We start from the raw sequence: 57,671 nt of genomic DNA, 5'->3' as shown, positions 1-57,671 counted from the left end.
GCGTAAGCAGGTCCTTTTCAACGGTTTTCAACCTGTACTGTTCAATGCCGTCATTGATATTCTTCTGTAGTATCTCCGGCGGACATGGTTTTGTGAGAAATCGGAATATATTCCCCTCATTGACAATATTGATAACCGCCTCCAAGTCAGCCTGCCCCGTCAGCATGATCCTGACGGAATCGGGACTTATCTTCTGAGCTTTGGCGAGAAACTGAGCACCATTCATCTGGGGCATCATGTAATCAGAGATAATGACAATGAATTTTTTATCCTTTGATAAAATATTAAGTGCCTCTTTGCCCGATTCAACAGTCGTTAAATCGTAGACGCCCTTCAACTGTCTTCGTATGCCCGACAAAATATTCACTTCATCGTCAACAACGAGTATTTTACCCCCGCTCATATCCACCTCTCCTTCGCTTTTTATTCGCCCATCAGTTCATTAATCACTTTATAAATCATTTCAGCATCACAGGGTTTTTCAAGATATCGTTCTGCCACGGCCAGAGATTCATTATACACCGCGTCCGAGACCTGGCCCGAAAGAAGTACCCTATGAACGGAGGGATACTCCGTTTTTATTCGCCCGAGAACGGTAAGACCGTCAATTTCCGGCATCCGATAATCGGAAACAACAACATCTACGTTCCCTCTTGCCAGCTCCTGAAAAACCTTGTCCGCTTCCACACAGGTTATGATGTCCCATTCACCCATGCCTCTGAGGACTCTTTTTATTCCGTTTAAAAAATTCAAATCATCATCAAGAAACACAATTGTCTTTTTCATAATCTTCTCTACATTGCCGTCATGAATCTTCAAGGGGGAGTTGAATTAAAAACTTTGTCCCTATCCCGGGAGTTGAAGAAAACGACAGGAAACCCGCGTGCTTCTGACTAATTATCGAGTAGGATATGGCTAGTCCCTGCCCTGTCCCTTTCCCCACATCCTTCGTGGTAAAAAAAGGATCAAAAATTCTCCCCTGGAGATCCTCCGGTATACCTGTTCCATTATCGGAAATCTCTATCTCCGCCCAGCGATCGTTCCTGCGTGTGGCTATGCCGATAAGGCCCTTCTGAATGAGTCCCGCTTCCACGGCATCCTTGATAGCGTCAACGGCATTCATGATAATATTTAAAATTACCTGGTTAAGCTCCGCCTCGAAACAAAGAACAGGAGGCAGATCAGGATCATACCGCTCCTCCACTTCAGCTACATACTTCCATTCATTGCGGGAGATAATCACCGTACTGCCGACGGCCCTGTTTATATCGGCGGGCCTTTTCTCCTCCTGGCTCGGATGGGAGAACTGTTTCATGGACCGTACGATCTTTGCCACGCGCTCAACGCCTTCCAGCGCTTCGTCAATTGCCGCAGGGATTTCGCTCATCAGAAAATTAACCTCTTCCCTGGATTCATCACCCAGGTATTTCCCAAGAATGTTGCCGGTTTTCGACGCACTCTCGATCTGCCCGAAACACCAATCCATCACTTCCTTCATAACACCCAGTTTTAAAAAGGAGTCCCGGACGAAATTAAGATTATCCCCAATATACTGAATCGGGGTATTGATCTCATGTGCCACTCCCGAAGCCAGTTGTCCGACAGCCTCCAGCTTGCGTGCCTGTATAAGCTGAGATTCCAGTAAACGTCTCTGCGTTAGATCTCTTCCAAGAATAATGAAGCCCTCAATATCGTCACTGGTGCTCCGCTTGAGCGGGTTGATTGTAAGACCAAGAATAATTATTTTGCCGTCTCTCCGATTAAATGACAAATCATCAAGACGAACGGGTTCATTCGTCACGACACAATCGGCAATGGCCATGTACACTCTTTCCCAGGACCAATCAAACCCCAATTCTGAAAAAACACGGCCTACAATATCGCCGGCGGCTATCCCGAAGAGTTCTTCCGCGTAGGGATTCCAATGGGTGATAATATCCCCGCAGGAAACACCGATAATGACACTTACAATTGAACTGAAGATCAATTCGTACTCGCTGTTTATTTTACGGATACGCTCCTCGACCAGGCTGCGTTCCGTGACATCTTCCGCAAGGCCTTCAAGGGATTCGAGCATCTTTCTGTTCCTGTTTTCAACGATGGCCCTGAGTACAACGAGGCCAAGTTTTTTAAGACAGTCTCTATAAATACAATCCGTCGCTCCATTCCGCAAGGCCTCCATCTCGAGATCACCACACAGGTTCCCGGAAACAAAGATAAATGGCACTTTCGCATAATATCCGCGGGCGATCGACAGAGCCTCAAAACTGTCAAGCGATGGAAGATCGTAATCGGAAAGTATAACATCCGGCTCCTGATTCTCCAGGTATTTATTATAATCATTTTTATTATCAACTATATGAGTTATGCACACGATATGGTTCAATGCCGGTTCATGCTCAATAATTTCCACGAGGACGGAGGAATCATCAAGAATCAGAATATTTACCGGGATTGTCATATTTTATTCTCAGCCAGTATTGCCGCATACCCTTCAGATATACGGATAAGCATTTCATAGTACGTTCAACTGAATTAAAAGAAACGACCGACATATTGAATCTCTTCTCAATCCCCGGAAATTTTCATAAAGGGCGGCCGGTTCATGAGATAAAATTTCACTAACCTGTATTGAGCAATACTGTACTATCAGAAACTGTTGTTATACCTGAAATAATAATTATAGACGGAAAAGTCCAGGCATGCAAGGTTTTTTTTTACCTATACGAATTCTCGCTTACACATGCTGTACCGTATAATAAACATTTCCGCAAAGTAATAATAACAGCCGGGACATTAAGGACCCCCTCCCTGTACAAATAAGCTCTTGACAATGCATACTGTTTATTATACGAAAAATCACAAGGAAGATACGCATTACCATAAACCGGGATGAGATCATTTGAGACGTATCACTGAAGACGCGCAATTTTCCGCAATCATATAATCGATGCAAAGAGGGAGAGATGCCATGACGTCACGGAAAATCGAAGAGGACCTGGGGAAAATAGAAAACTGGCATTTCATTCACAACCAGAAGCGCGTCCTCGCCGCCCTGAAAAAGATCCTGCAGGAAGATGAACCCGTCGGCGATGTCATTGACGGCATCTATTGCGACAGGGACGCCCCGGGCAAGGACGTCTCGTGCGTCCTTTTTGCCACGGACCGCCGGCTCATCTGCATCGGCAACGAGGACCGGGATAACTCCATTGAAATAATAGATCACGACGACATCAGGGATATCTCGCGGGGAAAAACCGGTTCATCAACGGCCCTGACCCTGGCCCTTCCCCGTAAAACCATCACCTTTAAAACACCGGCATCGGCGGCCAGAACCGACACCTTCATGTCCCGTATCGGCGCGGCGCCGGAAATCAGGATCGTACCGGGTGAGGCCCGCCGCGGAACAATCGAAAGTACCATACGGGAGATTGACCAGGCCCTGTCCCTCTTTGCCGCCAAAAACAATGAGACTAAAAGCGGAGATGCCATGAAAGAGGATATGAAGGATTTCCTGTATCTCGAGGCGAAAAAGACCGGTGAAATCATTCATTCCGTCATTGACGGCATCGATGACCGGGCCCTGGAGAAGGCTATGCTTCATGATATCATCATTCTCTCTTCACTGGCCGGTGTGGCTGACGGAGCCCTGGGAGAAAACGAGATGTATTTCATTTCCCTGCTCTTTATCTATCTCAGTCCCGGCGCCTCGAAAAAGGCGGACCGTGTCCGTGACGAGGCCTTCAGAGGCAATACCTTCCCGCGCCACCTTACGAAGGAACTGACGGAAATCTGGCAGGAACTGGCTGCCTACATGAAGGAGCAGGACATAAAACTCACCGGCGATATCCTCGCATCGCTCCAGGATGTCAAGAAGTATGATCTCGCCAACGGCACGCTCCACGCCGACTCAATTTCGGCGGCATATAAAAACTTCGCCCAGTGCATGATGAAGGCCGACGGTACCGTCGACAGTAAAGAGGAAGAACGGCTCAGGCAGATAACAGACCTCATTACCCGGTCCACGACCGTACCCGGGGAGACAGCCCCGGAAGAGCCGGAAGAGGAAACCCTGGAAGAGGTCATGGCCAAGATCGATAAACTCGTGGGCATGAAAAACATCAAGGAAGAAATCCAGACCTTCATCAACCTCGTAAAGGTCCAGAAAGCCCGGGAGGAGCGAAAGCTTCCCACGACGCCCCTGTCGCTCCACGCCGTGTTCTATGGCCCTCCCGGAACGGGAAAGACCACCATCGCCCGCATACTGGGCAAGGTGTACCGCGCCCTGGGCCTCCTGGAGAAGGGACACCTGGTTGAAACGGACAGGGCCGGGCTCGTGGCCGGGTACGTGGGGCAGACCGCCACAAAGACCGACGAGGCCGTGCAGAAGGCCCTGGACGGCATCCTCTTCATAGACGAGGCCTATGCATTGAGCTCCCGTTCCGGCGAGAAAGACTTCGGCCAGGAGGCCATCGATACCATACTGAAACGCATGGAAGACTACCGGGAACGCTTTGCCGTTATCGTTGCCGGGTACCCCGACGAGATGGAAACCTTTCTTGAATCGAACCCGGGGCTGAAATCGCGCTTCAGCCGGTATTTTTACTTTGATCATTATTCACCGGAAGAGCTCATACAAATTTTTGATATCTTCATCAAAGGCGGCGCCTACACGGTTTCCGAAAAGGGACGGGAAAAAATGCTGACCCTTCTGAAGGAAAGCCACGCCAACAAAACAAAGTCCTTCGGCAACGGCCGCCTGGTGCGGAACCTCTTTGAAAAAATGGTGGAACGTCAGGCCAACCGCATCGTGAATATCGCCCCCCTCACGGACGAAATACTCTGCACGCTCACCGATGAGGATATTCCCGCGGACCTGGAAGGCCTTGAGTTCCGGAAGGGATAAGTGAAATGGATATCACGGTTGCCTGCCATGCCGGATACCGCGGCGATGAACGGCCCCTGAGTTTCTCCATGGATAACCGCGAATATGTCATACAGGAGATACTGGACTCATGGCACGGCCCCGATTACCGCTATTTCAAGGTGAGAGATGATCATGGCGACATATATATCCTCCGCCACGATGAATACCGGCACAAGTGGTCACTTGATTTTTTTCGGAGCGGTAATATTAAAAAAGTGGATTAAAACATGCATTTCTATCGGGCAGCTGAAAACAATAATGATTACGCTCTAAACAATCCGGTCAATCATTTTCATTAATTCAGGAACTTTTTCTTTAACAGTAATCCATATAATTTCCGAATCAATGGCAAAATAGCCATGAACAATAATATTTCTCATACCGATAATCCCGCTCCAATTAATGTCCGGATTTTTTTCACGGACATTATCGGGAATTTTCGCCGCTGCTTCACCTATTATCATTAAATTGTGAAGCACCGAGTCACGGGTCTTTGCGTCCTCTTGAAATTTCTCTTTTGACAATCCTTCAATGTATTTGCTGATACTCTCAGCAGCCTGTCGGATGTCGTCTATATAAAGTTTATAGTTCCTCAATCCATTCAACCTCGCGGAGAATCCCCTTCTTCAGTGCAGGTTTCAATCCACTGACGGTAACCATATCGACTTTATGCCCAAGGGCGGCAGATAGTGAATCGACCAGATTGACATAGGAAAAAAGGTCGATGGGGTTAGAAAAATCGACAAGAAGGTCAATGTCACTTTCCTCATTCTGTGAGCCATGGACATAAGAGCCAAAAAGACCAACCCGGGATACTCGATATGAATGGAAAATCTCTGCAAGAGAAGCCAGCCGTTGTTTAATCTCGTTTTTACTTTCCATATTTACTATTCCTGAAGGCAGATGCCATGGAAGGTAAATTTATCCGGCATTAATATCCATGTCAATTACAATATTCAAAGTAAATTCAGTCTGTCGTCTGAATTTACTCACACAATCAAGCAAAGAATAAACATTCGTCCTTGACCTGAAGCACAATATGTACTACACTGATTTACCGTCATCAGACACACATTCCATGCACCGGGGAGACAATTCCATGAAGATAAATATATTTGACATCAGATCATCCTCATCGTTTTCCAGAATCAGCATACTGATGGCCGCAATTATTTTATTGCTTCTTCCTTTAATGAGGCCGGTACTGGCGGCAGGCCCGGGAAAGTGGGGATACATAAACAGCAGCGGAATCATGGTCATTGCCCCGCGGTTCGACTTTGCGTCGACCTTTTCTGATGAAAGGGCCCAGGTGAAAACGGCCGACGGCTTCGGTTTTATAGACACATCGGGCGCACTGGTAATCCCGGCCCGGTACGGACAAGTGATGCCTTTTAAACACGGCGTGACCTCGGTGCGCCTCTTCGGCGGACAGGAATGGTTCCTCATAAACACCAGGGGAGAACGGCTGGGCAACCAGGGTTTTTCGGAAATGCTCACCTTCACCGACGGCCTGGCTGCCTTCAGGGATAAGGGAAAAACGGGTTACGTGGATACCGCGGGCAACATCGTAATACAGCCCACCCTGTCCTGGGGCGGGCCCTTCTTTAACGGACGTGCCCCCATTACCCTGACCCTGGGATATGCCTTTATCGATAAAAGCGGCGCTATCGCCATCAAGGGCCCCTTCCAGGATACCAATCCCTTCAGCGGGGGATATGCCCTGGTGAAGGTAAAGGGCATGCGGGGGATCATCGACACCACGGGAAAATGGGTAATCCCGCCGAAGTACTGGGCCCTGGGACCCTATTCCGAAGGCCGGGCCTCGGTGCAGATAAACAGGAAGTGGGGATACTTCGACGAATCGGGGTCCATTGTCATTCAGCCGAAGTATGAATTCGCCGCCACCTTCAAATTCGGATGTACCACCGTGACATTGTCGGGAAAGACGGGCCTCATCGACCGGAGCGGCACGGTGGTTCTTCCCCCGGTCTACGAATCCCTGGAGATGCTGAGCCCAAAATGCCTGCGTTCCGTAAAGGACGGCGTTACTCAATATATTACCCTCAGGGGAGAACCCTTCAGCAGCGGTGATATCGGCTGGCTGGCCCCTCCCGCGGAAGGACTGCATCTCTACCGGGGAAGCAATAATAAGTGGGGATATATTTCCGAAGACGGTACCGTTGTCGTGGAGGCGCAGTACTGCAATGCCGGGGCCTTCGGCAACGGCCTGGCGCCGGTCCAGGTCTGCGAATAATCAGTGATGCGGCCCCGGTACTTTTTATGGAACAGGGAGTAAAAGGAACATGTAATGAGATTGACAAAAATAACATTCAATGTTACTTTTGTCAGAATCGCTTGAGAAAAATATTATGTATATACACAGGGACATCGAAAAGTATCTACAGAGAGCTGCCCGTTCATTCCCCGCGACGCTGGTGGCCGGCCCCCGCCAGTCGGGAAAAACCACGCTGCTTAAGAAAACTTTTCCCCGCGCCGATTTCGTCACCTTCGATGACCCCGTGATGCAGGACTTCGCCAGGAACGATCCCCAGGGCCTCATTGCCCGGTATGGTAGGAAACCTGTTATTTTCGATGAGATACAATATGTTCCTGAACTTTTCTCCTATCTGAAAATCGCAATCGATACCGACCGCTCAACCAACGGCAAATGGCTCCTGACCGGATCCCAGCAGTTTCCCATGATGGATGCCGTCAGCGATTCCCTGGCCGGCCGCATCGCTGTCATCAATCTCCTTCCCTTCGGCTACAACGAACTCACTGATGCCGGAGTTAAAGAAATCCATGAAGCCATCTGGTCCGGTGGATACCCTGAAGTTGCCGCAAAACCGGAAACAAGGGACATATGGCTCGCCTCCTATGTCAGGACATATATCGAAAGAGATGTGAGACAAATAATAAACGTGCAGGACCTCGCCCTGTTCCAGACCTTCCTTGCCCTCTGTGCGGCAAACCACTCACAGGAGCTGAATGTCGCCTCCATTTCCCGGGACTGCGGCGTCGCCCAGCCCACAATACACCGCTGGGTTTCCCTGCTGCAGGCATCCTTTATAGCCTATTGCCTGAAGCCTTTTTACACAAACCTGGGGAAAAGGGTCATCAAAAAACCGAAGCTGTACCTGATTGATTCGGCCATAGCTGCTTACCTAACCCGCCAGGGAAACGCGGAATCGCTCCTGGAAGCATCCATGGGCGGGGCTTTTTTCGAGGGATTCATTGTCATTGAAACCCTCAAATCATTGTTCAACAGCGGGAAAAACGGGGAGCTTTATTTCTGGCGTTCACACGATGGACTTGAAATTGATCTCATCATTGAGATAGCGGGCAGACTCCATGCGGTTGAAATAAAAAAAACACACACTCCCACGGCGAAACACGCCGAATCGCTGGAAAAATTCATAACGCTGTCGGGGAAAAAAGCCGGCAAACCCCTTGTCGTATGTACCTGTGACAGGGAAAAACCCCTTACGAGAAATGTTTCGGCAATTCCCTGGACAGACTACCTCTCCTGGATTGAAACACTGTAAAGGCACTGCCTCGCCAGTATGCACTTCCCGCAGTCCGGTTTCTTTTTGCAAATATTCTTCCCATGCTCCACGATGAGGGCGTGATATTCCTTGTACTCATGGACCCCACCCCGGAACTTTTTATGGAACAATGAACGTATTTCCTCATAGGTTTCATTCCCCTCAATTATGCCCATGCGGGAAAGTATGCGCCGCGTATAGGCATCCACCACAAAGGTCTTCATGGACAGGGCATAGAGCAGGATAGAATCGGCCGTCTCGGGACCCACGCCTTTTATGGCCAGGAGATCATTCCGCAGCGAGGCCATATCCTCCCCCTTCAGCTTTTCCAGATCATAGGCGAAGCTATTCATCCAGTCCAGCATGTGCATCAGTTTTATGGCCTTCTGGTTGTAGTAGCCCGTGCTGCGGATAAGGGGTGCCAGTTCTTCACGAGAATATTCATGCATGGCCCGGGGCTCCAGGAGCCCCTTCCCTTTCAGGATGCGCAGGGCCGTATCCACATTGGTCCAGGCCACGTTCTGCGTGAGGATGGCGCCGGTGATGATTTCGAAGATGTGGTTGTCCGAGCCGGGAATAATGCCGTCGTAGCGGCTGTGATGAGTCACGTCGTCAAGGAGAGGCCACCAGCCCTGCGGGCCGTAGGCTTTTAAGAGCAATTTATAAAGTTGGTTCAGGGTGATCATGCCGTGTTCCTTTCCGTGTAAATCATGTTTCAACAGCATGATGGGATGTAAATTCTTTTTTCACCGCTATATTGATGGTCAGAAACTCATTTATCCAAGAAAAATGAGTTTCTCAATACAGACAAGGGACAGAGCCTCACTATACCGCAATCCCCTTAGACTCCACAAATTTTTCAGAACTCCCGCATATTTCTTGACAGAAAATGCCTGATTTTCAATTGTTCCTGATACGCGGTTTCCCCGGAAAACACTAATTACTTCACGAGACAAATGCAGATTAGCAAAATGAAGCTGGGAATATAGGGATGATAAAATTTCCGTCTCCCCGTTCTTCAATAAAATCCCGGCTCCATGCGAAACTAAGACTATATTAAGAAAAAACAGGTAACCCATGATCCACGCAAACGACGTAACCCTTTCCTTCAGCAAGCGAATCCTCTTCAAGGATGTCAATATCAAGTTCGCCCCGGGCAACTGCTACGGCCTCATCGGCGCCAACGGTTCGGGAAAATCAACCTTCCTGAAAATCCTTTCCGGCGAGATTGAGCCCAACCAGGGTGCTGTCGTCACCAATCCCAATGAACGCATAGCCATGCTGCGCCAGGACCACTTCGCCTTCGACGAATACATGGTCCTGGACACGGTTATCATGGGCCATAAAAAGCTCCATGATGTTTTGAAGGAGCGGGATACTCTCTACGCCAAAGACGATTTCACCGACGACGACGGGAACCGCGCCGCCGAACTGGAAGAAATGCTCGACGAGATGAACGGCTATGACGCCGAGACCGACGCGGCCTCGCTCCTGTCAGGCCTGGGCATTACGGAAGACCTGCACGGAAAAACCATGAAGGAACTGGAAGGAGGCCAGAAGGTGCGCGTGCTCCTGGCCCAGGCCCTCTTCGGCTATCCCGATATTCTGCTCCTTGACGAGCCCACGAACAACCTGGACCTGGAGTCCATCACCTGGCTGGAAAACTTTCTTTATAATTTCAACAACACCGTCATCGTGGTCTCCCACGACCGGCACTTCATGAACAAGGTCTGCACCCATATCGCCGACATCGACTTCGGGAAAATACAGATATACACGGGCAATTACGACTTCTGGGCCCAGGCCAGCCAGTTGGCCATGAAGCAGAAGAAAGATGAGAACAAGAAAAAGGAAGATAAAATAAAGGAGCTCCAGGCCTTTATCGAGCGCTTCAGCTCCAACGCCTCCAAGGCGCGCCAGGCCACATCACGCAAGAAGCTCGTGGAAAAACTCACCCTGGACGAGATACCCACAACGTCGCGCCGCTTTCCCTGGGTGGCCTTCAAACCGGACCGGGAATGCGGCAGGCAGATCCTCACCATCGAAAACCTGTCCAAAACCGTCGATGGCACACCCATCCTGAAGGACTTCAGCCTCATCGTAAACAGGAACGACAAGATCGCCTTCGTGGGACAGAACAACCTGGTAAAAACAGTCCTTTTCCAGATTCTCACGGGCGAGATGAAGCCCGACTCCGGCGACTTCAAATGGGGTGAGACCATCACCCTGTCCTATTTCCCCAAGGAAAATAATTCCTTCTTCAACAGCGACCTGTCCATCGTGGACTGGCTCCGCCAGTATTCCGACGAAAAGGATGAAACCTATGTGCGGGGATTCCTGGGCAGGATGCTCTTCTCCGGCGACGAGTCCCTGAAAAGGGTCAACGTGCTCTCGGGTGGCGAGAAGGTCCGGTGCATGCTCTCACGTATGATGCTCTCGGGTGCCAACGCTCTCATCCTGGATGAACCGACGAACCACCTGGACCTGGAGGCCATCACCTCGCTGAATAACGGGCTCATTGCTTTTCCCGAAGTGATCCTTTTTTCATCGCACGACCACCAGTTTATCGACACCATCGCCAACCGCATCGTGGAAATAACACCCAACGGCATCATTGACCGCGTCATGCGCTTCGATGAATATATTGAAAACAGCGACGTGCAGCGGCTCCGCGACGAGATGTACGAGGGACACCAGCGGCTCAACCTGTGATTGGCCATCCTTTTTTTCAATGCGGTCAGGGAAATACTACGTCTTCAGGCCTTCAAGGATAATCAGCTTTATCTGTTGTTCAGCCTTGTCCATGGTGAGCATATTTTTAAAATCTTCATTGTAAACGTACTGCCTGATTATGGAATCAACAGAGCCGATAATAGTATATGCGGCAATTACCGGCTCGATAGTATTCCTGATAAGTCCCTTTTCCTGTCCCGCCGCAATTATCTCCATAATCTTCTCAAAAAAACTATGATACAGCTTCTGGTTGGCCGTTGAATAAAAATCTGTTATTCTTGGCACATCAAAGATGAGCACTTTTATGAGATCGGGATTTCTTTGAAAGACCCTGAATACGTATTCGACAATCTTCTCAAGAGCCGCCAGGGGATCTTGATTTTCCCTGCTTATACGCATCGTATGCGAGAGAAAAATATTCCAGGCGTCCCTGAAAATACTGAGTATAACCTCATCCTTGCTTTTAAAATAATGATACACAAGACCATGGGCGATTTTCGCATCTTCAATGATATCGGCAATCCTTGTATTAAAATATCCTCTCCTGGCAATAACGCGGATCGCTGACCTCAGAATAATTTCTCTCTTTATTACACTTTTATTTTCCATTATACCGCTTCATATCTTTAGTTATACTGACCAATATCCAGAAACCCCTAAAGTTCTCATGAATAAACAGTATATCTTTATGCGCCTTATAGGTGTTGTCAAATTAAAATATAAAATGACCGTATAAAATAGCGGATTTCCTGAAACCGGGAGTTCATGTAATTAAAACTGGGGTATGACAGAAGAATGCTCCGGCAGGAAAAAAGAAACAAAGGCCCCTGAACAGGAGTCAGGGGCTGAGAAGGATAATACTGATGATAGAAGCTGATACCCTGCATCGGGAACATTCCGCCGTGGTATCAGCTTCCCTACGGCTATATTCTTTTTGCCGAGGCTTTCATCACCTCTCCGGCATCTTTCACTATCCTCGCCACCACTTCCTTTACTGAAGGAGTGTCGTGAATGATACCCGTGATCTGTCCCAGGGGCAGCACTCCTTTCCTGTTGTCACCGTCCATGGTACCGGCCTTGAAGGCGCCGAATCCTATGGCCATGCGGGCCAGTTTGGCGAAAGTGGTATACATTTTTTTCATATTGTCAAAGGGTCCCCTTTTCTTGCCGGCCTTTTTCGGCGTACCGGCAGTGGCTCCCTTCGGTTTGGCAGCCCCGCCCTTTTTTGGCCCGGGCGACATCATTCCCTTCATGAGCTGCATCATGGGAAGTCCCAGCTCCTGTGTTATGTTTTTCGATGAAGCGGCCGCGGCAAAGAGATTCAGCCGTTTGTTCATGAGATAGCGGGCTCCTTCGGAATCCATCATGCGGGCCGGCATGCCGTCAAAGCGGTCCGTATAGACCGTATCAAAGGCCGTCTTTTCCACGCTCATCTGTTTCTGGATTGCGTGGACGGGACTTTCCTTCGTGTTCATAAAGCGGGTCCCCATAGAGACTCCCTCGGCGCCCAGGGCCAGGGCCGCGGCAAGTCCCCGTCCGTCGGCGAATCCTCCGGCGGCTATGATGGGGATATCAACCTCGTCGGCGATGCTCGGTATGAGGGCCAGTGACGTAACTGCACCGCCGTGACCCGCGGCCTCATGCCCTGTCACAATAAGGGCATCGGCTCCTTCCTTCTGTGCTGCCAGGGCGTGCTTTACCGTGGTTACCGTGGCAACGACCTTGCCGCCATAGGCGTGCACTGCCTCGGCGATCCAGTCTCCCTTGCCCAGGGAGTAGTTGATGATGGGGACCTGTTCCTTAATGAGAACCTTTGCATTCATCTCCGAACCGGGAAAATACAGGGTCACGTTGGCGGCAAAGGGTTTCTTTGTCAGACTCCGTATCTGCCGCACCGCCTGTTCTGTTTCAGCGGGAGCCATTACTCCCGTGGCCAGAATTCCCAGGCCGCCGGCATTGGACACGGCAGCGACTAACTCCGGTGTGCTTATCCAGCTCATGCCGGAAAGGATTATGGGGTGTTGTATCTTGAAGAGTTCCGTAATTTTTGTTTTCATATTTTCTCCTGTTTTCTTTTCAGTTATATGTGCCGGGTTTGCGCGGCTTTATCATTTTATTTCCCTTTGAAGTTCGCCTCGCGCCGCTGCATGAAGGACATGACCCCTTCGACTGCGTCCTCGCTTTTTGTAATAGGCATAAGATCGGGAATAAGCCTGGCCAGCGCAGCCCTGGCGCCGTCAACACGGGAAATCCTGGCTGATCTCAGGGCCGCCTGTACACCCAGGGGAGCACGTTTCGATATTTCCCTTGCGATTTCATAGGCCCGCTCAACTACTTTTTCAGGCTCCACTACTTCCTGGACGAGTCCCAGACGCCATGCCTCATCGCTGGTAATCTCATCGCCGGTGAGAAGATACCGCATGGCATTGCCCCAGCCGATCTCTTCGAAGAGACGCACAGTTCCGCCGCCCACGGGATATATCCCCCTCTTCACCTCAAGGAGTGCGATACGGGCGTCGGTTGCAGCCACGCGTATGTCCTGGGCAAGAAGCAGTTCAAAGCCGATGGTGTAGCATCGCCCCGTAATGGCCATAACCACGGGTTTGCTGCAGCGCTTATCCTCGTCGGTCCCCAGGGGATCGATGGAGCCCTCGGGTACACCCAGGTTCCCGCCGGCAAAAACCTTTGCCCATTTATCCAGTTCCAGGCCCGATGTGAAATGTTTTCCATGGGCAAAAAGAACGCCGCACCACAATTCCGGATCACTATGAAGAGTTCCATAGGCATGGGCCAGCTCCAGGAACATTTCATGATCAAAGGCGTTCAGTTTTTCCGGCCTGTTCAGTCCCATGAGCAGTACATGCTCGCGCCTTTCAACGGTAATTTTCGTATATTCCATAAGATTCCTCCCCTGAGTATTTTTTTTAATTCTGACTATGATAGTACATATATGATTTCTGATATGAATACACTGTCGATGCCCGGATAAATACGTCAATTATATTTTTCGAACGCTCGCTTTAATTTTTGTTGCTTTTTATTTGCCTCTGAAATAAATAGTATAAATAGAAGATAGTCGGCAGATTTATAACTGCCGCCATATCATTCATGATTATACCAGGAAAGAAAACATGACATTTGAAGAATTCAGTGACCAGGTCACCATCTCCATCGAGGACATGTGCCGCAGGGTCTACAGGGAAAACCGCCATAAACTGAAAATAAAAAAGGAAGACCTGGCCGTTAAGAACTATGTCACACTCATCAACGCCACGCTGAAGCTCAGCAATGAAAAGGGATTTCAGGCCATGAGCATCAGGGACCTGGGCAGGGACACGGGACTGAGCATGGGGGCCCTCTACTATTATTTCTCCAGCAAGGATGAGCTGCTCCAGATCATTCATGAACAGGGCCACCGCTTCGTGCAGGAAATTCTCCTTCAGCAGACGGCAGGCGTGGAGGGGCCGCGGGAAAAACTCAGGACCGCCATCAGGACCCACCTCTTCCTCAGCGAGATCATGCGGCACTGGTTTTATTTCTTCTTCATGGAAACCAAAAACCTGAGCAAAAAAAACAGGCTCATCCCCGTGGAGAGCGAGCTCTGGACTGAAAAACTCTACATGGATATACTGGCCGAGGGCGACAAGGCCGGTGTTTTTAAAGTGGCCGATATGGAACTCACCGGCGCCGCAATCAAGTCCCTGCTGCAGGACTGGTACCTGAAACGCTGGAAGTATGTTCAGCGCAAGGTCTCCATCGAGCACTATGCCGATTTTATCATCTCTTTCGTAGAAGCTTCCATCAGCACATGATCACGGGGCGGCAAAAACCGTCTACTGCCAGTCTTCGTCGTGCCGCGAGGGATATGTATCGGAATAGCGCTCCACCCGTTCCAGCATCCTTAAATATGCCTCAGCTCCGCTGAAGAAGGCATCCATGCTAACGATGTCCTGCCGCAGCTGCATCTTCTTAACCAGGTCGGGCATCATGCCCAGGTGAGCCATTCCCCTGTCGCCGTTGATATCAAAAACACGGTTTCCTGTTATCTGCCGGTAAAACCGGGCCTCCGTGCCGGGCGAGTATACTCCCTCGTAAAGGCCGCCAAAGGGATACGCTATCTCATCACGAAATTCGGGCAGGTCGTCAAAATTTGGCAGAGGACAGGCCCCATTGACGTCCGTGGCATAGGGAACGCCCACAATCAGGTCGTCACCGGGATCATCATTTACATTATACCATGAAGGCGGAACCTCGTACTCGCCGTACTTTTCATATGCTTCATTATCGAGCCTGCCTCCTCCCTCTATCATGAGGGCCAGGCAATCGGCCACGCACTTCTGATGGCCCGTGAGCGTATCCTTGATCATGGGCGCGACGATTCCCCCCAGCTGCAGCATTTTCAGCATGACGGGGATATCCATTTTTTCCCAGGCATCCTGCCCTTCCTGCAGGTCAAGAACACGCGTATGCGAGGCGATAATCCCGGGATATTTCGCCTCCCAGAGCATCGCCATTACCGCGTCGAGCATGTAACCGCTCATGTGGTCAATCTCGATGATAATGCCCCGCTCCATCAGGCGTTCCAGAAACCAGGCGCCCAGCCTGCTCAGGCCGATGGCATTGCAGTGCCCCTGGCCGTCACCCGCTTCGGGGACAAGGGGCAGAAACACCGTCATGGGATAGAGAAGTTCCAGCAGATTCAGGTCCTCCACGGGGATACCCAGCTCCTGGTATTTCACCCGAGGGTTGTCACTGATCTCCACCTGGTAAAAGGTTCCCCGTTCAATTTTATTCACCAGGTTGAACACGGGTGTCTTGTAGAGCTGGGCGCCGCCGAACCCGTTATTAAAGGCATGGACCGGGAAAATGCTCCGTATCCCCATCTCATAGTAGTCATCAAGCTGTTCCTCAATGTCGCGGAGCCTGTCGTCCAGTTCGGCCTTGGACATCTCCCCCTTATCATAAAGGGCGAAGTAGTCCTCTTCAGCCCCGAATGTCGTGTCGAACTCCAGGGCTAGGATGACGGCCATCTTGCCGCGGCCGATGACCTCACGGGCCTCCCGGGACGATTTGACGATGCGGAACCATCCCCGTCCGGGGCCGCCGCACTGGGCGTCGATATAGTCCTGCATGGCATACATATTGGCAGTCTGGATGCGGGCTATTTCCATGTCATCGCAGGAAACGTCTTTTTTACCACCGGGAAGACTTCGCTTCAATTTACAGAGTGTCTCGTTGTTAACCATGTGCTGCACCAGCATGCGCTGGCCCGCAAGCCAGGACCGCTCAAGCCACCGATAGTAAGCCTGCTGGTGCGTCGAGGAATAGCACGTGGGCCAGAAAGCAAATTCGGGGAAGCCCGATGTTTTGTGTGTAACATTCCCGTCCATGGCCATGCCGAAGATATCATTTACACCCTGGGCCCCGTGAAGAAGCGAGCAGTCGTGGAGTGCCATTGATATCCCCAACGGATTAAAGGTCTCACCAACGAAAGTAGTCTCGCCGGAACCGAGAAAATGGTTCAGGTGAGTGTGGTCGTCCATGAACCCCACCACGTTCTCCCTGTCCGAGTAATTCTTCCCGGCGCTGCCGGGATTCGGCCGGGCCATGGCCGTGGAGGGATCAACATTGAATTCCACATTAAGTTCGGCCTCGGGGAATGACCGGCACCGGGCCGTCGTTTCGATTGCAAGGGCCGATTCACTGTCCGCTTCACCGGCAAGCACCAGCCCGTCATCCGCATTTATGGAAAGATATCCGGAAGTTGTATATGACTGGAGCGTAAAGCCTCCCAGATCTTCATTAAAGTCAAGACGCCATCGGACATTATCGTCGAGGACGTCGGTGCGTACGACATTGACGGTATCGCCCTCAGCCCGGACGGCAAGATACATGCCGTCGGTACCGTATAGGATGTATTCCGAAAGGGCTGACGGCTTCATATAAAATGACTCGGCCATATCACCGGCAGTATACTTATTTCCCGTCATGGCAACGTAAGCTCCCCGGTTCTCAAAGCCGATAGTGCAGCAATCATTGGCATACCTGTAGGGGCTGGTAATATCGTCCGCACTGTCCGTGTTCTCGAGGCCCCGATTCACTGCATCGTCGGTGCTTTCATCGCGGCATCCTGCCTGTACCATGAACAGAATGGAAGCAACAATAATGATCCATGTACGAAATTTCATCATAGAAGTACCCATAGTATCACCTCATAACGGGGAAAATTATGCTTCATGGCATTACATGCCAATGAAATCTATTTCACCATAAACCAGCCAGACGGTATATTTTCCACAACGCCGCCGGAAAAGCAAGTTTTTTATGAATTTTACTGTATTTATTTTAAACAGTGGAGCATGGGCGCAGGGACTGCCTGTCCTGCGCCCATGAGATATTTACGCGCCTCCCATCTCCTGACGGGAAACCGCTAATTCGATTCCTTCTCGGAACGTATCATGGAGGATTCCTTCATCATTAAACCGAGCACGACATTGACAAAAGACAGAACGATAAAGCCTATCATAAAGGGGGTCATTACCAGAGAATGGGATGCCTTTGTGGCATCGGCGAGAATTTCCATGGTGATATTCCCCATGACAGCCATGATGGTGATGAAAATAACGCCCGATATCTGCCCCGACAGCACTATCATCCCCTGTGATGCCTCTTCGGGAGCGGGATGACTCAGTTCAGCCGCATACTGGTAACCCAGGGGAGCGGCAGCCATGAAGAAAAAGCCGAAGATGGCGCTGGAAATCAACAACGGCACATAGGCCGAGGCAAAGGTGAGGCCTATGATTCCCGGCAGCATACCCGTGAGGCAGAAAACCATGATCACCTTCCGCTTCCGGATTTTATCGGAGATGGGGGGGATAATGATGGCACCGGCTATACCGGCAATCATCATGATGGCACCCACGTTGCCCGCCTCATTGCCGCCGGCAATAAATCCCTTTGAAGCAAGGATAATATCAATGAATGTGGTTATGGCATTGAACATGCCCAGTCCTATGAAAAATATGGCCAGCAGCAGCAGCACATCACGCTGTTGAAAGATGTGCTTCAGTCCTGCAAAAACGGCAAATTTTTCCACCTGGTCGGCATGGCATGGCGGTGTTGCCGGTTTGTTCCTGACCAGCACCAGAAAGATAACGGCCGATATAACCGACACTATGCCGTAGATCACAAGCACATGGGCCACGGCGTCGATATCAAGCCTGACTGATCCAGGCGCCATGTATGACTGGGCCAGGGGCTTTGTTATGGCCATGGCGACGATGATGCCGATAAATTGGAAAAGGGCCGTGATTCCCGTGGCCGTGGCGCGCTCATTAATGGGGAACCAGTCAGCAGCGACCTTTGTCATGGCATTCATGATGAAGGGCTGGGCCACGGCCAGCGCGATCTGGGATATCATCACCATGGTAAAGTCCGCCGCATATACTCCCCGGAGATAGCCGAATACGCCCATAAGCACAGCCCCTATCCCCACGCCGACCCGAATGCCATATCGTTCAATAATAAACAAGGCCGGGACGCTCATCACCATATACACGGCCATAAAGGACATGGAGAGGAACACTATCCAGAAGGGGGTCGTATTATAGAGACCTATGCAATCCACAGTGATGGGCGCAAAGGCAATCCAGTTGAGTTGTATAACACCGTTGAGAAGGGCGAAGGCCAGGATGACTACCCACCGGTATCCATACACTTTATAACCACTTGTTTCCACGGAAAACCTCCAAATTGATATTTTGAGCCAGAAGAACAAAGAGTGATAACTCACTCATTTTATTAGAACACATTCAATCGTGCCATATCAGGTTCCCATGCTTCCGGGAAAGTATATATTTCAGTGTTAATTCCGGTAAGTTCTGCAAAGGTTTGATTTTTTTACTAAACGAATGTCTTATATTCTGAAACAGGAATCAAGCATTTTTTTCATCAACATGGTTTTTACCATAAACCTGCTTGTTGCATTTCAATACTGTGTTGTATCACGCTTGACAAAAAGAAAGTTTCATGCCGAGAATAACCAATATATCCTTATTATAGATAGAAGGAAGGTTTCTGTATGAAGAAGATACTTATGGTAATCAGTTTATGCTTTATCACCTGCCTGTACCTTACAACAGTTGTTTTCGGCGGCTGGGGGGCTGAATTCAAGCGGGCAGCCTGTCAAAGATCCTGCGAAGAGGTCTATACCAAGTGCATGGAAGCCGCGGGCGATACTGTTGACCGCGAGGGTCAGGGCGATTTTGAAGGCGATATCAAATATGAAGCAAAACATGCGGCCTGTCAGGAACGTAAAGACAAATGCATGGAAAAGTGTGACTGATACGGCATTAACAGGGGGTCAGAGCATGCCTGCTCAGACAGCAGGCTCTGACCCAACTGATTTTCCGCAATGATGTACATTACGATTTCAGCCGGGAGAAGATAACATGAGTTCAAATACGATGAAAAAAAAACTGACACGGGGACTGGTCATATATGGGGCCGGGTTTCTCCTTTTTTTTATCTTCCGCCTGATCTACGGGTGCACATCCTATCCGCCGGGGGAATCGGGCATAATAAACCAGTTAAGCGGAGAATCTGCCTCGGCCATACGCAACTATGCCAGCTCTAAAATGAAATACGCAAAGGAGGGTCAGGCGAACCAGGTCATAACCGTCGATCAGAAATACGAACGCATCGCCGACCTGGCCGCTGCCACGGGTAATTTTACCGATGATGAAAACAAATGCCGTAAAACCATTGCGGACAACAAGGCCCTGATCCAGCATGAAAGCCGGTCCGGCCTGCAGGGGAAGCGCACTCTGAATCTCACCATCGGCGTGGACCCGGAGCGCTTCGACGCCATGACCGCTGAAATTGAAAAGATAGGCAATATCATTTCCAAGAATATCAGCAAGATCGACAAAACCAATGAATACAAGGACCTGAACGCGAAAAAGGATTCCCTGCTGAAAACTCGTCAGGCCCTCATAAGCCTGAAGGGCCGCGGCGGCAAAATCGAGGAATTCATCCAGTTGGAAAACAGGATACTGTCCATTGAGGAGGAGATCCAGCAACTGGGCGTGCGGCTCGGTGAATACGACTCGGAGAATGAGTTCTGTACCATCCGGTTCAGCCTGCGCGAAAATGCAACTGCGGCGGGAATACCGGTACTGCACCGGATCAAGGTGGCCCTTGAATGGAGCATCAGTTATTACCTGCTCTTTACCGTACTGGCCGTCATTGGTTCAGGCCTGGTACTTATTTTCATCATTCTCATGGAAAAACTGGGATTTATGAAAAAACTCATAGAGCGTCTTGAATAAAGGGATTACCATTTTCCCGAATGCCCTGCTACAAAAAAAATGATCGTTAAAAAAAATACTTGCCCATGAAAAGATTTTTTATTATATTTAATATGACTGGCAGTCAGTCATATTAATAGGTTAATCATGTCACGGATAAGCAAAGATCCCGAAATACGGAAAAACGAACTCGTCGATGCGGCCGAGGCGCTTTTTGTCGCCGAGGGGTATGAGAATACATCGGTCAGCGCCATTGTAAAGCGAATCGGCGTAGCCCAGGGTACCTTCTACTATTACTTTAAATCAAAGGAGGATGTCCTTGAGGCCGTCATTGCCCGTGTCTTTGATGCTGCCATCGCAGAAACAGCATCGGTCATCAATGATACCACCCTCGACGCCGCGAAAAAACTGGTCCGCCTCATTCAGATAATATTCACATTAAAAGACAACCGTGAAGATTTCTTCAGATACATTCACGAAGATCGTAACGCCCTCCTCCATCAAAAACTGGCGGGAAAACTCCTGGACTTGCTTTCCCCCATCCTGACCAGCATTATACAACAGGGACTACACGAGAAATCCTTCAGTGTCGAATATCCATCCGAAACGGCGGAACTGATGCTGGTAATCATAGGATACCTCTACGATCATCCCCATGAAGAAAGTGAGGTTTCGGAAAAAATGATCTGTGCCGTCACCGGCATGCTGGAGAAAACCCTGGGAATTGCTGCGGGAAAATTGAAATTGAATATATAATTTTTTTGTGCAAAAAATTTGACTGACTGTCAGTCGTAATAATGGAGAATAAATATGAAAACTCTCATAATCGGTACCGGCGTAATTGGAAGCACCTATGGTTGGCAGCTCCATGAGGCGGGATATGACATCACCCATTATGTCAAAAAGACAAAGAAAGAAGACCTGATCCGAACAGGACTCGTAATTAACTGCATGGATATGCGGGAAAGACGGACTGCCGAAATTACTGTCACCTACCGGCCGGCATTTATCGATGATTTTTCCCCTGCCGACGGTTTCGAGCTCATTATTGTACCGGTCAACACTTATCAGGTCTCATCACTGCTTCCATTGCTCAGGGAGAGGGCCGGGAACGCCCATATTCTTTTCTTTCAGAACATATGGGACGGCATCGGAGAAATTGAGAATTACCTGAACCCGGAACAATATTTATTCGGCTATCCCTTTAAGGCAGGAGGGGGGAGAAATGGTAATGAAATACAGTCCATCATTTTCGGCGAAGCCCTCTCGGCCACCATGATAGGGGAAACGGACGGGCGTATCACGTCCCGCTTAAAAAACATCTCGGCAATGATGCGAAGAGCCCGCATGAAACCCAGGATTACGAAAAAAATTATCCCCTATCTGAAAACTCATTATGTTTGGGCAGGCGCCAGTCTGGGCGCATACATGAAGGCAGGGTCCTGGGACCGTTTCACTACGGACGGACAGTGCATACGGGAATCCTATCTGGCCATGCGGGAAGGATTTGAAATATGTAAGAAAATGGGGATCAATCCCGGAACAGTATCACCGTCATGCCTGTTCTATCTTCCCCTTTTTCTTCTTGTGCCCTACACTATGCACGCCTATAATACGGAAGGCATGCGAAAAATGTTCGAAGGTCATGTAGCACATTCACCCGAAGAAATGAGAGTCATCTACCATGACATCCTGGAAGCAGGCAAACGGGAAGGTATCGACATGCCCGTATATAGGGGATTCAGCAAGTATGTAAATGAATACCTTGCATCACTAAAAGAAACAATTTAAATGAGGAGATAGCATGAATTATACTGAAAATGACATTAAAAACATCAAAGGCCTTTCCGAAGAGGAAGCAGCTGAAAGACTGAAAATCCACGGCTACAACGAACTGCCTTCGGCAAAAAAACGGAGTGTATTCAGGATCATTCTCGAAATATTCCGTGAACCCATGTTCCTGCTCCTCGTGGCCTGTGGTGCCATATACCTCGTTCTCGGTGATGTGGAGGAGGCCTTGATGCTCCTGGGATTTGTCTTTGTTGTCATGGGTATCACCATTTATCAGGAGAACAAAACTGAAAACGCCCTGGAGGCACTGAAAGACCTGTCGAGTCCCCGGGCCCTGGTAATACGGAACGGAATCGAAAAACGGATAGCCGGCCGCGAAGTTGTAGAAGGCGATATCATAATCGTCAGGGAGGGAGACCGTGTTCCTGCCGATTCCATTCTGTTGTGGGGTATAAACATCACAGCCGATGAATCGCTCCTGACGGGTGAATCAGTCCCGGTGAGAAAACACCCGTCCCCCGACGAGGAATGCGGAAGCATGCGGCCCGGCGGCGATGACCTGCCCTGCATCTTTTCCGGCAGCCTGGTGGTTCAGGGCCAGGGTGTCGCCAGGGTATTATCCACGGGCATCAACACGGAAATAGGCAAAATCGGAAAGGCCCTTCGCAGCATCGAGAGCGAAAAGACGGTACTGCAAAAAGAAACGGGAAAAATTGTAAAAACAGTATTTATTATCGCCGCCATTCTGTGCACCATAATAGTCACGGTTTACGGACTGACCAGGGGTGACTGGCTTCAGGGAATACTATCGGGCATTACACTGGCCATGGCCATGCTGCCCGAAGAGTTTCCCGTGGTATTGACAATTTTTCTCGCCATGGGTGCCTGGCGCATTTCCAAAAAAGAGGTACTGACACGAAGAATCGCCGCCGTTGAGACGCTGGGTTCCGCCACGGTTCTTTGCGTTGATAAAACCGGAACCCTGACCCAGAACCGCATGTCCATAAAAAAACTGCACTGCAAAGGTACGTTTCTCGATGTGCAGGAAAATATAAACATGCCGCTGCCTGAAGAATTTCATGAACTCGTGGAATACGGGATTCTGGCCAGTAAAAAAGATCCCTTCGATCCCATGGAAAAAGCCCTGGTGGAATTGGGCATCATCAAGCTGTCCAATACGGAGCACCTCCATGATGGATGGAGCATGCTCCAGGAATATCCCCTCTCCCGGGAGCTCCTTTCCCTGTCGCATGTATACCAATCTCCTGCCGACGGGCGGTATATTATTTCCGCGAAAGGGGCGCCGGAGGCAATCGCCGACCTCTGCCATGTCGATGAAAAGACCCGGGAGACTATCGCCGCCGATACTTCAAGGCTGGCCGAAGAAGGCCTCCGCGTCCTGGGCGTTGCAAAAGCCTTATTAACAAAATCATCCCTTCCTGAAAACCAGCATGATTTCGATTTCGAATTCATCGGCCTCGTTGGACTGGCCGATCCCATCCGTGAAACCGTACCGCCGGCCATCGAGGAATGCTACAAGGCAGGCATCAGGGTTGTCATGATAACGGGGGATTACCCGGTTACGGCCCAAAATATAGGGATGCAGATAGGTCTCAGAAATACGGACCAGATAATCACCGGCGCGGAACTGGAAGCCATGGATCCCGCCGAACTTAAGGAAAGAATCGGGACGGCGAATATCTTCGCCAGGGTTGTACCGGAGCAGAAGCTCCTCATCGTCAACGCGCTGAAAGAAATCGGCGAGGTGGTGGCCATGACCGGTGACGGTGTTAATGACGCGCCGGCCCTCAAGGCAGCTCATATCGGTGTGGCCATGGGAGAACGGGGAACCGACGTGGCACGGGAGTCATCGGCCATCGTTCTGCTTAAGGATGATTTCACGTCGATAGTTTCGGCCGTGCGGCTGGGCAGGCGGATTTTTGACAACCTGAAAAAAGCCATGGCCTACATCATCGGCGTTCATGTGCCCATTGCCGGCATATCGCTGATACCGGTGATGATGAACTGGCCCATCATCCTTTTCCCGGTTCATATTGTCTTTCTGGAACTGATCATTGATCCGGCATGCACCATGATCTTCGAGCAGGAGAAAGAGGAGGATGGGATAATGTCGAGGCCGCCCCGTGATCCCGGTGATCCTCTTTTCGGCAAAAAGCTGATAATTCTGAGCGTTCTGCAGGGATTGTTCTCCCTGGCTGCCATAACATTCATTTACAAAGCGGCACTGTTTCTCGGCCACGGAGAGGCCGAGGCGCGAACACTCACCTTCATCACGCTTATTGTTTCAAATCTTTCAATCATCATATCCAACCGGTCATGGTCCAGAAATATTTTTTCGATCATCGCAACACGCAACAGTGCCCAGACCTGGGTGGTCCTCGGCGCCATAGTGTTCCTTGGTATTGTCATCAGTGTTCCTTTTCTTCGCAATATGTTTCATTTCGCTCCCATGCATGCCGTGGACATTCTCCTTGCCCTGTCGGCCGGTCTGGCTTCCATCGTGTGGTTTGAGATAGTGAAACTTATTTCATCGCGAAAACATGTTGAACTGCTGAAGGATTGATTTCATCGGGCAGAGCCTTAAGGGAACCTCTAAAATTAAATTTTTCGAGGTTCCCTTATTAAAAAACTACGATAATAGTGCGAGCAATCACTTACTACATATGATGACAATAGAGCATTGTTGGTAAAAATGAATAAACGGGCTGTTCTTTTTATTCTTGACAGCCCATTATTCGAAGAGAAGCCTAACACTGTGATTTTCATGACAATTCCGAGGTAACCAATGAAGACAAAAATTACAGAATTATTCGGTATCAAATATCCCATAATCCTTTCCGGGATGAGCTGGATCAGCACACCGGAACTGGCAGCGGCAGTATCCAATGCCGGTGGTCTGGGTATTCTTGCCACGGGAGTCCTCAGCGTGGAGGAAACTAAAGAATACATACGCAAAATGAGAGAACTCACCAAAAAACCCTTCGCAGCCAACGTGACCCTCTATTTCCCCGGGTCGGAGAAAAATGTCAAAGTTCTCCTGGATGAAAAGGTGCCGGTGATAAACTATTCTCTGGGCAAGGGCGATAAAATATGCAAAGAAGCCCATGCCTACGGCGGCAAGGTGATCGCCACGGTCACCACATTAAAACATGCCCTTGCCGCACAGCGCGACGGGGCCGATGCTCTCATCGTAACAGGACACGAGGCTGCCGGCCATGGGGGAGCCGTAACATCAATGGCCCTTGTCCCCTATATCGCCGATAACGTGGACATTCCCATCATCGCCGCCGGCGGATTCGCCGATGGCCGGGGACTTGCGACTGCACTCATCCTGGGTGCCGACGGTATAGCCATGGGCACGCGCTTCATGGACTCCATAGAAAGCCCTGTCAACGAGGGGCAGAAAAAAGTAACCAACGAGCTTGACCCCTTCACCACGGTATATACGGACAGGGTTGACGGGATGAAGGCCCGCGTCATGGATTCGAAGGGAGCGCGCAGGCTCATAGGGAAAAAGCTGAACCCCTTTACCGCTCTCATCATGTCGAGAAAAATAGCCTCCATGCTGGGATTCCCCTGGCTGAAGCTGGCCGTGGGCATTGTTTTCATGGGCCCCCAAAAGGCCATGCAGATGGCGCGCATGGCCATCGGCTTTGACGCATTCAAGGCCGGCACCATGGACGGCGACAACGCGAAGGGCGTACTTCCCGTCGGGCAGATTGCCGGCATCATCAACGACACGCCCCCGGTGAAAAAAATTGTGGAAACCATTGCCAGGGATGCCAAAACGGCACTAAAATCCCTGGATGCAAAATTAAAATAGGGCGCTGAAATTTTACTGAGTGAGGAGGAATGCATGGCTTTAATCAAATGGGAAAAAGACGGAACAGTGGCGGTTCTCACCCTGGACAACGGTGAGAACCGGCAGAATCCCACATGGTGCGGAGAGATGCTCAAGGCTTTTGATGAAATGACGGCCGATGAATCGGTAAAGTCCCTGGTAATAACATCCAGTGACCAGAAAAACTGGAGCCTCGGTGTGGATCTGCAGTGGGTAATGGAAGCAATGGGAAAGAAGGATGTTGATGCCATGAGCAAATGGCTCTATCAGCAGAACGAGGTATTTCGGTTTTGCCTTATGGCTCCCTTCCCTACCATCGCGGCTATCAACGGCCATGCTTTCGGAAACGGCGCGATGATGGCCGGCGCCTGTGATTTCCGTTTCATGCGGGCCGACAGGGGTTTTTACTGCCTTCCCGAGGTGGACCTGAATATCCAGTTCACCCCATCCATGATACAGTGGATGAAGAAGGCCATCCCCTATCATCTGTTCATTGACATGAAATGGTCGGGGCGCCGTGTGGGCGCAGCTGAACTGGAAAAACATAATGTCATCAGAAAGGCCTGCCCCACGGCCGAGGATACGTTCAAGGAAGCCATGGAATTCGCCCGGACCTTTGTCAAACCGCGACAGACAATTGCTGAGATGAAACGCAGGACCTACAAACATATAATAGACGCAATGGAACAGGAGGATCCCCGGTATGTTGATCCTCCCACATTCATGTTTACACCGTAATTATTGTTATTGGTCGTTGTTGCGTTGACGTCTTCGCCAAAGACGTCAACGCAACATATTGATATTATGTCACGATTAAATGAATTGACATGCGATATATTTTTAGTTATTATATATTGTTCTTATAACTAAAAAAAAGCAGGAGGGGGAAAATGGGATTTTTAAAAGACGCCGGAGATTCGCTTCTTAAATACGGGGGAATCCTGGTAAACAAAACCGAGGAATACACACGAATAGCGAAGTTAAACCTGGAAATCAAAAAAAATGAAAGTGATATAGAAAAATGCCATCTGAAACTGGGTAAAATTCTCGCAACTGCCATGGATAAGGGCGAATCCTCCCTTGATCTGAAACAGGAGTCCGTATCATCATTGTATGATAAAATAATATCATTACGCCAGATCATCGAAGGGAAGAAAAATGAGATAGAAGCTCTGAAGCAGGAAAAAGCCGGCGAGGAAGGAAAACCCGGCAGTGGCGGCATCTCAAGTCCGGACAGAGATGAGAATCTCTGACATGCAAGCAGCAGCATATGCCTCTCTCCTCTAAAACCGTCATCAACCACATCAGGTCATACGCAGGGCCCTTCTCCCGCCAGGACCTGGTGAAAGACATCATCGGCCGTAAAACCGAAATCCAGAAAAACAAAAAGAAAAAGGGTAAACAACGGGGGAAAAAAATTGCCGAATACAGGCCCCAGAAGGACACGGCAAAAATAGACGAAACCCTCCACGTACTCCTCTCAGCCGGTTTTCTGTCACTGCATAAAAAAAAATACCACGTACGCCACCATTTCATCTCCGACGGTAAAATCATCATCAGTACCAGCGGCAACGGCGTTTTTCTTTCCGAGGACAATACGGAAATCATAGTAGAAAAGGAAGACACAAAGGGCGCCAACAATAATGACCTTGTCTCAGCACGACTGTACGATTACCGGAAAGGATTGTTTTTCGGCGAAGTGGTAAAGATCCTCAAGAGGGACCGCAATCATTATCTTGCGCGCTTTTCCCGCTTCGCGGGCGGCATGATCATCTTCAGGCTTATTGACCTCCCCGGCGATATAGAAGTCTGCCTCGAACAGGGGGCCGACACCCGGGGCAATAAAAAACTCAACGACCCCTCCTTCCTCTTTGTCGTTTCTCTCGCTGACCGTGTCATCAGCGGCAGGCACCTCTGTGAAATAATAGACAGCTTCTCCCTCGATGATGAAAAAAATGACCTGCGCAGAATCGTCCTCAAGCATTCACTTCCCGGCCCCCATAAAGATTACGGTGACCCGGAAACGCTGCGCCACAGCGTCGATCCCCATGAGATGAAAGACCGGAAGGATTACCGCAATGAATTCACCATTACCATCGACGGCGCCAACGCCAAGGATTTCGACGACGCCATTTCCCTGAAAACCGGGGAAGACCGTACAACGTTGTATGTCCATATCGCCGATGTATCGGCCTATGTTGCCAAGGACAGCGATCTTGACCGGGAGGCACAGAACAGGGGCACCAGTTGTTATCTCGGTAATGCCGTAATCCCCATGCTTCCCGAAATCCTCTCCAACAACCTCTGTTCCCTGCGCCAGGGGGAAGACCGGCTCACCATGACCGCCGAGATGATCTTTGACAAAGAAGGCGGATATCTCGGAAGCTCCTTCCATCGCGGCATCATCCGCGTGGACCACCGGCTGACCTATGAAGGCACCGAGGAGATGCTGAATTCCGATGACAGCAGCACCCTGGGAAGAAAGCTGCGGCAGATGCAGTCCCTGGCCCGCATCCTCTACGAAAGGCGGCTCAAAACAGGCAGGCTCGACCTGAACCTGGGCGATGAAGTCGTCATCTACGACGGGGACAGCGTAAAGAGCATTGAATTTGCCGAACGGCTGATCAGTCACCGGATAATCGAAGAGTTCATGCTTTCGGCGAATGAAACCGTGGCGCGATTCATAACAGAAAAGGAAGTCCCCTCGCTGTACCGTGTTCATGAAGAGATGAGCGATGAAAAATTCGCGGCGCTGCTGCAGTTCCTCAAAGTCTACAATATCAAACCGCCGAAACATGCTGATTCAGGGCCGGCAATTCAGGATATCCTGGCCAGGGTTGCGGGCAAAGATTATGAACATGTGGTCAACCTGGTCGTCCTGAAATCCATGATGCAGGCATACTACGGCACCGTTCCCCTGGGGCACTACGGCCTGGGATTCAGGGACTACACGCACTTCACCTCGCCAATACGGAGATATCCCGATCTGGTCGTTCACCGAAGCCTCAAAAGCATACTCGACGGCACTACCCCGCAATACAGCACGGAGAGCATGGATTTTATCGGCGAAAAAAGCTCCGAACTGGAACGGATCGCCCAGAAGGCGGAACGTGACATGCTGAAACTGAAATCGTGCCGGCTCATGCTGGACAGGAAAGGTGAAATATTCCCCGCTATTATCAGCGGTGTCAGCAGGTTCGGCTTCTTTGTGACACTGAAGGAGTCGCCCATTGAGGGTATGGTCCCCATGCGGAACCTCACTGATGACTATTACCTCATCATGGAAGACGAATATACCATCATCGGGAAAAAATACAGCCGCCGGTTCAGGCTCGGCGACAGCGTCAGTTTGCGGCTCACCTCGGTAGAACTGGAGACCATGAGGATTGATTTTGAGGTAGCATGAAATTTGTCATCCATCACCATGTCACCGCCCATGAACACTATGATTTCATGTTTGAAAAAGGAGAGGTGCTGGAGACCTGGCAGATAGCGGCCCGGGACCTGCAGGGATTCCTTCAGGGGTATCCCGTCCAGACGGAGAAAATCCAGGATCACCGGCGGGAATACCTCACCTTCGAGGGGCCCATAAGCTGCGACCGCGGGCACGTTTCCATCTTTGATTCGGGCTCCTATGTAATGGAATATTATGACAATGACGCCATCACTTTAATTGTCAAGGGCGGCAGACTGGAAGGAAAATTATACATCGTACGCCCATTGACAAATGAAGCCCGTATATTATATAATAACCAGAATGAATGATAAGCAGCCATGAACTATTTTATAATCATCCCTTTTATCATATTTCTTGCAAATATCGCCACCATGCTGTACGCACTTGTACTGGACATCAAGAGCCGCATCAACATTTCCTATGCCCTGCTCTCCTTTAACATGGCCCTGTGGATGCTCATCACCGTCGTTCTCTGGATGCCCTCCGACAATTCACTGTTCATCCCTCTGCTCAAGGCGCAGTCCTGTTTTTACTTCGCTACAGGTTTTTTACTCATCCATTTCATCTTCGCCTTTCTCAGAAAAAAAAATAATCTCATATTTTTTCTTTTTACTGCGACCTACATTATCACCGCAGTCATAAGCATCCAAACAGATCTTATAGTAAAGGATTACGCCCTTACGTCCTATGCCGTGACGGAATACCCCGGTCCTCTCTTCGAACCGGCCATTCTCATCAATATATTAATCCCCGTGGTTTATTCGCTGATACTCCTGCTTGACAGAATATTCACCGCGCATGTGGGCATAATCAGGATGCAGCTCATTCTCCTGACGCTCGCCATTACCTCATCGGCCGTAACAGGCATGGTCTTTGCCCTCATCTTGCCCGCGATCTTTTATATTGAAGTCATGAAAGAGATGAGCATTATCGGTTCGCTGCTACAATCGATTATTATCTTCATCGCCATTATCCGATACCGCTTCCTATCTATGAATATGGGCAAAACCGCCGGGGAATTTTTCGCCAATGTCAGCGAGGGAATTATCATCATCGATAATGACGACTCGGTCAAACAGATGAATGACTTCGCTCTGAACCTTTTCACAACGGACAGGGAGAGCATGGGAGGTATAAATATCAAAAACTATATCCCCGATTATGATGTCACGGCCGGTTATCACAATCACGAGACAGTCATGATGTATGGCGATACAGCAAGAAATGTGTCACTGATACAATCACCGGTGACGTTCAAGGACTTCCCTATAGGCAAACTCCTTATAATCACGGATATAACCGAAAGAAAAAAAATGATTTCCCGGCTCCATGACGCCATAGTTTCCGCCCAGTCCGCCAACAAGGCAAAAAGCCAGTTTCTTGCCAACATGAGCCATGAATTGCGCACACCCCTCAACTCCATTCTTGGATTCAGCCAGCTCCTGGCCCTCGATGGAAATAATCTCACGGACCCGCAGATGGAATACGTGGAACACATCAACAAAAGCGGGAAACATCTTCTGGCCATGGTGAACGACCTGCTGGACCTTTCCAGGATCGATTCGGGAAAAATCAGCGTCAGAAAGGAAAAATTTGACATCAGGACCATGCTCTCACAGTTCCCTCTTACCATTAAACCCCTCATCGATGAGAAAGGCCTGAACCTGCAACTCAATGTGAATGAGAACCTGGGAATCATCAATGCCGACATGGTCCGGGTAAATCAGATCATCTACAATCTCCTCTCCAATGCCATTAAATTCACCGATGCGGGAAAATCAATCGGTATAGACGCACGGGGCAATGACGGCACCATCACCATAGAGATATGGGATGAGGGACCGGGAATTCCCGAGGATGAACAGAAACGTCTCTTCGAGCCTTTCAGCCAGGTGGGGACCGCCCTGCAGAATTCCCAGGGAACCGGGCTGGGGCTTTCCATATCAAAGCACCTGGCTGATCTGCATGACGGGGACCTCAACCTGGTCAGCACACCGGGAAAAGGAAGCAGGTTCATCCTCACCCTCCCGGGCCGCATGGAGGACAAGCGCAGCGTAAACAGGATGGCCTTCCGCACGGAAAAAGCCGAACCTGCAAGCGGCAGAAGTCTTCTGGTTCTGGTCGTCGAAGACAACATGGTAAACCTGAAACTGATCACATCCATTCTGAAAACCATGGACCACCGGGTGGACTTCGTAAAATGCGGTGAGGATGCCATCACCGCTGTTCAGAGGGAGTCCTATGACCTTATTCTCATGGACATACAGCTGCCCGGCATGGACGGCATTGCGGCCATGGAAAAAATCAAAATGATCAACAGCACAGTTCCCATAATCGCCCTCACTGCCTATGCTATGAAGGAAGACCAGGAAAAATTTCTGCTGATGGGTTTTGACGATTATATACCGAAACCCATCAGCATAAAGCTGCTGCAGGATAAAATTGTCACCCTCTCCACTATTACCAGCCGCAATCGTTGACCTGAATTATTATCCTTCTTGACAAAAATAATGCATAATATTATTTTTTGTGCATATTATTTTTACCAGTAAATTTTGCTATGCAACAAGGAAATTCATATGAAAGAAACAATAGCCGCATTTTTCCTTTCGTCCTTTGATTCAAAGGACGGTATTCTGGTTCGCAAGGTACGCATCCTTGCATTCATGGATATCGCCATCATGGGACTCATGGTTCTCGTACCACCGCTGGTCTGGGTCACGCGGGGTGACATTCTCAGGCCATTAATTATCGCGGCTATTCCCTTTGCAGGGCTTTTTCTCAGCCTGATATTTCTGAAAAAAGGACGCTACAACGCCTCGGCAAACCTAGCTTCTATAGTGACCTCGGCAGGTATTTTTGCCGGCCTGGCAGTTCAGATAAAGGGAACGCCGAACCTTGGTTTTTCTTCCATGGTAGTAATGACAATGGTGGGAATCGTTTACAGCGCACTCTACTGCACACAGCTCTGGACATCGATGCTCATGCTTTTTTTCATCATTGCCGATATCACGTTCTTTTTATTTCTCAAGCACATGAATGTGGCTGATATTGCAGTAGCCAAAACAGGGCTCATCGTGAACTTGATTTCCATGTCCATCATTTACGGCCTGGCTATGATGATTATTCGGTTCAACAAGGAATCCATCAATGATATCGAAAGTGAGGCCGAAACGACCAGAAGCCAGTACCTCACCATAAAAAACCTTCTGGAGCACATCTCCGATATTTCCTTCAGGCTTGCCGGGTCGGCGGAGGAGATGTCGAGCACTACCACGTCTTTCTCAAACCACGCACAGAACCAGGCCGCTTCCGTTGAAGAAATCACATCGGCCGTGGAGGAGGTCTCGGCCGGAATGGACCTGGCAGTGGCGAACCTGGACGACCAGTTCAAAAGTATATCGGAACTCATGACAAGCATCCAGTCCCTTTCGTCCCTTATAGAGGTCATGAACACAACAGTGGCCAGGACCGGTGAAATCACCGGCGAGGCATTCCGTCAATCCCGCGAAGGCCAGCAGAAACTGGACATCATGAGCACTACCATGTCGACTATCAGCGACAGCTCCAAGATGATGACCGGTGTTGTCGACGTTATAAACCAGATATCGGACCAGATCAGCCTCCTTTCACTCAACGCAGCCATTGAAGCAGCCCGGGCCGGCGACGCAGGCCGGGGCTTTGCCGTTGTGGCCGACGAGGTCTCCAAGCTGGCCGACCAGACCAGCCAGAGCCTGAGTGAAATATCAAAGCTCATAAGCACGACGGAGAAGGAGGTCCAGAAAGGGATGCTCAATGTGGGAGATGCCGTTGCCGTCATGCAGAAAACAATCGGCAACATCAATGCCGTATCGGAGCAGATGCAGCTGATCAATGAGAACATGCAGCAGCAGGTCAACCAGAACAGGAAAGTTGACGCAAATGTTGGAATCGTTGAACAAAGGTCGGAGGAAATACGGCTGTCCATCAACGAACAGAAAACAGCCTTTTTTGAGGTGGCCCGTTCCGTCACTACCATCAATGAATCGACCCAGTCCATTGCCAGCGGAGCGGAGGAACTGGCCGGCACATCGGAAGAGCTCTCATCCCTGGCCGAAACCCTGAAAAATGACGTGGAAACCTATTCGGAATAACGCGGGGAGATGCACGGGCATTCCCCGCCAGGTTCGTTACTCCTGAAAAAATCAGGCATGAATGCCGATAAATTTCCCTTCGGCCTTCAGCTTTTCAATCTCCTTCTCTTCAAGTTCCTTGAAAGCGATTTTCCCCACTTTTGTCTTGGGTATCTCGTCAACGAACTCCACTTCCCGGGGACAGCTCCACTTTATGAGGTCCTTTCTGCAGAACGATATGATGTCCTTCTCCAGTTCCGGACCGGCCTTGGCAATGAATTCCTTCCTGAGCACTACAAAGGCCTTCACCTTCTCGACCTGTTCCATGTCGGGAACTCCGATGACGCAGCACTCCTCCACGGCTTCGTGCCGCGCCAGGTGGCCTTCCACCTGAGCCGGGTACACGTTCATACCCGAGGACTTGATCATGCGCTTCTCCCTGAGTTTGAAGTAGAAAAAGCCATCCTCATCCATGGTGGCGATGTCACCGGTGTGCAGCCATATAAGACCGTCATCGTGCTTCTTCAACACCTTCTCCGACTCTTCAGGCAGGTCCAGGTAGCCCATCATGACCGCGGGGCCATGAACGCAGATCTCACCTTCCTCTCCCGCCGCGGCCTCGTCGTTCGTGCCGCGCTTCACTATCTTGGCCAGCATGTTGGGGAAAGGCACACCGATGCTCCCCTCGCGGTACTCCTTCACCGGCATGGCCATTATGGCCGTTACCGCCTCGGTGAGCCCATATCCCTCCAGGAGACGGACGCCCTTGCCTCCCTGCCGCTCAACAATATTTTCAAAGCGCTCCTTCAGGACACGGGACAGAGTATCGGCCCCGCTGAAGCAGGCAAAGATGGAAGAAAGATCGCTCTTATTAAATTTTTCACTTTTTGACAACGCTTCAAAGAGAGTGGGAACGCCGATAATAAAGTTCGGTTTCTTTTTCATCATCTTGGCAGCCAGATCCGCGTCGAACATGGGCACCAGGATGCTCTTTCCTCCATTGGACAGGGCGGTGTTCACGCACACACCCAGGCCGAAGCCGTGGAATATGGGAAGCATGGCCAGGATATCGGAATATTCGGGATTCATCCCAACCCAGTTGGCGCACATGAGTCCCTCGGAAACAAAATTGTAATTGGAGAGCATGATCCCCTTGGGTGTTCCCGTTGTGCCGCCGCTGTAGAGAATGACGGCCAGGTCATTGGTATCCACGCTGGCCCGCATAGCCAGGGGATGTTCCGTTTTCATGACCCATTTCTTCCAGTCTACTATCATGGGATCGTCTTTGGGAATGGGAGGATTTTTTCGCCCGGCCTTGAGCCAGTAGAGCTTCGCCAGGTGTTTGGGAAGATAGTCCTGCATCCTGCATATGAGAACCTTTTCAACCCCGGCTCTGCGGGCCGCCGGCCTGAAGGCATTGAGCCACATATCCATGGTAAGGGCAAACCGGCTGTTGCTCACCCGGCAGTAGAACTCTATCTCGCTCTCCGTGGACAGGGGATGAATCATGCTGGCTACGCCGCCCAGTTTATTCACGGCATAGAAACAGATTATACCGGGAGGCGACGTGGGCATGGAAATGGTCACCCGGTCTCCTTTCTTAAGGCCCAGTGCGGCCAGGGCATTGGCGCACTGGTCGATTTCTTTCTTGAAATCCAGGTATGTGACCTTTTTACCCATGAAGTCATAGGCTATTCTATCATGAAAATCGGCCACGGCCAGGGCCACGGATTCATACATGCTGATTTTGGGGAAATTGACTTCATGGGGCACATCGCCGTAAAACTTCAACCATGGTTTTTTTTCGTACATATGCTTACCTCGCAGGATTATTTTACAGGCAACGGGAAAATATCAAACCCGATTTGCCCTGTTCAGGCCTTGATGCTCTATATAAAACACCGGTTCCATTCCTATATCACACTTATTATTTGATTTTCTCAACTAATTAACTCTTAACAGAAAAGAATTTGACAGTGATATAAAATAATGAACAGATGTTAATTTAATTAACTAATTCCTTAATTAATGATTTATTTTCTTAACAAACCTTATTTAAAAGAGCCTTTTCATAAATTAATGCAGTAAAATACAACCGGTACATGATATGACAGAAAAAACGGAAATAATCAAACACGAACACCGCATGATACAGTCAATCCAGCGGGCATCAAAAATACTGGACCTGTTCATCGGTGAGAAGAATCCTCTCGGAATCAGTGATTTTGCCCAGAAGCTGAACCTGCCGAAAACGACCATACAGGGAATTGTCACCACGCTCATGGAACTGCGGCTTCTGGAAAAGGACCGCCATTCAGCCAAATACCGCCTGGGAACCAAGCTCTTTCAACTGGGCATGAGCTACGCGACAAACATGGACATTATGACCCTGGCCCGTGTATGGATGGAGCGCCTCTGCTTCAAATATCGGGAAGCCGTGAATGTGGGCATGCTCGTGGGCAGCCAGGTGCTCATCATCTTCAGGGTTGAGCCGGACAAACGCTTCATGACCTTTCCCCAGTCGGGATCACTCATTCCCGCCCATACCAGCAGTATCGGGAAAATACTCTTCTCCCATATGCGGAAGGATAAAAGGGACGAGATTCTCGCCGATTATTCCTTCGATTGCCTGACACAGAATTCCATCGGCAACATCGACCGGTACAAGCAGGAACTGGAAACGGTCAGGAATAACGGCATCGCCTTTGATAATGAAGAGAACATCATCGGGCTCGCCGGCATCGGGGCGCCCATTTTCAATTTCACCGGTCAGGTTATTGCCGCCTTTGCCATTTCCGGCGATGCCGTCCATATAGGCCAGTGCCGAGAGGAAATAATCGCGGAAGTCAAGAATACATCGCGCGAGGTATCACGCCAGCTGGGCTATCAGGAATAGGGCACAATGATGTACAATGTACTGTTTTAAAAGATCGTTACCATGCTGAGTACTTTAATAGAAATATCATGTAATTTATTCGACAATAACGCATGATTATCAAATACTTGTATTTTATGCGTTATTACCGTACATTATACCGATTTACTTCTTTTTACATCTTATGCATGTATTGTCAACAAAATTGCGGGATAAATCTCATCAATTTGTGATATGATCAGGAATTGGCATATTCCCGCACCAGACATTTTCCGGGTAAAAAATAAATGGATACTATAACAGTAACAGTGGATAAACCCGTATACGGCGGATACTGCCTGGCCGCCATCGAAGGCAAAATTATCTTTGTTCCCGACGCCATTCCCGGCGAGGAAGTGGCCGTAACAATAACCAGGGAAAGCAAAAGCTATTCCTTCGGGGAGATAGTTGAAATCCTGCAACCATCGCCGCTGCGCATTACTCCCCTCTGCTCCCTGTATCCACAATGCGGCGGCTGCAGCTACCTGTGTGCCGGTTACGAATCGGAACTGGCCTGGAAAAAAATGATCATCGAGGACAGTCTCACCCGCGTTGGCAAGATATCCGGAACCGACATACCCCCCATTGAGACAATGCATCATGACCGCTTTCACTACCGCAGCCATGGAACGGTAAAACTTTTCCAGGGCCGGGCAGGTTTTTTTGAGCGGGGCACAAACAGCCTGATTCCCTTCCAGGGAGAAGGCTGCCTTTTGCTGGAACAATCCCTGAACAGGGCCATGATGGACCACACCAGTGATGGTACGGGGTACCGGCTGGCCATTGACGCCGAGGGAAGGATCTTTTTTTCAGACAAGGAGTCCCATACCATGTCGGAACGGGAGCAGGGACTGGAATATTCCCGGGACATCTGGAATTTTTTCCAGGCCAACCGTTTCCTCAGGGGAAAAATGCTGACCACGGTGCTTGACTATGCAGGACTGACCGACAAAGATACCTTCCTCGATATCGGCTGCGGCGTGGGTTTCTTTACCCTGGCGCTGGCCCGCAGATCACTGGGCGGAACGGGTGTGGATATGGACAGGTCCAGTATCGGCCATGCCGTTCAAAACGCAAAGATTAACGGGATAACAAATGTCAGCTTCCAGGCCATGGCCGCGGCTGACATCCACCCGGGCAGGCACAGCCCCCGCGCCATCATAGCCGACCCGCCCAGGGCGGGCCTGGATAAAAAGGCCCGGAAAACCATCAATGCCATAAAGGCCCCGGTCCTGGTATATGTTTCCTGCAATCCTTCCACGTTCTCCCGCGACACGGCGGATTTCATTAAAGAAGGATATACTCTGGACAGGCTGACCTTTATAGACATGTTTCCCGGAACGCATCATATCGAACTGATAAGCCGATTTACCCGGTAAGCCGATATAGCGGAAACTCTCCACCCGTGTACTGTCCTTCGCTGGAGACACGGAGGTCACGGAGAATGGATTTATGGTTTTTGTAGTCCGTGGTGAATAATTTACAGGAAATGTTTACAGGTGGCCGTACAGAATCATATTGATCAGCCTGGCTACAAAATAGGCACCGATGAGGAGAAATACGGGCACAGAGCCGAAAACCGAGATAAATTCACTCTGCTTGATGATCCCCTTTCGATAGACCTTCTTGCCGAAAAAATTAACATCGTAAAAGTCCGGGTTCTGCGCCCTGCGGTAGATATTGACAAACACGTGGATCTGCAGAAAAAAAACAATTATAAAAGCCATGCCCGAAAGAAGCCACAGCACAAACTTCAGGTCCACCTTCTGGATAAGTTCGGGATACTTCATAGTCACGATGATGATGCCCACCATGACGCCCATGTTCGTAGCTCCCGTTACAAGAAAGGCGGTGAGAAACTGCTTCTTCCGTTCCGGTGTCTGGCTCGATACATAGGATGCAAGAAAGGCTATATGTATAGTAAAGGACAACACAAGGAGAAGTAATAAAACAGTAACAATCATGATGGACCGATATACTCCCGGCGTCAATCCACGAACCTGCTTCTTATTGATTGGCAGGAATCGGAATTACGACCTTTTTCTATATAAAAACGTCTATTTCAGCAATTACAGGCTTTCTTTAATGAAAAATAATCCGGTTAGATTAACATATTGTTTCTAATATACAAGTAAAATTTACCGTCCCGGCATCCTTTCTTTAATCTTTAAATATCACAGAATCATGCTGGAGAGGATAGAAAGAAAGTCATTACATCGGGAAGCGAAAAGAGACCGGCACCACGAGGATGACAGAAAAGAATACGGGTAGCGGAGCTACTGGTTATACCGGTCAATATATATCATGAGCTGACGGGCACGTGCACTGGCCGGGTCCCCTTTCAGAGCCTGTTCAGCGTAAAAACGGGCCTTTTCCCTGTTCTTATGCTTGAAATAGAGTTCCGACAGGGCAATATTCGCCTCTACATGCTCGGGATTCTGCTCCAGCACCTTCAGGAAATAATCCCTGGCCGTCCGGTCCTCCGGTTCAGGCATGGCTGACTTTTTGAAATGGAATCTGCCCAGGAAATAATTGATATCTATTGAATCGGGATATATCGTCAGCGCCTCACGGCAATATCCCACTCCCTCTTCCCGGTATTTGTTCCGCGCCGTTTCGGGAAGATAGGAATCGTAAACTTCCCTGAAGCGGATCTCGGCCAGGCCCCGCAGGAGCAGGTACCTGTCCTCGTTATCATAGAGGCGCCCCATTCTCTTGTAAGACTCGGAAAATTCCCTGAAGGCGAACTGCAGGAGGCCCTGTTTCAGGTAAATATAACCCAGGGACAGGTGGGCCTCGGGATTGCCCGAATCGAGTTCCAGTGCCTTTTTATATTCCGCAATGGCCTTACCCGACTCGCCGTTCTCGACGAAATAATCGCCCCGGGCCTTGTTGATATAGGCATAGCGCGAAAATTCATCGGAGAGTCTCTGTACCACCCGGTCATTGACGGCGCACTGACGGAAGCTTCCGTTTCCCGTAAGCATGTCCCCGAAAGACTTGCTCCGGTAAATTCTGGTTATCTTGATGCGCGCCGTTACCAGGTTCTTCCCGTTAACGACAAAAAGCTCATCGCCCACCTTCAGTCCCTCCCGGCCGTAGAGCCGTACCGTGATGGTGCTCTTGTCGCACAGCCGGTCAAGGAGATCGTTCTTATCGAGCTCAGTCTGCACGGAGAAGCTCATGGCCTTTCCCCTGATCACGGCTTTCCATCCCTTGACATCGGTCTGGGAGTAAAAAACCTTGGTGGTCATGAGTTTGTCTTTCATGAGATCGGCCGCTGAGGCAGACCGCATTGCCGAGAGCACAATAATCATGGATAGCAGATGGATTATGACTTTTTTTACCGACATATTACAAAAACCGCAATGGATTAAGAGGAGTAAGATATTTCCGTATCTCAAAATGGAGGTGCGCCCCGGTCACGGCACCGGTCTGTCCCGAAAGGGCTATAATCTCCCCCTTTTTCACCAGGGCGTCCAGCTCCGCCATATTTTTACTGTTATGGGCGTACACGGTGATATACCCGTTGCGGTGACGCACGATGACCGCATTGCCGTAACCCTCTTTCCAGCCGCTGAAGATGACCCTCCCGTCAGCAGCCGCCCGTATACCCGTTCCCTCGTTGACGCTTATATCAATGCCGCAGTGGAACTTTCTTTCCCCGGAAAAGGGGTCCCTGCGTGTGCCGAATCCCGAGGTAATTTTACCCCTCAGGGGCCATGCAAAGGCGAGACCGCTCCGGGTCACGGAAGAGTGCCGTGTTTTCCCGGCGATGTTTTCAGATTTTTCACGCACCGGTCCAGGCTGAACAGCGTCGGGAATAAAGAGCCTCTCTCCCCGGCGAATGAGTCCCTTCCGGATATCGTTCTGGGCCGTAATATCACTACTGGAAATTTTAAACCGCAGTGCCAGTCCGCTCACGGTATCGCCCCTTTTTACCTTGTAGTAAAAACCCCTGCGATTGGGCACATCTATCACTCTACCGAACATCAGCCGGTCGGGGTTGCGTATTCCATTCACTTTTATTATGAGACGGTGGTCCGTATCGAAGTTACGGGCGATTATCCATAAATTATCGTTTTTCCGGATTGTATAGGGAGTACTATGCCACCGCCCATCCTTCTTTTTGAGGTTTTCCATGACGCTGACGGGCGTTTCCTTTCGCTGCTTTTTAACGGCGGGAGTATTTTTATTGTTTTTAAAATCCTTACTGAACAGAAAATCATCGAAAGAATCATCATAGATTATCCCGCCCTCGGCGGGGTCCTCGTCCTTCAGGGGGTCCCGGGAATCCATCTGCAGTTCACGGATGATGATAGCGTTCTCCAGGTCAATATTCTCCCGGGGAGTGGGCTCATCGGCGCTTCCCGTCATGGAGGACACCAGTATAATGACAGGAACAAGAAGCATGAGCGCTAAAATAACCCCGAATGTAAGCCTTCTTTTCATACTTACTTAATCGGAATATTCACCGCCAACCTTTACAATCCTCCCTGTTCTCTATAGCGCCAATCTATGCCTTTTCCTTCAAGATATGTGATAAATTCCGACTCGGTAGTAAAATAAAGGCTGTAAGGCAGGTCATAATATTCGCAGTCTCCTTCCTCGATCCCGTGATCCCGGCAAATTTTCGGCCTGCGGTCATAAATTTCACATCGGCCCTGGGACTCCTGTTCCTCGCATTCGGTCCTGAACTCCACATGCCATTTACTATCATGATCCACGAAAACATTGGTATTTTTATGGAGCAGGTACCAGCGGATAAAATCATATCCCTTCTTGGTTGTGGGCCGGTCAATTTCGATGGCAATGTATTGGCAGCATTTCCCGCCGCAGTCACGGCAGGGAGCCTTGTAGTAGTATTCATCCATGGATATAACCGTCCTCTGAGCAATAATGGCGTGATTTATATGCCATTATAAAAAAAAGCGGTTTTTCGTATAGAACATTAATACTTTCAGGCAGGAAATAGGTCAAAAATTCCAGGTCGACATGATAAGCAGCCCATACTGATGCGTTCTGCTGGCAGGTTCGTAGCCGTAACTATCGAGAGAACCGTTATAATAAATCTCAAAGATATCCCCCCTGCCGATGGCCGAGTATTCATACCAGGGACTGAACGATACCCGCCATGTATCGGTGAAAGCATAGGTTACCGGCAGGGCTATCCTGCATCCCGGTTTACTACCCAGGTCTGATTCGGGATTATTGTATCCATCACTCATATCGGAAAGGTTTACCCTGATTCTGCCGTTGAACATCATCTTAAATGCCGCATTGATCCCCACGGTCCATGGCGATACAGGGCTCACTTCAATTAGAAGACCGAGCTGAAAATAATTCCAGCTGTAATATTCACTGTATCCTCCTTCCCCCTGAAGCGCCCTGACCCAGAGATGATATCCGAACCCCCCGTAGGGAATTATGGCAGACTTTGTGTCGGGTCCCTTGAATATATAGCCAATCATGCCTTCCGTGTTGAGCAAAAGATTTAATGTCTTCCCTGTATAAGGAAAGATATCGCCCGTGGCAATATCCATATATGATCCGTCATAGACGGTTTTGGCATAGGTAAAATCGAGGGCGGCCCTGATGTAAAGATTATTGTCCCGGTAATTGTAATCGATGAGAAAACCGGGCAGCCAGCCGATTTCATTGCTTTTTGCCGGTTCCGGCAGCTTTTCATGGTAATCATAATAATATACGTTTACACCGAAGGACAGGCTATGATACTTTTCATCAGTTTCAGAAAAGGCTGTACAGGGTATTAGAAGAACGGCAATATATACTAAAATTTTCTTCATGTATAATAACCTTTGAGTATATTAATTATACTGATGACACCACAATGGTACAATTAGCAGCCCAATGGTTTCCTGCGCAACAATAATATATTTTTTTTCTTAAAAATAAGGGGTCAGAGCCCTGCTTTATACAGGAACAGTTCCCCATCACCAGTCCCGCCGGTCTGACCAAAACTGCATATGAAGATTTAACCATGGGCAAAATACACATTCTGACAATTTGAGAAGAGAAAATTTTCTTTCTTAGCTACATTCTGACCATCAACGGAAAACATTATTCTCAAGGAGATGGTCATTATGAAAAAAACAATTATCACATCACTGGTCTTTTTTACCCTGACAGGGCTCCTGATCGGCTGCTATGATCAAACCGGCGCTGAGGATGGCGACAGCAGGAACGCTGCACGCCAGGTGGAAGTAAAGGCCTGGCCCGACGGCAAAATCCCCTATGCAGTAGAGGCAACCCTGCCAGAACGAGACCTGGATTACCTGAAGCTGGCCATGGAGGAATGGGCCCAGTACTGCAACATTGAATTCATCGATTACACGGGCCGGGAAGACCGTCCCGAATCAACACTGATTATCAACTATACCGACGGCCAGGCTGAAACCACCGTGGGATATGCAAAGAATCCCCGCCTGGCCATCCCCACGGAGTCGAAGCTGTATCAGCGCCACTATGTTCATCTCCTGGGACATATCCTGGGTCTTTTGAAGGAGCATCAGCGGCCCGACCGGGACCTCTACATCACGGTCCACTGGGAGAATATAGCGCCGGAGGCCATGAGCCAGTATGAAAAGCTGGACAGCACCCTGATCACCGAAGAGGATTTCATGTATGACACGGCATCGGTAATGCACTATACCCGTACCCAGGGAAACAAGGCCTTTGGCCTGCGCAGCTTCGATTACGTGAGCGGCGAGGAGTACACCCGGGCCTTCTATGTGAGCACGGGCGACGCCGAGAAGGTGGCGTTTATTTACGGGGCGCCGGTAGCGCAATAAGGATATCTCAAAGGGTATCCCCTTTCATATTTCCTCATGTCCCGGATCCGGGACTATGTGCATGCAGGAGGGGTGTGGCGCATCACCCCTCCTGCACCACCCCCGCGCCGCCTCAAACGCCGGCGGAGGCTTGGAATTTTTTCATACAGCAAATCCTCGCAATGCGTGTTGCGGATGCCCTCCTGGCTTGTCCTCACACGCAGCCCATTCACTCAGACATCCTGTCTTCGTGATTATATCTTTAATGGTAAAAATAACCCTAACCAAAATATGTATGAATACCATGCAATGATTTGTCACTCCGGATTCTGTCCCACAGGTCCTGTTTGAGTCGTTCCAGGGCCGTAGTATCGACTTCATCGGGCCGGGGATACTTTTCCATGATGGCCTGCAGCAGCGGTGCGGCGTGGATCAGTATGCTGTAATAGAACCAGTCCCCGGTGAGACACGCGGCGTAGAGAATTTCATTTTCTGAAAGAGATTCCCTGGCCGGGCAGGTGAAGTTCTTGCTCCGGTAGACGTTGTAACAGTCACGGTTCCGGTCGCCGCCGTTTTCCGGGTACAGGAAACATCCCAGGGCCTCGTTGTCGTCGATGAAGGTGACATAGGGGCACTGGAGGCAGCCGTCGAAGAGCGGGTCCAGGGTCAGGGTAAAGGGGTGCTTGCGCTCACGGTAATAATAGGAGCCCGTGAGGTCGCTGCGGCTCGACTGTATTGTTTTGATGATATAATCCCTGCTGTAGTACCGGAAGGCCTTGCGCCGCCGGTACATGAGGGTGGCGATATCGCCGGGGGAAGCGTCATAGTTGTGGCTGCCGCAGCACAGGGCACATGAGGCGCCGTATCCCGGGCGGCATATATTTATTCCCCGTTCCATGGGCGCACTACTTTTTCCGCCAGGTCCCGCCGGAATTGATATAGTTTCTCACGGCCGTGAGGGCCTTGCGTACGCCGTTCTTCTTGAACATGGATTCGATGAAAGAGGGAACGTTCTTCACCGAAACATTGCTGCCGTACCGGGCCAGGGTTTTCCCGTTACCATAAGAATAGAGACGCCAGAAACCCTTGAGATCCTGGAGGTCATTTTTAAAGGACCTGTCCATGGTCCAGTAAAAGTATAAATTCTCCGCTTCGAACCGATGGATGACACGGTATACCACGGAAATCCAGGCAACCTTCAGCTTGAATTCAATGCAGTCCTTCAGTTTTTCCTTCTTGATGATTTTCAGTTCATCGATCTCCTCAAGGTATTTGATCTGGTCCTCGGTGTGATACAGGAGATTCCAGACCTCCTTCGGTGTTTTATCGAAAATGACGGCTGCCTGAACAAGGGCCTCTTTGGTTTCGGTCCCGGAATCATCGGTGGAAAAGATGATCTCTCCTGCGGCGAGTCCCTTTCTCTGTTCCGGCGAGAGTCCCTTCAGGCCGTCGGCACCGAAATCGGGCGCGGCCGCTGTTCCGGCGCTCACGGCAATCATGAGAAAAAATAAGATCAATACGGGCTTCTTCATATCCTGCTCCTTTTTATTTAACTGTCTTTGATTCAATAGGCGTGCCCTGCTCCAGGGTAAATTCATCGGAATACAATTCCGCGAAGGGCCCGCGGGGGGCGATAGCAAAGCGGTACAGGCCGTCACCGGCGGGACTGAGCCAGCGTGCCTCGTAAACCGCCATGGCCCGCAGTGAATAATTCCTCACGAGAACCACAGACAGGTCCATGCCCTGGCTGTCCACGGCGATGCCCTCCACGACATGCGTGGACCAGGTATCCTTTTTCCCCTTCACCTCGACCCGCACCAGGGTTTCGCTGAGATTGATCATGCCGGGAGCCGCGTCGCGCCAGCGAAAACGAAAGTACGATTCCTTTCCCTCAGGCCTGGCGCACCGTACCGGTTCCAGTACGGCCTTTCTCTGCCCCCGCGGCGGAACAGCCCGGGGATAATACGATCCGCTATAGAGCTTCAGCCTCAGGGACGGCGGGATGTGGCTGCCGGAGCCCTTTTCGGCCATCTCAACGGCCAGTCGTCCCGCATGGACGGCGATAAAGAGGCCCGTGTCAGGACCGTAGAGATTGCTGGCCCCCTCGTAGTACTGGAGGGAATATTCCTCGGGCGTATTCACGTAGCCGCAATAACCGTTGGCCGTGTCAATGACAAAGGCCCGCCCCAGTCCCTTCATACCGGCCTTTTCTGCCGATTCCCGGGCCTGCCGGGCGATGCGGCGCCCCATCTCGAAGGTCACCTCCCAGGGAAGTGGTATCATGAGAAAATCGCCGACGCGGATAACCTGGGCCAGGTAAAGACGGGGATAATGACGTGTTTTAAAAAGGAGCCGTCCCAGGAGTCCCAGGGCCACGCGCTTGTGCCCCTGCTCGCCCGCACCGGATTTTTTCGGCATGCCGGGCCTGAAGGGCGGAATGAAACTGAAGGGAGTCCGCCTTCCCCTGCCCTGGGCCCCGCCTACCGAGGCGTATCCCGGCGCGGGATGTTTTGCAATGGTTATATTGTCAACGCTTCCCTCGCGGAGAAGGTCCAGGCGCCGCGCCCGGTACAGCACCGGGACCGTGCTCTTCAGCCTGCGGTCCAGGGACCGAAAGAGAGTCATGGTGGCCCGGGCTATCTCCCGGGCGAGCCTCTTCTGGTCGAGGAAATTTTCGTCGTAGTCCTCGGAGAAATTTGCGTTGCAGTCACCGTGGGTCTGGTTTGCCGCTGCCAGGAGGGGATGCCAGGCCGTGCCGTACCGTTCCTTTATTTCCCGCTCCACCATCCGTTCGACAAATCCCGTTATATCGCCGTTGTAGAGGCGGCCCAGCAGGGATGGATTCGTGTTGGGATGAATGGAAAAGCTCGTGAAGGCCCCCAGGGGCCGGTATGTGCCGCTACGGTCCAGGCAGTCCACCCGTATCATGTGCAGGTGAGGATTCACGGCGCGGTACATATCCTGCCTGCTCTCTTCGCTTTCCGTTTCACGGTTCAGGGCATAGGCCGGGAAACTGCGGTTTTTCGTGACACCGTAGAGCTCCGTGGAGCCCGTGGCGATCTTCGCCTTTTTGCGTCCCTTATATGCCTCTATAACGGCACGGGCGATCTGCCGTGAAATGAATTCGGCGCAGGCAGCATCATATCCCGCCGCATTTGATGCCATTTTATTATAGAAATGATTTTCGAAGATATTGCCGGGCCCCGAATGGGTGTGCGTTCCCGCCAGCACAATGCCTCCCGTATCCAGGTCCGTTTCCGGCGCCACGAGTTCGGCAACGCGGTGATGGACCGCCAGGCTGCCCGAGAGAAGATCGCACTGTATGAGGGCGATACCCCGCTCGCCCGGTGCCTTCAGGTAAAAGACCCTGGCCTTCAGGGTGGTGCGCACGCCCCGGCTGAAGCTTGAAAAGGTGGAAAAACCGGCCATGGGCATGCCCGGGGGCGGCGTGATATCGGCCTGTGCAGCGCCGGCCAGAAGGGAATCATGTTTTTTCGGTTTCAGTGCCTGATGATAGGGAATTCTCACCAGGACTTTCCTGTTCAGGGGAAGTAAGGACATGGCTGCCTCCGGGAAGAAATAGTAATGAGCGTCCGCTCAGTCTGTCCATGCTCACCGATCCCGGAAAGCATGTCAATAGTAAATTGGAAGATAACGGGTTTTTACCGGGGATATATTGAAGAGGCCGCAGTAATGGCCCTAGTCGTTGACGCGCTCCGTCAGGGCCTTGATGAGCTCATCATTTTCCAGGTAGCCCAGGCGTATGAGGATTTCACCCAGGAGGCCGCCGTTTCTTTTCTGATCCTCCAGGGCAAGTTCCAGCTGCCACTGGGTAATATTGCCGCCCTTCACCAGGAACTCCCCGATTCGTATATGTGGTTTTTCTTCGCTCATGGCATCAAGTCCTGACTCAATATGAATGTAACACGGAAAAGCAGATTGGTCGATAAAACAATTGGCGTCAATTGATTTTTTGCATTCCTATAACGTTAAATGCTGTCTTATACAGGGAAGCCCCCTAAATCCCCCAGAGGGGGACTTTTGAAGAATGCAGCGGGGCAAAGAATGAACTCAGGGAAGAACAACGGGCTGACAAGGCCCCCGGCGTATAAACCGGCTGCTTTATATAAATATTACGTCGCCGCCCCCGGAGGGGGCTTTACATAAAGGACACTGGTCAATCAATCCGGCAGGGAATTAAAATTTGTTTCATGTAACATTTTAACCAGTATACGCCTTGACAGGGAGGCGGTACAGGGGATATAGTCACGCTCTGCCGTTAAAACTTTTTACCCGTGGATGACAATGGACCAGCATAACATACAAAAAATGAATTCGTATTTCAAGAAGGCCGGGATTGAACTCACCCCGCGCCAGGCGGAGCAGTTCGCCCTGCTGCACGACCTCCTGGTGCGCCACAACGACGAGATGGACCTGACGCGCCTGCGCACCTTCGACGATATTATCGTGAAGCACTTCATCGATTCCATCTACTTCACGCGCTTCGTTGAAATGCCCGGTTCCCTCGTGGACATCGGCACGGGCGCCGGTTTTCCCGGCCTGCCCCTGAAGATCTACCTGCCGGGCCTGCATATTATCCTGGCCGAGCCCCGTCACAAACGCGTAACCTTCATGGAAATGGCCGTGAAGGAGCTGGGCCTCGAGGGCGTGGAGATATACGGCCACCTGGTGACGGACAAGTCCTTCTTTCCCGTGACGGGCGTCATCACCCGGGCCCTGGAATCGGCCGACGAGACCCTGACGCGCGTGGCCCACTTCCTCCCCGCCGACGGTACGGTGATCCTCATGAAGGGCCCCGAGGCCGGCACGGACCTGGAAGCCCTGTCACCCGCGAACCGCGACGAGTACGAGGCGGCGGAGAACATTCCCTACACCCTGCCGGGCACGGAATACGCCCGACGGATACTTCTCTTCCGGAAAAAGCGCTCCACCCTGACGCGGACCTACGTCATATCAAAGCACGAGGACACGGCCCTGGGCCAGGCCATCAGCTCGCCCGACAACAAGACCTACAAGGAACTGAAAAAGCTCACCTCGGCTGCCGGCATGAAGAAACAGGGCGCCCTGATCCTGTCGGGAAAGAAAATCATCGTCGAGGCCCTGGAAAACCCGTCAATAGAAAAGGACTGGCTCATCATCCACGACGGCTACGTGGAATATGACACCGCCATAAACCGCGCCTGCGACGAATACGCCGCTACGCGCCGTCTCCTCATCATGAAAAAAGGACTCTACAACGAGCTCGATACCTTCACAACCCGGGGCCCCCTCCTGGCGGCCCGCATGCCCGAGCTGCCCGAATGGGACGGCAAAGCCGAAAAGGGCTGCAATCTCATCATACCCTTCCAGGACCCGCAGAACGTCGGCGCCGTAATCCGGAGCGCCGTGGGACTGGGCGTGGCAAATATTATCATCACCCGCGAGGCTGCCCATCCCTGGAACCCCCGATGCCTGCGCTCTTCATCCGGGACCGTGTTCCAGGCACCCTTAAAGCGCGGCCCTTCCCTCTACGACCTGGACGAAACGGGCCTCGACGCCCCCCTCATCACCCTGGACAGCGGCGGAACGGACATACGCACCTTCACGTTCCCCGAGACCTTTTATCTCCTGCCCGGCATCGAGGGACCGGGCCTGCCGGAAAACCTGAAAAGCGGCAGCGTGTCCATACCCCTGGGCAGCGGCATCGATTCCCTCAATGCCTCCATGGCAGCGGCCATTGCACTCTATGAATGGATGCGGCAGAAGCCCGTCCGGTAAATTTAAATACGGGAGCGTCCCTATGAGCCAGCTCATTCTCAACGAAAGCGATTACAACAACGTCATTGAGGTGCCGCGCTCCGGCGTACTCGACGCAACCATAAGCACGGGCGAACGGGCCCGCCTCCATGAAATCGTGGAAGCCGACGAGCGCATAGAAAGCCTGCTCATCCCGGCCCAGTGCATCGCGGCCCGGAACCGGGCCCTGGCCAGGCAGATCGTCAGAGACTACGCCCCGGCCAAACACCTGGAGGTTCTCGTGGTGCTCACGGGAGGCGTCATCTTCGCCTCGGACATCTGCCGCGACATTTTTTCAGAAGGAAATATTCACGCCCGCTTCAACCTGATCAAAACCAGCGTCTACGACTCATCCATCAAGGGAAGCGGCGAGGAATACCGGGCTGTCCGCCTCCTCATGGAACCCCAGGACGTGGAAGGCAAGGACGTCCTCATCATGGAGGACATCACGGACCAGGGCTTCACCTTGACCTGGATGCTGAACTATCTCCGCAACGAGCGCCGCGTCAATTCCGTGAAAATATGCAGCCTCCTGGACAAGCGCCTGGCCAATCCCACAGAGAAAGTAAAACTCCTCCGCGACAACCTCACGGTGGATTACCGCGGCTTCATCATCGAAGACCAGTGGATCGCCGGGTACGGCATAGACACAGCCGACGACTTCAGGAACCTGCCGTTTATTGTGGTTATTAATGAGGGGTTTTTTAAGGGGTGAGAGATGGCCGGAACAAGGAACCCTTACTGTTTATTTTTATTGTTAATCATTTCCATAATAAGCATTAAAAATTGTATTTTTAATTGTTACTATTCGATCTAACTTATGAGTAAAACTTAAGTCCGACTTAAATGTAATCTCACTGACTCCTGCTGGTATTTCCCTTGGAACTTTAGGTATTTCACTTATATGATAAAAGATAAGTGAACTTTTTGCAATATTTAAATCAAAGCATTTAAATAAATTTTTTTGAAAATCTGTTCCAAGCGATTCAGTACATATTCTATCTACTTTGGATCTTAATTCAAAATCATCTCCAGCAATTTCTTTAGCATTATCCCATAAATCCAATAATGATAATCCACTAGATGATTCTTTAACTATAACTGAAGCAATAATTAAATCTATATTATCAGGTGGATAAACTTGTTGAAAAGAAAAATAATGACATCGTGTTTTAGAAGAACTTTTCACTTCTAATCGTGAAAGATCACAGCTAAAATCATATGTTTCATAAGGATCGTTATGCCAAGATTGTAGCATAAAAATACTATTTATTGAACTCACAATTATAAACAATTCAGACCATAAGCCAAGGATAGATTTCCGTGCTGGCTGTTTAAGTGATAGGAACAGACAAGTAAGTCTATCAATAATTATCGAAATATCTCGAGATGATACTGTTTCAGGAAGTGTATGTATAATAGAATCTATAACTCGAAGAAAATACCTCTTTATTTCGATATCATTTGATGTACACTGAATAATAGAATAAATTCCCTCTGAATAGCTATTATTTGATTCTACAATTTTAACTTTCAATCCATGCTCGATTCTAAGGTTTTCCATAATTTGATTTGCAGGGTATGTTTTAATATTCTTTGTAGAAATAAGAATAGCAGGCTGATTGTTGGAATCTTTACCGATATGTCTATCTGTATAACCAGGGATTTTTAAAGCAAAGAATACTACTTCCTTAGAAGATGAGATACTTTTTGAAGTTAGCTGATTAAATAAATCCTCAAGCTTACTCTTCATCAGAATCGATTCCACCTTGATTCTGTATCAATACATTAGTCTTAAGACGTTCGGGTAAGAAAATTGCAATATTAGCTACAGGATTATCGTATATCAATTTTTTATCGTTATCAAGTATATTTAACATATGAATTTGAACTGTAATATTATCATTAGAGTGGATATATCTGTCCCCTGCATAAATACTTCCTCTGATTTCTTTGGGATTTACAGGATAGGCTCCTTGAAACAGGTTGACTAATTCACCTTTGGCATCTAATTTTCTTTCTCTATTGATTCCTTGACTCATATAATAGACAGAACATTCCTCATCCGAAAAACTGTTTTCCAAAAAATTTCTCAACAGGATTATTATAGCAAGAAAATTTTGTGCATCTGATAGCCGAGTAAACCTTAAATCCAATAAAAGATTTTCATAAAGATGCTTGAGAGAAATTGTATCAGAAAATAAATGTCTTTGATATGGGGTTCTGTCTGGATGGCCATCATCCTGAGAAAGGGATATTGACTTAATAAAATTAAAAACTGTATTTCTATTTTCTATAATTGACTCTATTGAATCCTGAGGAGCTTGTGGATAAAACCATTCATTATTGAATCTAAGGATAGTATAATCAACATCGATTATACTATCCCTTGTTGCTTTAAAGCCTTGTGGTATTAAAAATGCCCTCCTTAAATCTCTAAGTGGTCGATTTTCGTATTCAATCAATCTATCTCTAATATCTTCCTCGTGCTGCACGTATCGAGTGAAAGCAATATTTAGTTCCCTTTCAATATAAATCCGACAATATCCTAAATAAGATCTTTTATAACCAAAAAATCTTGCACGCTGCTGTATTGTATCTGCTTGGCGCCCACCCACTCCTCTAGGCATATAAGTAACTGTTAAACCTTCAATAGTAAAACCACGATCTAGGGCTTGACCGCCTACTAGAATATGAGAAAAGGCACCTCGCCAATCTATCTCTGGAGTACGCCCTCTACGAGCATTTATTATTATTATTTCTGTTCTTCTTATAACTCGATGTATGATTGAATATAAAGAATCAAACTCTTCTAAGCTATCAATAGTGCTAGCTAAATCATCATATGCCAATCTGAACTCTTCTTTTAGATCGTTATAATCTGGGTCATCTTTATTAGCTAATATTGTTTTCCAGTTGTTTATTATATTGATAATCCAATCATAATATTGTTGATGCGGATCGGTTTTATGCGAAGGATGAACCATCATCGACCTATTACCATGCCCCATATGCCTGAGTTGAGTTGAAGCTAAACCGAGAAAAAATACTCGCAATGCAGCTAATAGACTTTCAGGAGGTTCATGAATTGGATTATCATTTGTCGGGATTTCATTGAATGGAATTTCCCTTAACAGATGCTGATTATTTATAAAAAAGTCTCTACCTCCTGTATAATCATCACCGGGCGTTAGAGTATTTGCAAAACCAGGTGATAGAATATCTATTAAATTAATAAGAAGAGGACCTTGTGGTGTAGCAGTATATTGCAAAAAAGTATGATGTGGGATTATTTCCTTTAGTTCTCTTAATCTTGTATATGTTGTACTTTCTTCACCCTGCTTAATAAGATTATTTAATCCTGCCTGATCTGCCTCATCATCAAAAATTAATACCGGTATTTTTCGGAGATCGACACACATAAACACTTCTCTGAGATTTGCAAGACGTCTATGATTCTTCATTGTGGTTATTAACAAAGTAGTGCGTTCTTTGAGAGGGACTGACGGATCACGCCATTCTTCAATAATATTATTTATTTGATCTTGAGCACGATTCTGAATATCTGGGTTATGTAAATGCCTCCATACTCTATCATCCCTTACCTCAAGTCGAAGATCTCTGTGGAGACGATCTCTTGATTGAGTGGTGAGTGGATTAGAAATCCCAGCAATTAAAATTATTATTGGAAAACCATTATCTCTTGCCAAAGTAGCAACAGTTGTAAAAGATAATGTTTTCCCACTTTGAACATAACCTAAAACCAAACCAGTTTGCTGGCCTTCTGTATCTAATGGCGAAATGCATTTGGATAAAATTGAAACTGCCTCATTTCTGACGACAATACGACTTCTTTCATTTATAGGCAAATGATTTAGTAATGCAATTGTTTCTTCACCTACTATAGGATTCCAATTATTGCTAACATTACTTACAATTTCAACTTCTTCCAATTGATCATCATTAGTATGATTCATTAAACCCCCTTATTCAAATTATGTTTGCCATAATGCATTTCTTAGTAATTCGTTGACATTTCTCCTAATTGTTCCAGCCTTTCTCACACCACTCTCTCTTGCAATCACTTCACTTAGACCAAGGGCAGCAGCTATTCTTAAAATTGGTTCTATTTCATCACAATCAGGACCTGAAAAACGCTCCATAAAGGGATGCGACAAAGATAATCTTAAACTTATTTTCCTGCCCCTGCTCTCTCCCAAATTTGAGGAAGAAGATTGATCACTTATTTGTAACCAATCTCCGACTGAGGGATCATGAGTAAGTTCAATAATAATAGTCCATTTATTCCCACTCAATTCTATATCAATAGATTTTTCTGTTACTTGTGTGTTAGTTTCTAACTCTTCTGGCAGAATAATTACCTTATCTTTATCATTAACAAGTGCTTCCATTACTTGAGGAGCATTTTCTTCTATAGCACGAGCAGTCCTTAATACGGCTGCTTGTGCACCTTTTTGATAATCACTAGGTTTTCTATCTACACGATATTCTCTCGCTTGCTGCAGAAGAGGGAACTCTTCTGTGCCTAAACTCTCTTTCAGTAACGCTAAAAAAGTTACCTCATTCTCATCCCACTGGAAGCCATCTTTTGTATGGCTTACCTCAAAACCTTCAAGATGAATTTCACCAAATACCCTCTGAAAAATAAATGAATTTGGCTTACCAAAAATATATTCTGGTCTATAACCCTCATCGGCACTTCCTTGTATAAGTCTATTTCTTCTAAATAATGCAAAACCTGCTTCTGAAGTACTTGCCTTTTTCCGAATTGCCGCAAAACCATATGCTTTTAATCCTAGGCCAAAATCAAAATTTATTTCTTTTCGCCATTCAATAGATTTTCCTTTAAGATTCTTGTAATAGGGAGCAATTAATATTTCAGGATTAATATATTGAATTGGTTCATTATAAAAGAATAACTGAAGCTTTTTTTCTCTAGTGAAAACTCTATATATATCTCTCAAATGATCTTTAATTTTAGATATTGTTCGGCCTTGAGGTTTGCGATAAAGATTCTCCAATGTTATTGTAGTGTAGTGTAAATTTGCATCAACTGTTTTAATAATTACATCTAATTCCTCGATCTCATCACTGACAATTTTTTCGATATCAAATTGAACCGTCTTTTCGTAGGGCTCACCAAGCGCTGAAGTTCTTACCGTCCAAATTGGAGAGAACCAACATGAAGCACTTTTCATCCCCATCCCAAATTCACATAAACCGCTTCTATCGGGAGGAATTTCTGCTGGTCTAAATGCTCTTGCAAAATCTTTTTCGTGAATCCCAGCAGCATTATCACGAATTATTATTCTTCCTTCGTCCAAGAGATCAATTTCAATATCAACTCTGAGTTTAAAATCACATTTCTCAACCTTAACTATTTCATCATAATAATCGTAAAAACTTTGAATCGAATTATCAACAAATTCTGCCAGTGCAAACCATGGTTTATAATTAAGATGCGGTAAAACTGATAGAATACTTACACCAGGTCGTATATTAATTTTATTTGAACTCTTTATCTTCATTACAATTTTTATTTAGGATTAAATATTACCAATAATGATTAATTTATTTGAAAAGGTGTTATTCTTTATCCGTACAATATTATCATTAGTTTTTAATAAATTAGAAAGAATAAGGTAGACAACATCAACGTTAACTGCATTTCCTAATGCTTTAAATGAGATGGTCATTGCTTGAGGCAGATGTTTTAATTCACCAAGACTTTGTAAATTTGCGCATTCTCGTGGTGTCATATATCTTCGCTCCCACGATATTATTGGAACTTGTGTTGTTGTCATTGCAATTAAGGATGGGGAGGTTGTTGGCCTCTTCACTCTTACGCCAGATGCTCTAAACTGTATTATATATTTCCAAATATCCCTCTCTTCGCCTTTGCAGTTCCATTCTAATTTTTGTAGGCTTGGTGGAAATTCTTGGATTTTGGGAATCCAGGGTTTGATCCATTTTTTATTCTTTTCATATATTGTTCTATTCTGTTTTATAAAGTTAATCTTCCATATGGGGAAAGCATTTTCCTGGGTCTTTGCATATGAAGGCAGTCCATCCATTCTTTGCTTCTTTTGATAATTATTTAATGCAATACCATAACTTCCTTTAAATTTTCCAAGACGTTGTAAGCCAATTGAATGCGGAGTATCTTTCTCATAAGGATAATCTGCTCCGAATTCCATTGACCAAATAGGAAAGGATGGGAGTTCAATATTTGATGGATATTTATTTATAAAATCCTGCCAAGTATTCAAACAATTAATTACTTGCCGAGATAAAGGTTTCGCGTCTTTTGGTTTTTTTTCCAAAAGGGAATTGATTGTTTCATTTTCAAAATTACTATTCTCTTCAGGCCATTTAAATAGATCTAGTTTATCAGTTGATCCAACAATATAAACTCTCTCTCTGATTTGAGGAATTCCAAATTTATGAGGAGATAATTTATTTTCACTAACTTGATACCCAATATTTATTAATTCATTTTTCATTTGGATCCAAGTTAATCCATTATTATGTTTAAGTAAATTAGGTACATTTTCTAAAATAAAATATTTGGGGTGGTGAACTTTTAATATTCTGATAACATAGTCAAACAAATCTCCCCACTGAGTACAAGATCGTCCCAATTGTTCGCCTGCTTTTGAGAACGGCTGGCAAGGAAATCCTGCACATAAAATATCATGTTGTGGAATATCTTTTAGTTTAACTTTCCTAATATCTCCATCAGGCAAAATATTAAAATTTATTTTATATAATTCGCGTAAATGCTCATTTATTTCGGACGCAAAAACACATTCGTGTCCCAATCTCTTAAGAGCTATATGGAATCCACCAAGCCCAGCAAACAAGTCGATAAACCTCAAAAGAAAAGACCTCCAAATTGCTAATATTATTACTTAAAAGAAAAAGGTTGTTATTTATTCATAATTTTTATTTTCTAAAAGCAATTATTTATTATAATCAAAATCAAAAATTATTCAGTTACGGAATATAAATACAATCTCTAAATGTCAACCACTATATAGTAGTTTTGGCAAAAGGAATGCATTCCGGCTCAGAGAATCGGGGCGAGTATGGGTTAAAGAATAAGTTTCAAGGTTCAAAGAAGATTCCTGCCCAACATCCCCCACATACAGTAAGCGAGTCCAGGGAGGTATGAACTCGGTGGCTGCGGTCGACCCACACGACGTGGGAAGTGCCGCTAAGGAAAAAGATTGGTTAAAAGTTCCAAGTTCAATGTTCAAAAAGATTCATGTAAAAAACTTCACCATAGAAAGTGAGGACAAGGATGTCCGAGGCGTTTGAGGCGACGCGGGGGTGGTGCAGGAGGGGCGCCGCGCTCGCGCCCCTTCTGCAAAGGGCCTGTCCCGGCCCCCCCGGGACATCCCACCCGGCAGAGGGATTCTGCCGAACTCCCAGGTTCCGGGAAACCGGAACATTAATCACCCGGCCGGAGATCCCGGCCACAACCCCCCGCCCAAGCGGACTCAAACCAATCGTATAGTAACCCTCTTCCCCAGCGCCTCGGCAACCTTCATCAAGGTCGACAGCTTGATATCCTCGGCATGATTCTCGATGCGGGAGATAGCGCTCTTCGTCGTCCGGATCTTTTGAGCCAGCTCTTCCTGGGTTAAGCCGCTCTTTTCACGTTCCCGGCGAAGAACCAGTCCGATTTTAAATTCCTCAAATCCCTCGTCATATCCCCGGGCAAAATCAGGATCTTTCGCCTTTCTTTTGTGTATGTATTTTTTCAGATCACTCATACGTGTCTCCTTCGCAGATAATCATTCCTGTATTCCTCAGCCCTTTTAATCTCATCACCGGGTGTTTTTTGCGTCTTTTTAATGAACCCATGGGTTAAAATTATTATTGATCCCCTGTCGAAAAAGCATAACAGACGATACACGTTGGAACTGTACTGAACACGGCATTCCCAGATATCGGTATTGACAAGCTTTTTAAAATACATCGCCGGAAGCACTCCCTGATTTTCCAATATGCCAAGAACCCAGGTGATTTTCTGCGCAGCCTTTCCCGGCAGAGAATCGAGAAAATCTTCCACGGGGCACTTCCCTTCGGCGGTTCTGTAGAAAAGTATGCTTCTCTTACTATTTTTCATGTTAGCACGCATGTGAACTCCAGTCAACCCTTTTTCCAAATCATGACCCGGACGCCGCCCCGGCCCCTGCATATAACACGAACGAACCAGCGGGAAATGGTGATATTTTTTTCAGGATTTTGAATTGATAATGGAAATAGTCATGCGGTGATGAAACCATGCGACCTCACCCCCCGGCCCCCTCTCCCACAGGCGAGGGGAAGTCTTGACATAAACTCATAATATTTGGATATGACAATCAGCAACCGAAAAGTGAGGACAAGGATGTCCGAACGCCTTG

54 protein-coding genes (1 of these 54 running past the window's edge) are annotated in these 57,671 nt (G+C 48.6%); 24 read left to right on the top strand and 30 right to left on the bottom strand.

Annotated features, from left to right (window positions below):
• The 3 genes in view from CVV44_02295 to CVV44_02285 are tightly spaced (at most 20 nt apart) and all read right to left on the bottom strand, a layout consistent with a single transcriptional unit that may run on beyond the window.
• Positions 1 to 403 carry the start of a hypothetical protein gene (locus CVV44_02295; GenBank protein ID PKL40454.1) on the bottom strand. It extends 752 nt beyond the left edge of the window, so the window shows 403 of its 1,155 coding nt (coding positions 1-403); its start codon is at positions 401 to 403; its stop codon lies off the left edge, out of view.
• 20 nt (positions 404 to 423) lie between these two features.
• Positions 424 to 819, bottom strand: coding sequence for a hypothetical protein (locus CVV44_02290; GenBank protein ID PKL40453.1), 396 nt, complete (start codon positions 817 to 819; stop codon positions 424 to 426).
• A complete protein-coding gene (locus CVV44_02285) occupies positions 806 to 2,461 on the bottom strand; it encodes a hypothetical protein (protein ID PKL40452.1) in 1,656 nt (551 codons plus the stop codon). The genes CVV44_02290 and CVV44_02285 overlap by 14 nt, the downstream gene beginning before the upstream one ends.
• A 489-nt stretch (positions 2,462 to 2,950) precedes the next feature.
• On the opposite strand from CVV44_02285, the gene CVV44_02280 reads away from it, so the two are divergent.
• Positions 2,951 to 4,906, top strand: coding sequence for a hypothetical protein (locus CVV44_02280; GenBank protein PKL40451.1), 1,956 nt, complete (start codon positions 2,951 to 2,953; stop codon positions 4,904 to 4,906).
• Positions 4,907 to 4,911: 5 nt separating this feature from the next.
• Complete coding sequence (locus CVV44_02275; GenBank protein PKL40450.1) at positions 4,912 to 5,151, top strand: hypothetical protein; 240 nt, start codon at positions 4,912 to 4,914, stop codon at positions 5,149 to 5,151.
• A 45-nt stretch (positions 5,152 to 5,196) separates the two neighbouring features.
• On the opposite strand, the gene CVV44_02270 is transcribed toward CVV44_02275, so the two are convergent.
• A complete protein-coding gene (locus tag CVV44_02270; protein PKL40449.1) occupies positions 5,197 to 5,532 on the bottom strand; it encodes a DUF86 domain-containing protein in 336 nt (111 codons plus the stop codon).
• On the bottom strand, positions 5,510 to 5,809 hold the full coding sequence (locus tag CVV44_02265; GenBank protein ID PKL40448.1) for a hypothetical protein: 300 nt from the start codon (positions 5,807 to 5,809) through the stop codon (positions 5,510 to 5,512). The genes CVV44_02270 and CVV44_02265 overlap by 23 nt, the downstream gene beginning before the upstream one ends.
• A 157-nt stretch (positions 5,810 to 5,966) precedes the next feature.
• On the opposite strand from CVV44_02265, the gene CVV44_02260 reads away from it, so the two are divergent.
• Together CVV44_02260 and CVV44_02255 are read left to right on the top strand one after the other, a co-directional pair.
• Entirely contained in the window at positions 5,967 to 7,181 is a 1,215-nt protein-coding gene (locus tag CVV44_02260; protein ID PKL40447.1) for a hypothetical protein, read from the top strand.
• 79 nt (positions 7,182 to 7,260) lie between these two features.
• The gene (locus CVV44_02255) at positions 7,261 to 8,472 is read left to right on the top strand and encodes an AAA family ATPase (protein ID PKL40446.1); all 1,212 of its coding nucleotides are present in this window, start codon (positions 7,261 to 7,263) and stop codon (positions 8,470 to 8,472) included.
• Here CVV44_02255 and CVV44_02250 read toward each other — a convergent pair.
• Together CVV44_02250 and CVV44_02245 are read right to left on the bottom strand one after the other, a co-directional pair.
• The gene (locus CVV44_02250; GenBank protein ID PKL40445.1) at positions 8,445 to 9,158 is read right to left on the bottom strand and encodes an endonuclease; all 714 of its coding nucleotides are present in this window, start codon (positions 9,156 to 9,158) and stop codon (positions 8,445 to 8,447) included. The two genes, CVV44_02255 and CVV44_02250, sit on opposite strands and share 28 nt — an antisense overlap.
• 90 nt (positions 9,159 to 9,248) lie before the next feature.
• A complete protein-coding gene (locus CVV44_02245; protein PKL40444.1) occupies positions 9,249 to 9,551 on the bottom strand; it encodes a hypothetical protein in 303 nt (100 codons plus the stop codon).
• Here CVV44_02245 and CVV44_02240 point away from each other — a divergent pair.
• The gene (locus CVV44_02240) at positions 9,550 to 11,184 is read left to right on the top strand and encodes an ABC transporter ATP-binding protein (GenBank protein ID PKL40443.1); all 1,635 of its coding nucleotides are present in this window, start codon (positions 9,550 to 9,552) and stop codon (positions 11,182 to 11,184) included. The two genes, CVV44_02245 and CVV44_02240, sit on opposite strands and share 2 nt — an antisense overlap.
• Positions 11,185 to 11,220: 36 nt before the next feature.
• Here the strand turns inward: CVV44_02240 and CVV44_02235 are convergent, their stop codons facing one another.
• From CVV44_02235 to CVV44_02220, 4 genes are all read right to left on the bottom strand, one after another.
• Positions 11,221 to 11,814 (bottom strand): hypothetical protein, encoded by a 594-nt coding sequence (locus CVV44_02235; protein ID PKL40442.1) that lies wholly within the window; start codon positions 11,812 to 11,814, stop codon positions 11,221 to 11,223.
• A gap of 98 nt (positions 11,815 to 11,912) precedes the next feature.
• The gene (locus tag CVV44_02230; protein ID PKL40441.1) at positions 11,913 to 12,092 is read right to left on the bottom strand and encodes a hypothetical protein; all 180 of its coding nucleotides are present in this window, start codon (positions 12,090 to 12,092) and stop codon (positions 11,913 to 11,915) included.
• A 36-nt stretch (positions 12,093 to 12,128) separates the two neighbouring features.
• The gene (locus CVV44_02225) at positions 12,129 to 13,262 is read right to left on the bottom strand and encodes an enoyl-ACP reductase (GenBank protein ID PKL40440.1); all 1,134 of its coding nucleotides are present in this window, start codon (positions 13,260 to 13,262) and stop codon (positions 12,129 to 12,131) included.
• Between the two features lie 56 nt (positions 13,263 to 13,318).
• Positions 13,319 to 14,104: an enoyl-CoA hydratase gene (locus tag CVV44_02220; protein ID PKL40439.1), complete on the bottom strand. Its 786-nt coding sequence runs from the start codon at positions 14,102 to 14,104 to the stop codon at positions 13,319 to 13,321.
• A 271-nt stretch (positions 14,105 to 14,375) separates the two neighbouring features.
• Here CVV44_02220 and CVV44_02215 point away from each other — a divergent pair, with 271 nt between their 5' ends.
• On the top strand, positions 14,376 to 15,017 hold the full coding sequence (locus CVV44_02215; GenBank protein PKL40905.1) for a TetR/AcrR family transcriptional regulator: 642 nt from the start codon (positions 14,376 to 14,378) through the stop codon (positions 15,015 to 15,017).
• Positions 15,018 to 15,038: 21 nt separating this feature from the next.
• On the opposite strand, the gene CVV44_02210 is transcribed toward CVV44_02215, so the two are convergent.
• The gene (locus CVV44_02210) at positions 15,039 to 17,408 is read right to left on the bottom strand and encodes a hypothetical protein (GenBank protein PKL40438.1); all 2,370 of its coding nucleotides are present in this window, start codon (positions 17,406 to 17,408) and stop codon (positions 15,039 to 15,041) included.
• Between the two features lie 33 nt (positions 17,409 to 17,441).
• Between CVV44_02210 and CVV44_02205 the strand changes: the two genes are divergently transcribed.
• A complete protein-coding gene (locus CVV44_02205) occupies positions 17,442 to 17,639 on the top strand; it encodes a hypothetical protein (protein ID PKL40437.1) in 198 nt (65 codons plus the stop codon).
• On the opposite strand, the gene CVV44_02200 is transcribed toward CVV44_02205, so the two are convergent.
• Positions 17,636 to 18,997 (bottom strand): MFS transporter, encoded by a 1,362-nt coding sequence (locus tag CVV44_02200; GenBank protein ID PKL40436.1) that lies wholly within the window; start codon positions 18,995 to 18,997, stop codon positions 17,636 to 17,638. The genes CVV44_02205 and CVV44_02200 overlap by 4 nt on opposite strands.
• 288 nt (positions 18,998 to 19,285) lie before the next feature.
• Here CVV44_02200 and CVV44_02195 point away from each other — a divergent pair, with 288 nt between their 5' ends.
• The 12 genes from CVV44_02195 (at position 19,286) to CVV44_02140 (ending at position 33,756) form a co-directional block, all read left to right on the top strand.
• Positions 19,286 to 19,549, top strand: a complete 264-nt coding sequence (locus tag CVV44_02195; GenBank protein PKL40435.1) for a hypothetical protein — start codon at positions 19,286 to 19,288, stop codon at positions 19,547 to 19,549.
• A 106-nt stretch (positions 19,550 to 19,655) separates the two neighbouring features.
• A complete protein-coding gene (locus CVV44_02190; GenBank protein ID PKL40434.1) occupies positions 19,656 to 20,534 on the top strand; it encodes a hypothetical protein in 879 nt (292 codons plus the stop codon).
• Positions 20,535 to 20,660: 126 nt separating this feature from the next.
• On the top strand, positions 20,661 to 21,269 hold the full coding sequence (locus CVV44_02185) for a TetR/AcrR family transcriptional regulator (protein ID PKL40433.1): 609 nt from the start codon (positions 20,661 to 20,663) through the stop codon (positions 21,267 to 21,269).
• A 54-nt stretch (positions 21,270 to 21,323) separates the two neighbouring features.
• Positions 21,324 to 22,304 (top strand): ketopantoate reductase family protein, encoded by a 981-nt coding sequence (locus CVV44_02180; protein ID PKL40432.1) that lies wholly within the window; start codon positions 21,324 to 21,326, stop codon positions 22,302 to 22,304.
• A 13-nt stretch (positions 22,305 to 22,317) separates the two neighbouring features.
• The gene (locus CVV44_02175; GenBank protein ID PKL40431.1) at positions 22,318 to 24,888 is read left to right on the top strand and encodes an ATPase; all 2,571 of its coding nucleotides are present in this window, start codon (positions 22,318 to 22,320) and stop codon (positions 24,886 to 24,888) included.
• A gap of 222 nt (positions 24,889 to 25,110) precedes the next feature.
• Positions 25,111 to 26,148, top strand: a complete 1,038-nt coding sequence (locus CVV44_02170) for an enoyl-ACP reductase (protein ID PKL40430.1) — start codon at positions 25,111 to 25,113, stop codon at positions 26,146 to 26,148.
• Between the two features lie 33 nt (positions 26,149 to 26,181).
• Positions 26,182 to 26,904: an enoyl-CoA hydratase/isomerase family protein gene (locus CVV44_02165; protein PKL40429.1), complete on the top strand. Its 723-nt coding sequence runs from the start codon at positions 26,182 to 26,184 to the stop codon at positions 26,902 to 26,904.
• 152 nt (positions 26,905 to 27,056) lie between these two features.
• A complete protein-coding gene (locus CVV44_02160; protein PKL40428.1) occupies positions 27,057 to 27,419 on the top strand; it encodes a hypothetical protein in 363 nt (120 codons plus the stop codon).
• Positions 27,420 to 27,436: 17 nt separating this feature from the next.
• Positions 27,437 to 29,572 carry a hypothetical protein gene (locus tag CVV44_02155; GenBank protein PKL40427.1) on the top strand — a complete coding sequence of 712 codons (2,136 nt, stop codon included), beginning with the start codon at positions 27,437 to 27,439 and terminating at the stop codon, positions 29,570 to 29,572.
• Entirely contained in the window at positions 29,569 to 29,931 is a 363-nt protein-coding gene (locus CVV44_02150) for a hypothetical protein (GenBank protein ID PKL40426.1), read from the top strand. Before CVV44_02155 ends, CVV44_02150 begins: the two co-directional genes overlap by 4 nt.
• Before the next feature lie 9 nt (positions 29,932 to 29,940).
• Positions 29,941 to 32,103 (top strand): hypothetical protein, encoded by a 2,163-nt coding sequence (locus CVV44_02145; protein PKL40425.1) that lies wholly within the window; start codon positions 29,941 to 29,943, stop codon positions 32,101 to 32,103.
• Between the two features lie 99 nt (positions 32,104 to 32,202).
• Complete coding sequence (locus CVV44_02140; protein PKL40424.1) at positions 32,203 to 33,756, top strand: hypothetical protein; 1,554 nt, start codon at positions 32,203 to 32,205, stop codon at positions 33,754 to 33,756.
• A gap of 51 nt (positions 33,757 to 33,807) precedes the next feature.
• On the opposite strand, the gene CVV44_02135 is transcribed toward CVV44_02140, so the two are convergent.
• Entirely contained in the window at positions 33,808 to 35,547 is a 1,740-nt protein-coding gene (locus tag CVV44_02135) for a hypothetical protein (protein PKL40423.1), read from the bottom strand.
• A gap of 295 nt (positions 35,548 to 35,842) precedes the next feature.
• On the opposite strand from CVV44_02135, the gene CVV44_02130 reads away from it, so the two are divergent.
• Both CVV44_02130 and CVV44_02125 read left to right on the top strand, forming a co-directional pair.
• Positions 35,843 to 36,631 carry a hypothetical protein gene (locus tag CVV44_02130; protein PKL40422.1) on the top strand — a complete coding sequence of 263 codons (789 nt, stop codon included), beginning with the start codon at positions 35,843 to 35,845 and terminating at the stop codon, positions 36,629 to 36,631.
• Between the two features lie 266 nt (positions 36,632 to 36,897).
• The gene (locus CVV44_02125) at positions 36,898 to 38,028 is read left to right on the top strand and encodes a hypothetical protein (protein ID PKL40421.1); all 1,131 of its coding nucleotides are present in this window, start codon (positions 36,898 to 36,900) and stop codon (positions 38,026 to 38,028) included.
• Between the two features lie 114 nt (positions 38,029 to 38,142).
• On the opposite strand, the gene CVV44_02120 is transcribed toward CVV44_02125, so the two are convergent.
• The 5 genes from CVV44_02120 to CVV44_02100 all read right to left on the bottom strand — a co-directional run bounded on the left by CVV44_02120 (position 38,143) and on the right by CVV44_02100 (position 42,456).
• Entirely contained in the window at positions 38,143 to 38,613 is a 471-nt protein-coding gene (locus CVV44_02120) for a hypothetical protein (GenBank protein ID PKL40420.1), read from the bottom strand.
• Positions 38,614 to 38,925: 312 nt separating this feature from the next.
• On the bottom strand, positions 38,926 to 40,002 hold the full coding sequence (locus CVV44_02115) for a hypothetical protein (protein ID PKL40419.1): 1,077 nt from the start codon (positions 40,000 to 40,002) through the stop codon (positions 38,926 to 38,928).
• Between the two features lies 1 nt (position 40,003).
• Positions 40,004 to 41,101, bottom strand: coding sequence for a hypothetical protein (locus CVV44_02110; protein PKL40418.1), 1,098 nt, complete (start codon positions 41,099 to 41,101; stop codon positions 40,004 to 40,006).
• Between the two features lie 32 nt (positions 41,102 to 41,133).
• The gene (locus CVV44_02105; GenBank protein PKL40417.1) at positions 41,134 to 41,523 is read right to left on the bottom strand and encodes a zinc/iron-chelating domain-containing protein; all 390 of its coding nucleotides are present in this window, start codon (positions 41,521 to 41,523) and stop codon (positions 41,134 to 41,136) included.
• Between the two features lie 102 nt (positions 41,524 to 41,625).
• Positions 41,626 to 42,456 carry a hypothetical protein gene (locus CVV44_02100; protein PKL40416.1) on the bottom strand — a complete coding sequence of 277 codons (831 nt, stop codon included), beginning with the start codon at positions 42,454 to 42,456 and terminating at the stop codon, positions 41,626 to 41,628.
• A gap of 288 nt (positions 42,457 to 42,744) precedes the next feature.
• Here CVV44_02100 and CVV44_02095 point away from each other — a divergent pair, with 288 nt between their 5' ends.
• Positions 42,745 to 43,461 carry a hypothetical protein gene (locus CVV44_02095; GenBank protein ID PKL40415.1) on the top strand — a complete coding sequence of 239 codons (717 nt, stop codon included), beginning with the start codon at positions 42,745 to 42,747 and terminating at the stop codon, positions 43,459 to 43,461.
• Positions 43,462 to 43,720: 259 nt separating this feature from the next.
• Here CVV44_02095 and CVV44_02090 read toward each other — a convergent pair whose 3' ends face one another.
• From CVV44_02090 to CVV44_02075, 4 genes are all read right to left on the bottom strand, one after another.
• Positions 43,721 to 44,338, bottom strand: coding sequence for a hypothetical protein (locus CVV44_02090; GenBank protein ID PKL40414.1), 618 nt, complete (start codon positions 44,336 to 44,338; stop codon positions 43,721 to 43,723).
• A 7-nt stretch (positions 44,339 to 44,345) separates the two neighbouring features.
• The gene (locus CVV44_02085) at positions 44,346 to 44,972 is read right to left on the bottom strand and encodes a hypothetical protein (GenBank protein PKL40413.1); all 627 of its coding nucleotides are present in this window, start codon (positions 44,970 to 44,972) and stop codon (positions 44,346 to 44,348) included.
• A 13-nt stretch (positions 44,973 to 44,985) separates the two neighbouring features.
• On the bottom strand, positions 44,986 to 47,001 hold the full coding sequence (locus tag CVV44_02080; protein ID PKL40412.1) for a hypothetical protein: 2,016 nt from the start codon (positions 46,999 to 47,001) through the stop codon (positions 44,986 to 44,988).
• A 138-nt stretch (positions 47,002 to 47,139) separates the two neighbouring features.
• Positions 47,140 to 47,334, bottom strand: coding sequence for a hypothetical protein (locus CVV44_02075; GenBank protein ID PKL40411.1), 195 nt, complete (start codon positions 47,332 to 47,334; stop codon positions 47,140 to 47,142).
• 405 nt (positions 47,335 to 47,739) lie between these two features.
• On the opposite strand from CVV44_02075, the gene rsmG reads away from it, so the two are divergent.
• A complete protein-coding gene (gene rsmG, locus CVV44_02070) occupies positions 47,740 to 49,218 on the top strand; it encodes a 16S rRNA (guanine(527)-N(7))-methyltransferase RsmG (GenBank protein ID PKL40410.1) in 1,479 nt (492 codons plus the stop codon).
• Positions 49,157 to 49,951, top strand: a complete 795-nt coding sequence (locus CVV44_02065; GenBank protein ID PKL40409.1) for a hypothetical protein — start codon at positions 49,157 to 49,159, stop codon at positions 49,949 to 49,951. The genes rsmG and CVV44_02065 overlap by 62 nt, the downstream gene beginning before the upstream one ends.
• A 42-nt stretch (positions 49,952 to 49,993) precedes the next feature.
• On the opposite strand, the gene CVV44_02060 is transcribed toward CVV44_02065, so the two are convergent.
• The 7 genes from CVV44_02060 to CVV44_02030 all read right to left on the bottom strand — a co-directional run bounded on the left by CVV44_02060 (position 49,994) and on the right by CVV44_02030 (position 57,391).
• Entirely contained in the window at positions 49,994 to 50,989 is a 996-nt protein-coding gene (locus CVV44_02060; GenBank protein ID PKL40408.1) for a hypothetical protein, read from the bottom strand.
• A complete protein-coding gene (locus CVV44_02055) occupies positions 50,979 to 53,213 on the bottom strand; it encodes an alpha-1,4 polygalactosaminidase (GenBank protein PKL40407.1) in 2,235 nt (744 codons plus the stop codon). The genes CVV44_02060 and CVV44_02055 overlap by 11 nt, the downstream gene beginning before the upstream one ends.
• An 18-nt stretch (positions 53,214 to 53,231) precedes the next feature.
• Positions 53,232 to 54,785: an ATP-binding protein gene (locus CVV44_02050; GenBank protein ID PKL40406.1), complete on the bottom strand. Its 1,554-nt coding sequence runs from the start codon at positions 54,783 to 54,785 to the stop codon at positions 53,232 to 53,234.
• A gap of 18 nt (positions 54,786 to 54,803) precedes the next feature.
• Positions 54,804 to 56,135 carry a DNA (cytosine-5-)-methyltransferase gene (locus tag CVV44_02045; protein ID PKL40405.1) on the bottom strand — a complete coding sequence of 444 codons (1,332 nt, stop codon included), beginning with the start codon at positions 56,133 to 56,135 and terminating at the stop codon, positions 54,804 to 54,806.
• A gap of 370 nt (positions 56,136 to 56,505) precedes the next feature.
• Positions 56,506 to 56,739, bottom strand: a complete 234-nt coding sequence (locus tag CVV44_02040; GenBank protein PKL40404.1) for a hypothetical protein — start codon at positions 56,737 to 56,739, stop codon at positions 56,506 to 56,508.
• Between the two features lie 20 nt (positions 56,740 to 56,759).
• The gene (locus CVV44_02035; protein ID PKL40403.1) at positions 56,760 to 57,035 is read right to left on the bottom strand and encodes a transcriptional regulator; all 276 of its coding nucleotides are present in this window, start codon (positions 57,033 to 57,035) and stop codon (positions 56,760 to 56,762) included.
• Positions 57,032 to 57,391 (bottom strand): hypothetical protein, encoded by a 360-nt coding sequence (locus CVV44_02030; protein PKL40904.1) that lies wholly within the window; start codon positions 57,389 to 57,391, stop codon positions 57,032 to 57,034. The genes CVV44_02035 and CVV44_02030 overlap by 4 nt, the downstream gene beginning before the upstream one ends.
• Positions 57,392 to 57,671 lie beyond the last annotated feature (280 nt).

It is taken from the genome of Spirochaetae bacterium HGW-Spirochaetae-1 (genome assembly GCA_002839375.1).
In the GTDB taxonomy this organism is placed as follows: Bacteria; Spirochaetota; UBA4802; order UBA4802; family UBA5550; genus PGXY01.
This window is presented reverse-complemented; position numbering and strand designations above follow the sequence as displayed.

What these genes read in the sequence shown, in the direction of transcription:
- CVV44_02285 (PKL40452.1), bottom strand. Translation starts at nt 2,461, where the DNA reads ATGACAATCCCGGTAAATATTCTGATTCTTGATGATTCCTCCGTCCTC.
- CVV44_02280 (PKL40451.1), top strand. Translation starts at nt 2,951, where the DNA reads ATGCAAAGAGGGAGAGATGCCATGACGTCACGGAAAATCGAAGAGGAC.
- CVV44_02275 (PKL40450.1), top strand. Translation starts at nt 4,912, where the DNA reads ATGGATATCACGGTTGCCTGCCATGCCGGATACCGCGGCGATGAACGG.
- CVV44_02265 (PKL40448.1), bottom strand. Translation starts at nt 5,809, where the DNA reads ATGGAAAGTAAAAACGAGATTAAACAACGGCTGGCTTCTCTTGCAGAG.
- CVV44_02260 (PKL40447.1), top strand. Translation starts at nt 5,967, where the DNA reads ATGTACTACACTGATTTACCGTCATCAGACACACATTCCATGCACCGG.
- CVV44_02255 (PKL40446.1), top strand. Translation starts at nt 7,261, where the DNA reads ATGTTACTTTTGTCAGAATCGCTTGAGAAAAATATTATGTATATACAC.
- CVV44_02250 (PKL40445.1), bottom strand. Translation starts at nt 9,158, where the DNA reads ATGATCACCCTGAACCAACTTTATAAATTGCTCTTAAAAGCCTACGGC.
- CVV44_02240 (PKL40443.1), top strand. Translation starts at nt 9,550, where the DNA reads ATGATCCACGCAAACGACGTAACCCTTTCCTTCAGCAAGCGAATCCTC.
- CVV44_02245 (PKL40444.1), bottom strand. Translation starts at nt 9,551, where the DNA reads ATGGGTTACCTGTTTTTTCTTAATATAGTCTTAGTTTCGCATGGAGCC.
- CVV44_02235 (PKL40442.1), bottom strand. Translation starts at nt 11,814, where the DNA reads ATGGAAAATAAAAGTGTAATAAAGAGAGAAATTATTCTGAGGTCAGCG.
- CVV44_02230 (PKL40441.1), bottom strand. Translation starts at nt 12,092, where the DNA reads ATGCAGGGTATCAGCTTCTATCATCAGTATTATCCTTCTCAGCCCCTG.
- CVV44_02225 (PKL40440.1), bottom strand. Translation starts at nt 13,262, where the DNA reads ATGAAAACAAAAATTACGGAACTCTTCAAGATACAACACCCCATAATC.
- CVV44_02220 (PKL40439.1), bottom strand. Translation starts at nt 14,104, where the DNA reads ATGGAATATACGAAAATTACCGTTGAAAGGCGCGAGCATGTACTGCTC.
- CVV44_02210 (PKL40438.1), bottom strand. Translation starts at nt 17,408, where the DNA reads ATGGGTACTTCTATGATGAAATTTCGTACATGGATCATTATTGTTGCT.
- CVV44_02205 (PKL40437.1), top strand. Translation starts at nt 17,442, where the DNA reads ATGGCATTACATGCCAATGAAATCTATTTCACCATAAACCAGCCAGAC.
- CVV44_02195 (PKL40435.1), top strand. Translation starts at nt 19,286, where the DNA reads ATGAAGAAGATACTTATGGTAATCAGTTTATGCTTTATCACCTGCCTG.
- CVV44_02190 (PKL40434.1), top strand. Translation starts at nt 19,656, where the DNA reads ATGAGTTCAAATACGATGAAAAAAAAACTGACACGGGGACTGGTCATA.
- CVV44_02185 (PKL40433.1), top strand. Translation starts at nt 20,661, where the DNA reads ATGTCACGGATAAGCAAAGATCCCGAAATACGGAAAAACGAACTCGTC.
- CVV44_02180 (PKL40432.1), top strand. Translation starts at nt 21,324, where the DNA reads ATGAAAACTCTCATAATCGGTACCGGCGTAATTGGAAGCACCTATGGT.
- CVV44_02175 (PKL40431.1), top strand. Translation starts at nt 22,318, where the DNA reads ATGAATTATACTGAAAATGACATTAAAAACATCAAAGGCCTTTCCGAA.
- CVV44_02170 (PKL40430.1), top strand. Translation starts at nt 25,111, where the DNA reads ATGAAGACAAAAATTACAGAATTATTCGGTATCAAATATCCCATAATC.
- CVV44_02165 (PKL40429.1), top strand. Translation starts at nt 26,182, where the DNA reads ATGGCTTTAATCAAATGGGAAAAAGACGGAACAGTGGCGGTTCTCACC.
- CVV44_02160 (PKL40428.1), top strand. Translation starts at nt 27,057, where the DNA reads ATGGGATTTTTAAAAGACGCCGGAGATTCGCTTCTTAAATACGGGGGA.
- CVV44_02155 (PKL40427.1), top strand. Translation starts at nt 27,437, where the DNA reads ATGCCTCTCTCCTCTAAAACCGTCATCAACCACATCAGGTCATACGCA.
- CVV44_02150 (PKL40426.1), top strand. Translation starts at nt 29,569, where the DNA reads ATGAAATTTGTCATCCATCACCATGTCACCGCCCATGAACACTATGAT.
- CVV44_02145 (PKL40425.1), top strand. Translation starts at nt 29,941, where the DNA reads ATGAACTATTTTATAATCATCCCTTTTATCATATTTCTTGCAAATATC.
- CVV44_02140 (PKL40424.1), top strand. Translation starts at nt 32,203, where the DNA reads ATGAAAGAAACAATAGCCGCATTTTTCCTTTCGTCCTTTGATTCAAAG.
- CVV44_02135 (PKL40423.1), bottom strand. Translation starts at nt 35,547, where the DNA reads ATGTACGAAAAAAAACCATGGTTGAAGTTTTACGGCGATGTGCCCCAT.
- CVV44_02130 (PKL40422.1), top strand. Translation starts at nt 35,843, where the DNA reads ATGACAGAAAAAACGGAAATAATCAAACACGAACACCGCATGATACAG.
- CVV44_02125 (PKL40421.1), top strand. Translation starts at nt 36,898, where the DNA reads ATGGATACTATAACAGTAACAGTGGATAAACCCGTATACGGCGGATAC.
- CVV44_02120 (PKL40420.1), bottom strand. Translation starts at nt 38,613, where the DNA reads ATGATTGTTACTGTTTTATTACTTCTCCTTGTGTTGTCCTTTACTATA.
- CVV44_02115 (PKL40419.1), bottom strand. Translation starts at nt 40,002, where the DNA reads ATGTCGGTAAAAAAAGTCATAATCCATCTGCTATCCATGATTATTGTG.
- CVV44_02110 (PKL40418.1), bottom strand. Translation starts at nt 41,101, where the DNA reads ATGAAAAGAAGGCTTACATTCGGGGTTATTTTAGCGCTCATGCTTCTT.
- CVV44_02105 (PKL40417.1), bottom strand. Translation starts at nt 41,523, where the DNA reads ATGGATGAATACTACTACAAGGCTCCCTGCCGTGACTGCGGCGGGAAA.
- CVV44_02100 (PKL40416.1), bottom strand. Translation starts at nt 42,456, where the DNA reads ATGAAGAAAATTTTAGTATATATTGCCGTTCTTCTAATACCCTGTACA.
- CVV44_02095 (PKL40415.1), top strand. Translation starts at nt 42,745, where the DNA reads ATGGTCATTATGAAAAAAACAATTATCACATCACTGGTCTTTTTTACC.
- CVV44_02090 (PKL40414.1), bottom strand. Translation starts at nt 44,338, where the DNA reads ATGGAACGGGGAATAAATATATGCCGCCCGGGATACGGCGCCTCATGT.
- CVV44_02085 (PKL40413.1), bottom strand. Translation starts at nt 44,972, where the DNA reads ATGAAGAAGCCCGTATTGATCTTATTTTTTCTCATGATTGCCGTGAGC.
- CVV44_02080 (PKL40412.1), bottom strand. Translation starts at nt 47,001, where the DNA reads ATGTCCTTACTTCCCCTGAACAGGAAAGTCCTGGTGAGAATTCCCTAT.
- CVV44_02075 (PKL40411.1), bottom strand. Translation starts at nt 47,334, where the DNA reads ATGAGCGAAGAAAAACCACATATACGAATCGGGGAGTTCCTGGTGAAG.
- rsmG (PKL40410.1), top strand. Translation starts at nt 47,740, where the DNA reads ATGACAATGGACCAGCATAACATACAAAAAATGAATTCGTATTTCAAG.
- CVV44_02065 (PKL40409.1), top strand. Translation starts at nt 49,157, where the DNA reads ATGCCTCCATGGCAGCGGCCATTGCACTCTATGAATGGATGCGGCAGA.
- CVV44_02060 (PKL40408.1), bottom strand. Translation starts at nt 50,989, where the DNA reads ATGAAGAGTAAGCTTGAGGATTTATTTAATCAGCTAACTTCAAAAAGT.
- CVV44_02055 (PKL40407.1), bottom strand. Translation starts at nt 53,213, where the DNA reads ATGAATCATACTAATGATGATCAATTGGAAGAAGTTGAAATTGTAAGT.
- CVV44_02050 (PKL40406.1), bottom strand. Translation starts at nt 54,785, where the DNA reads ATGAAGATAAAGAGTTCAAATAAAATTAATATACGACCTGGTGTAAGT.
- CVV44_02035 (PKL40403.1), bottom strand. Translation starts at nt 57,035, where the DNA reads ATGAGTGATCTGAAAAAATACATACACAAAAGAAAGGCGAAAGATCCT.
- CVV44_02030 (PKL40904.1), bottom strand. Translation starts at nt 57,391, where the DNA reads ATGAAAAATAGTAAGAGAAGCATACTTTTCTACAGAACCGCCGAAGGG.